We start from the raw sequence: 44,118 nt of genomic DNA on the forward strand, positions 1-44,118 counted from the left end.
CGCTCGCCGGCGGTGTGGACCCGGCGCTCGATGCCGAGGCGGCGCAGCGCGTCCTGGAAGCCGAAGCCGGCGGCGATGACGCCGATCGAGCCGACGAGGCTGGCGGGGTCGACGACGATCTCGTCGCCGGCGAGCGCCAGCCAGTAGCCGCCGGACGCCGCCACGTCCTCGACGAAGACGGTGACCGGCAGCGTCTTTGCCGCCGCGAGGTCGCGGATGCGGCGCGCGATCAGGCTCGACTGGGCGGGCGAGCCGCCCGGCGAGTTGACGACGAAGGCGACGCCCTTCGCCCCCGGCATGGCGAAGGCGCGGTCGAGCACCGGCGCCAGCGCGGCCAAGGTGAGGCCGCCCTGGCCGAGCCGGCCGCCGCGGCCGATGACGCCGTCGAGCCGCACCACCGGCACCAGCGGCGGCCGCGGCAGCCCGAGGCGCAGCGCCAGCCGATCGAAGCGCGTGCCCATCGCCCGCCCGCCGCCCCGCCGCCCCTAGAGCACCAGCGGCGCGCCGCCGCGCAGGATCGAATCCGCCTGGGCGGTATAGCCGCCGTCCGGCCGGTGCAGGGTCATGCCGGGCAGCAGCCGCAAGGGCGCGTTGCTGTCGCGCCGGGCCTGGACGATGACGCGGGACGCGGGCTTGTCCGCCCCCGGCCAGAAGGGAAGGATCGCGATGTCGCCGACCCGGCCCGAGAGCAGGGCGAGCAGCTGGTCGAGCCGGTCGGCGCGGTGGATGAAGGTGACGGTGCCGTGCTGCTTGGCCATCAGCAGGCAGAAACGCACCCAGGCGCCGAGATCGGCCTCGCCCTCGACGGTGGCGGCGGCCTTGCCGGCATGCGGGGCGGGGTCGGCGCGGCCGGCCTCGAGGTAGGGCGGATTGGCCATGACATGGGCGAAGCTGGTCGGGGCGAGGCGCGGCGGCGGCCGCTGCAGGTCGCCGATCACCAGCGAGGCGCGGTCCTCGAAGCCGTTGGCGTCGATGTTGCGGCTGGCGAGCTGGCCCAGCACCCGCTGCAGCTCGAGCCCGACGAGGCGCGCCCCCGGCACCCGCCAGGCGAGGCAGAGCAGCGCCGCGCCGACGCCGGTGCCGACGTCGAGCACCATCTCCCCCGGCTGGGCCGGCACGGCGGCCGCCAGCAGCACCGGGTCGATGGCGACGCGATAGCCCTCGCGCGGCTGGCGCAGCTTCACCCGCCCGTCGAGCAGCGTGTCGTCCGTCACCGCGATCGGCGGCTGGGCGGCGCCGGCGGGCGCGGGCTTCGCCGGCGGGGGCTTCTGGGTGTCGGTCATGCCCTACCTCTCTCGTCGTCCGGCTGCCACGGGCGGCCCCTCAGGCCGGCGGCAGCGATTCCCCGGCCTCGGCGAGCAGGCGCCGCGCGGCCGCCAGATCCCCCGCATCCACCATCAGCCGGCGCTGGATGGCGCCGATGCTGCCCTCCATCAGGCTGGCATGGCCGTCGAGCACGACCGCGCCGATGCCGGCGTCGCGGAGGAGCGCCGTCAGCCAGGACAGGCGCACGACGTCGTTGGTGCGCAGGAGTTCCACCATCGGCCCCTTTCTAGCACGGACCGGGGGGCGATCACGGATTCGTGCGCGGGGGGCGGCGGGCGGCGGGGGCGCGGCGGCGGGCGAAGTCGAGGGACGCGCCGGCCCCCGCTTGCCCGCATCGCTTGACCCTGCGGGACGGGCTTCTATGCTCCGCCCCGACCGCACCCGACCCGCAGAGAAGGAGCGCATTTGGGCCTCGCCGCCACCGCCGCACCGGGCAGGACGCCCTCCCTGGAGCCGCTGACGCGCCTCGTCGGCGACGATCTCGCGCGGGTGAACCAGCGCATCGTCGACCACATGCACAGCCCGGTCGCGCTCATCCCGCAACTCGCGGGGCACATCGTCGCGGCGGGCGGCAAGCGCCTCCGGCCGATGCTGACGCTGGCCGCGGCCCAGCTCTGCGGCTACCGGGGCGACCGGCACGTCGCGCTCGCGGCCTGCGTCGAGTTCATCCACACCGCCACCCTGCTGCACGACGACGTCGTCGACGAGAGCGACCTGCGGCGCGGCATCGCGACCGCCAACGCCGTCTGGGGCAACAAGGCGAGCGTGCTGGTCGGCGACTTCCTCTTCAGCCGCGCCTTCCAGCTCATGGTGGCGGACGGTTCGCTCGAGGTGCTGCGCATCCTCTCGCACGCGTCGGCCGTCATCGCCGAGGGCGAGGTGCTGCAGCTGGTGACGGCGAACGACACCGCCACCAGCGAGGCGACCTATCTCGAGGTCATCCGCTCCAAGACCGCCCAGCTCTTCGCGGCCGCCTGCCGCATCGGCCCGGTCGTCGCCGACCGGCCGGCCGAGGAGGCCGACGCGATGGAGGCGTTCGGCCTCGACCTCGGCATCGCCTTCCAGCTCGTCGACGACATGCTCGACTATTCCGCCCGCCAGGCCGAGCTCGGCAAGACCGTCGGCGACGATTTCCGCGACGGCAAGATCACGCTGCCGATCGTGCTCGCCTTCGCCCGCGGCGACGAGGCCGAGCGCGCCTTCTGGCGCCGCACCATGGAGGACCAGGAGCAGGGCCCGGACGACCTCGCCGAGGCCCAGGCGCTCTTGCGGAAGCACGGCGCGCTCGAGGAGACGATGGAGCGCGCGCGCCGCTACGGCGAGGCGGCGCGCGGCCAGCTGGCCCGTTTCCCGGCCTCGCCCATCCGCGACGCCCTCGACGAGGTGGTCGCCTTCTGCATCGCCCGCGGTTTCTGAGCCGGAACCCCTTCCTTTGCCTTGCGGGGGCGCGGCCGAGGGGCTATAAGCCGCCTCCGCCGGTCGGAGTGTAGCTCAGCCTGGTAGAGCACTGCTTTCGGGAGGCAGGGGCCGGAGGTTCGAATCCTCTCACTCCGACCAGCGTATCGCCCCTTCCCCGCTCTACCCCCTCTCCTCGTTCCATCCTTCCCGTCGTTCCCAGGAGGCCCTGAATGGCCGAGGACCCCTCGCGTCTAAACCCGGCGCGTCCGAAGGTGCTCTATTTCATCCAGGGCAATGCCGCGCTCTACGACCTCGTGCGCGAGGCGACGCCGGACGCCTACGAGCTGGTGACGCTGGAGACGGGCAGCGAGGAGGAGCGGCTGGCCAAGCTGGCCGACGCCGAGGTGGTGATCGTCGGCGGCCACCGCCTGTCGCGCGCCCATGTCGCCGCCGCGCCGCGGCTCCGCCTCGTCCACCACCAGGGGGTGGGCTACCACGACACCTGCGACGTCGACGCGCTGCGCGAGCGGCAGATCGCGCTGGCGCTGGCGCCGGGCGGCACCGCCGTCGGCGTCTCCGAGCACGCGGTCATGATGATGCTGGCGGTGTGCAAGCGCCTTCCCTTCCTCGATGCCGAGCTGCGCCGCGGCGTCTGGCACGCCAACGACCTGCGCGCCGAGTCGCGCCAGCTCCACGGCATGACGGTCGGCATCGTCGGCCTCGGCCGCATCGGCAAGGAGGTGGCGCGCCACCTCCAGGGCTTCGGGGTGACGCTCGTCTATACCGACATCCTGGAGATGCCGGAGGCGATCGAGCGCGAGCTGAAGGTGCGCCGGGTGACGTTCGAGGAACTGCTCGCCGTCTCCGACCTGGTGACGCTGCACCTGCCGCTGACCGAGCAGTCCTTCCACATGCTGAACCGGGCGACGATCGCGCGGATGAAGCCCGGCGCCATCCTCGTCAACTGCGCCCGCGGGCCGATCGTCGAGGAGGCGGCGCTGGTCGAGGCGCTGGAGTCGGGCCACCTCGCCGGCGCCGGGCTCGACACCTACGAGATCGAGCCGCCGCCGCACCCGACCCCCTTCGCCCGCTTCCACAACGTCGTCCTGACCCCGCACAACGCCCCCGGCACGCGCGACGCCATGCGCATGAAGATGGACGACATCTTCGGCAACGTCCGCCGCTTCTATGCGCGCGAGCCCCTGCTCGACCGCGTGCCGCTGGGCTAGCGACCCTCAGTCGCGCATCCCGCTGCGGCCGCGCAGGTACTGCTGCAGCTGGCGCTCGCCGACGTCGCAGCCCTGGGCATAGGCGACGGGGCGCAGGCTGGCCGGCACGGGACGGACGGCATCGGGCCGCGCCGGATCGGGCCGCGCCGGATCGGGCCGGGCGGCGATCTCCAGGATCAGCTTGCGCTTGACCGCGGCGGCGAAGGTCTCGAAGCCCTGGGCGACCACCATGAAGGCGCCGGGGCCGCCGATGACGCAGCCGTCGTAGTAGGCGTCGAGGTCGTCGAGGTTGGGGAAGTTGGCGGCGTTCGGGCGCTCGTTCAGGATCGGCAGGCCGTTGATGGTGATGCCCTGCGCCACCGCGTGGTCGCGGACCGCCGAGACCTCGGGCCCGTCGTTGTTGGGGCCGTCGCCCGAGACGTCGATCACCCGGCGCTCGCCGCGGTAGCCGGCGGCGCCGAAGAGCGGCAGGGCGAACTGGATGGCGCCGCTGATCGAGGTGCTGACGCCGGTCGCGATCGGCGCCGCGGCGATGCGCGCGGCGAACGCCTCGGCCGAGGCGCGGTCGTGGACGAGGTGCCATTCCGCGACCAGCCGGCGGTGGCGGTAGCCCGCCCACTCGACATAGGTGACGGCGATGCGGCCGTGCAGCCCGCCGCGGACGGCGTCGATCACCTGCTGGTCGGTCAGGGCCGCGACATAGCCGTCGCGCTGGAGCTTCGCCTCGTCGCGGTCGATCGAGCCCGAGACGTCGACCGCCAGCACGAGCTCGAGGTCGACCGGCTGGACCGCCGCGGCCGGCGATGCCGCGGCCGCCGCCATCAGGACCGCGGCCAGGAGCCGCGCCGGAACGAGGTTTCCGATCACGGGAACCGACCTTACATCGGACGGGCGCCGCGGCAACCCCGCGGCGTCGGGCGACTTGCACCGGAAGCGCACCTCGTCCATGCCTGTCCCCCGCTCGGGACTACGACGAAGAAGGGAACCCCGCCCATGCACCGCCTGCTGCTGCCGGTCATCCTGCTCGCCCTCCTCGCCATCGCCGGCATGGCCGCCGGTGCGATCTGGAGCGGGATGGGGGACATCACGCTCGGCCTGCATGGCTGGATCGCGCTCGGGCTCGGGGTCTTCTTCTCGCTCCTGATCGGCGGCGGGCTGATGGCGCTCGTCTTCTTCTCCAGCCGCCGCGGCTACGACGACAAGGCCGTGCCGCGGCGCGACGACATGCCGGACCGGCACTGACGCCGGCCGAACGGGACCATCCGGGGGGAACCATGAGCGATCCGAACGCCGTCCTCTACGAATCGCGCAACCGCGTCGCCGTCATCACCATCAACCGGCCGGCCAAGGCGAACGCGCTCAACGCCGATGTCGCCCTCGGGCTGGCGGCGGCGTGGCGGCGCTTCAACGCCGGCGAGGACCGCGTCGCGATCGTCACCGGCGCCGGCGAGAAGGCCTTTTCGGGCGGCGCCGACCTCGACGCGCCGCCCGAACTGCGGCGCTTCATGCCGGGGGTCGGCATCGCCGTCGAGAAGCCGGTGATCGCCGCCGTCTCCGGCTGGTGCGTCGGCGGCGCCTGCGTGCTGGTCCAGATGTGCGACCTCTGCATCGCCAGCGAGACGGCGCGCTTCTCCTACCCCGAGGCGAAGCTGGGCTTCACCGGCGGCCTCATCACCGCGCTCGCCGCCCGCATCCCGCACAAGGTGGCGATGGAATTCATCCTGATGGGCGAGCCGATGACGGCCCAGCGCGCCTACGAGGTCGGCTTCGTCAACAAGGTGGTGCCGGCCGGCCAGCACCTGGCCGAGGCCGAGGAATGGGCCGGGCGGCTCGCCGGCATGGCGCCGATGGTGCTGGCGACGCTGAAGCGCTTCGTCGGCCGCACCCTGCCCAAGGGTCCGTCCGAGCAGGCCGGCATCGCCATGGCCGACATCGAGGCGGTGTGGGGCAGCGACGACTATCGCGAGGGGCTGGCCGCCTTCAAGGGCAAGCGGGCGCCCGACTATCACGGGCTGTAGGACCCGCCGCCCACGCCAGCGCCTCGGCGTCCGTCATCGCGCGCGGCAGTTCGGCCGGCACGGCGACGGCGCGGGCGAGCATCCGGCGGTACTGGGCGCGCGGCACCTCGATGGTGCCGAAGCCGGCCAGGTGGTCGGTCACGAACTGGGTGTCGAGGAGGCGGAAGCCGCCCTTGCGCAGGCGCGCGACCAGGTGGACCAGCGCCACCTTGCTGGCGTCGGTGACGCGGGTGAACATGCTCTCGCCGAAGAAGGCGGCGCCGAGATGGACGCCGTAGAGGCCGCCGACCAGCCGCCCGTCCTGGCGGCATTCGACGCTGTGGGCGTGGCCCATGGCGAAGAGGCGGCCGTAGAGGTCCCGGATCTGGGCGTTGATCCAGGTGTTGGGACGGCCGGGCACCGGCTCCGCACAGCCCGCGAGCACGCCCGCGAAGTCGGTGTCGACGGTCACCGTGAAGGGATTGTTGCGGATGCGGCGGGCGAGCCGCTTCGGCAGGTGGAACCCGTCCAGCGGCAGGATGCCGCGCAGTTCCGGATCGACCCAGAAGAGTTCCGGATCGTCGGCCGTCTCGGCCATCGGGAAGATGCCGACGGCGTAGGCGCGGAGCAGGATCTCGGGCGTCAGCCCGGACATGGCCCTCAGCCGGGGCTGCGCTCGGAGGCCATGAACCGCTCCAGCCAGTGCACGTCGTAGTGCCCGTCGAGGAAGTCGCGGTTGCCGAGCAGGCGGCGATGCAGTGGCAGGTTGGTCTCGATGCCGCCGATCACGTACTCGCCGATCGCCCGGCGCAGGCGCATCAGGCACTCGTTGCGGGTCGAGCCGTAGACGATCAGCTTGGCGACCAGGCTGTCGTAGTTGGACGGCACGACATAGCCGGAATAGAGGTGCGAATCGACGCGCACGCCGGGCCCGCCCGGCGCGTGGTACTCGACGATGCGGCCGGGCGACGGCAGAAAGGTCTCGGGATGCTCGGCATTCACCCGGCACTCGATGGCGTGCCCGGCGAGCCGCACCTGATCCTGGCCATAGCCGAGCAGGCCGCCCGCCGCCACCCGGATCTGCTCGCGCACCAGGTCGATGCCGGTTACCATCTCGCTGATCGGATGCTCGACCTGGAGGCGGGTGTTCATCTCGATGAAGTAGAAGCGGCCCTCCTCGTAGAGGAACTCGACCGTGCCGACGCCGCGATAGCCGATCTCGCGCATCGCGTCGGTGACGGTGCGCCCGATCTCCTCGCGCTGGGCGGCGTTGAGGGCCGGCGACAGCGCCTCCTCCAGGATCTTCTGGTGGTTGCGCTGGATCGAGCAGTCGCGCTCGCCGAGATGGACGACGCCGCCGGCGCCGTCCGCCAGCACCTGCACCTCGATGTGGCGCGGCCGCGTCAGGTACTTCTCGAGATAGACGGCGTCGTTGCTGAAGAAGGCCTTGGCCTCGCTGCGCGCGACCGAGTAGGCGCCGCGGAGCTGGTCCGGGTCGCGGGCGACGCGCATGCCGCGGCCGCCGCCGCCGCCCGCCGCCTTGACCAGCACCGGGTAGCCGATGCGCTGGGCCGCCTCCAGCGCCGCCTCGATGGTGGCGACCGCGCCGTCCGAATCGGGCACGGTCGGCAGGCCGAGGCGGCGGGCGGCGGTCTTGGCCTGGACCTTGTCGCCCATCAGACGGATGTGCTCGGGCGTCGGGCCGATGAAGGTGAAGCCGTGCTCCTCGACCATCGCCGCGAAATCGGCGTTCTCGGCGAGGAAGCCCAGGCCCGGATGGATGGCGTCGGCGTTGGTGATGGTGGCGGCGGTCAGGATCGCCGGCACGTTGAGGTAGCTCTCGCGCGCCGAGGCGGGGCCGATGCAGACCGCCTCGTCGGCGAGGCGGACATGCATCGAATCGGCGTCGGCGGTCGAATGCACCGCCACCGTCTGGATGCCCATCTCGCGGCAGGCGCGCAGGATGCGCAGCGCGATCTCGCCGCGGTTGGCGATCAGGATCTTCTCGAACATGGGCGGGGCCGGTCCCGCCGTCAGTCGAGGACGATCAGCGGCTGCCCGAACTCGACGGGCGCCCCGTCCTCGACCAGGACGACGCGGACGGCGCCGGCCCGCGGCGCGGTGATCGGGTTCATCACCTTCATCGCCTCGACGATCATCAGCGTCTGGCCGGCCGAGACCCGGTCGCCGGGCTGGACGAAGGGCGCGGCGTTGGGCTGCGGTGCCAGGTAGACGGTGCCGACCATCGGCGACTTGACCGCGCCCGGATCGTCGGCGGGCGACACCGCGATGGCAACGGCCGGGGCCGCCGCGGGCGCGACCGGCGCCGCGGCGGCGGCCGGGGCCGCCATCACCTGGGTCGCCGGGGCGCGGGCGATGCGGATCCGGGCCTCGCCCGACTGCGCCTCGATCTCGGTCAGCCCGGTCTCGTCGAGCAGCCGCGCCAGCGTGCGGACCAGTTCCTCGTCGACCACGAGGGGGCGCCGGGCGGTCATTCGTCCTCCTTGGCGGCGTCGAGGATCGCCGCCAGCCCCTCGATCGCCAGGATGTAGCTGTTGGTGCCGAAGCCGCAGATGACGCCGACCGCCACGTCCGAAATGTAGGAATGGTGGCGGAAGGGCTCGCGCTTGAAGACGTTGGAGAGATGGACCTCGATCACCGGCAGGTCGGCGCTGCGCAGCGCGTCGTGGATGGCGACCGAGGTATGGGTGTAGGCGCCGGCGTTGATGACGATGCCGGCGGCGCTGCCGCGCGCCTCCTGGATCCAGTCGATGAGCTGGCCCTCGTGGTTCGACTGCCGGAAGTCGACCGTGCAGCCGAGCATCGCCGCCCGCTCCTGGCAGGCCTCCTCGACGTCGCCCAGCGTGGCGCTGCCGTAGAGGGCGGGCTCGCGCACGCCGAGAAGGTTGAGGTTGGGGCCGTTGAGGACGAGGATCGTCGGCTCGGTCACGTCGGGGTCCGCTCTGATGGGGCCGCCCTTATAGCATGGGGAATCGGCCTCGCAACGCGGGGTGCCGGCAAGCGGAAAATCCGTCGCCGGAAACGCAGAATCCGCTTTTCATTCCGCGCGCTTGCCTTATATACGCGCCCTGCGCAATCGCACGTGCCCCTGGCTGTTCCAGGACAAGCAACGACGTTAGGCGTACTTCCCCCGTCAGCCTGCTGGGCGGCGGTCAGTCAAGAGGAGGTAGCAATGTTCGCTGTTTGCCGAGGAGCGGCGTCGCGTTACCTCGCGTCGTCCGACATTCTCTCCCCCGTGACCTTCCGTCGGGCGACCCGCGTCGTCACGCTGCACGAATATGTCCTCCCGTCGAGTATGACCGCGTCGCGGATCTGATACCGCGCGCGCTCCGGGCCCGCATGCGGCGGGTCCTCTTCGTACCGCACATCGTCTGACTTCGCTTCGACTCCCCTCTTCCGGGAGGGGCAGACGTCGTATTCGGCTGGGAGGCCGTTTCGATGACCGAGAAGATTCGCCGTTTCCTGCGCGACCAGCAGCCCGCCACGCCCTGCCTCGTCGTCGACCTCGACGTCGTCGCCGAGAACTACGACCGCCTGCACCGGCTGCTGCCGCGGGCCGAGATCTACTACGCCGTCAAGGCGAATCCGGCGTTGCCCGTGGTCAAGCTGCTGGCCGAGCGCGGCTCCTGCTTCGACACCGCCAGCATCCATGAGATCGACCTCTGCCTCGCGGCTGGCGCGCCGGCCGAGCGCCTGTCGTTCGGCAACACGATCAAGAAGCAGTCGGACATCGCCGCCGCCTTCCGCCGCGGCGTCGACCTCTTCGCCTTCGACAGCCAGGCCGAGCTCGAGAAGCTGGCCGTGGCCGCCCCCGGCGCGCGCGTCTTCTGCCGCGTGCTGATGGATTGCGCCGGCGCCGAGTGGCCGCTGAACCGCAAGTTCGGCTGCGAGCTGGAGATGGCGCGCGACCTGATGATCCGGGCGCGCGAGCTCGGCCTCGACCCCTACGGCCTGTCGTTCCATGTCGGCTCGCAGCAGACCGACCTCGCGCAGTGGGACCTCGCCATCGGCCGCACGCTGATGGTGTTCTCCCAGCTCAACGAGGCCGGGATCGAGCTGCGCATGCTGAACCTGGGCGGCGGCTTCCCGGCGCACTACCGCCGCGACGTGCCGGCGCTGGAGGCCTATGCCGACGCCATCAACGGTGCCGTCGAGCGCCATTTCGGCAACCGCATGCCGCGCCTCATCATCGAGCCCGGCCGCGGCATGACGGGCGACGCCGGGGTGATCCAGACCGAGGTCGTGCTGATCTCCGAGAAGGGCTACCAGGACAAGCGCCGCTGGGTCTTCCTCGACATCGGCAAGTTCGGCGGCCTCGCCGAGACCATGGACGAATCGATCCAGTACCGCATCCGCACGCCCCACGATGGCGGCGAGACGGCGCCCGTGGTGCTCGCCGGCCCGACCTGCGACAGCGCCGACGTGCTCTACGACAAGGCGGACTACAAGCTGCCGACGGCGCTGCAGATCGGCGACAAGATCGAGATCCACGCCACCGGCGCCTACACCACCAGCTACTCGGCGGTCGGCTTCAACGGCTTCCCGCCGCTCTCCGAGCACTACATCTGAGCCGCAGCCGGGCGGTCCTTCCCTTTCGGCACCGGAAGGACCGCCCGCCGCCATGAACCGCGCCCCGCTCCGGCCGGTGACGGCCGACGACATCGCCGCCTACGACCGGGACGGCATCGTCTGCCTGCGCGGCATGTTCGATGCGGACTGGATCGACCGCATGGGCGCGGCCGTCGACGAAGCGATGGCCCGGCCCGGACCCCATGCCGAGGAATACACCCCGCCCGGCGGCGCCGGCCGCTTCTTCGGCGACCTCGACCTCTGGCAGCGCCACGCGGCGTTCCGCCGCTTCGTCTTCGCTTCGCCGGCGGCCGAGATCGCCGGCCGTCTCATGGGGGCGACCCGGGTCAACTTCCTCTACGACCAGCTTCTGGTGAAGGAGCCGGGCACGGCCGAGCGCACCCCCTGGCACCAGGACCAGCCCTACTGGGCGGTCGACGGCTGGCAGGTCTGCTCGATCTGGCTGCCGTTCGACCCGATCCCGGCGGCCGCCTGCGTCGAATATGTCGCCGGGTCCCACCGCTGGAACCGGCAGTTCAATCCGCAGCACTTCTCCGACGGCAGCCCCTATGCCGGCACCGGCCTGCCGCCGCTGCCCGACATCGAGGCCGACCGCGACCATTACGACATCCGGCGCTTCGACCTCATGCCGGGCGACTGCCTCGTCTTCCAGGCGCTGATCGTTCATGGCGCGCCGGGCAACCGGCTCCCCGGCCGCCGGCGCGCGCTCGCGACCCGCTGGACCGGCGACGACGCCACCTTTGCGCGCCGGCCGGGCGAGGTCGCGATCCCGACCAGCGACCCCGGCCTCGCCCACGGCGCGGCCATGGACTGCGATCTCTTTCCGCGGGTGTGGGAGCGCCCGGCCTAGCCCGGCCCGATATTCATCAGGATCTGACCCGCCACGACCAGGAGGGCGGCGGCGATGCGCCAGCGGCCCATGCCCTCGCCCAGCAGCAGCGTGCCGATCAGGGCGGCGAACAGGACCGAGGTCTCGCGCAGGGCGGCGACCAGCGCCATCGGCGCGACGCTCATCGCCCAGATGGCGATGCCGTAGCTGGCGAGCGCCACCATGCCGCCCCCGGCCCCGCGCTTCCACGCCCCGCTCGCCAGGTAGGCGCGCACCGCCTCCGGCCGGGAGAGCCAGGCGTAGACCGGAATGACCGGGATCTGGGCGGCGAAGAGCCAGGCGGTGTAGCCGAGCGCGTCGCCGGAGAGGCGCGCGCCCATGCCGTCGGAGACCGTGTAGCCGGCGATGGTGGCGCCGGTGAAGAGCGCCCACAGCGTCCCCCGCCGCCCGACGCCGAACGAGCCCGGCTCCAGCGCCAGGCCGACGATGCCGACCGAGACCAGGACGAGGCCCGCCGCCTGCACCAGCGTCAGGTGCTCGCCGACGAGCCGTCCCGCGACGAGTGCGACCAGGAGCGGGCCGCAGCCCCGGGCGATCGGGTAGACGCGGCTGAGGTCGCCGTGGGAATAGGCGCCGACGAGCCCGGCCACGTAGAAGATGTGGATGACGATCGACAGGGCGAGCCACGGCCAGGCCGCCGCCGCCGGCACCGGCACGAAGGGCACCGCCAGGAGCCCCGCGATGCCGCTCGAGAGGAAGACGGCGGCCAGCGCGATCAGGCGGTCGTCGCCCGCCTTGACCATCGCGTTCCAGCCGGCATGAAGAAAGGCGCCCACCAGCACCAGGGCGCCCACTGCCAGATCCAACGTCATGGGCGGCGACGCTACCCGCCGCCGCCCGTGCCGTCACCGAACCGTCATCGTTCCGCCATCGATCGCCGGCCGCCGTGGCCGGCGTCCCTCACCCTTTGCGCGCCTTGTCCACCAGGGCCTTGAGCGAGCCGGGGTCGACGGCACCCGGCACGAGATCGTCGCCGACGATGAAGGCCGGCGTGCCGCGGATGCCGATGCGCTCGGCCAGCGCGCGATTGGCGGCGATCGTCTGTTCGACCGCAGGGTTGTCCATGTCGCGCTTCAGGCGCTCGACGTCGAGGCCGGTCTGGCGGGCGACGGTCATCACCGCCTCCTCGCCCAGCTGCCCGCGATAGGCCATCAGCGCATGGTGGAACGGCAGGTACTTGTCCTGCTTCATCGCCGCCAGCGCCGCCCGCGAGGCGTAGACGGAGTCGCGCCCGAGGATCGGGAACTCCTTGTAGACGACGCGGACGTTGCGGTCCTGCTTCAGGACCTGCTCGACGATCGGCTTCACCTGCTTGCAGTAGGGGCAGCGATAGTCGAAGAACTCGACGATCGTCACGTCGCCCTTGGGATTGCCGCCGACCGGGTCGGCCGGGTTCTGGGTCAGTTCCCGGCGCTCGGCGACGATCGTGTCGCGGGCCCGGGCAAGCTGGTTCGCCTGCTGCTTCTCCTCGGCCGCCTGCAGGACCTCGATCAGGAACTCGGGATTGCGCTTCAGGTAGTCGCGCAGCACCGCCTCGACCTCCTGGCGCTGCTGCGGCGACAGGGACTGCGCGTCGGCCGCCGGCGAAGCGGCCGCGACGAAGGCGGCCAGCGCGAGCGGCAGAAGAAGACGAAGCATCGGTCGAGGACTCCTTGGATACGGTCCCGCACCATAACGGTCGGGGCCGCGGGGTGCGGTGAAATCCGCGTGAGCGGCGGTCAGTCGTCGTCGCGGCGGTCGCGGCCGGCATCGCGGTCGCGCTTGATGCCGCGACGGGCCTCGTCGCGCAGGTCCTCCGCCCGCAGCCATCCGGGCGACCCACGCGGCAGGACGCCGAGCGCGCGCGTCGCCTGCTGCAGGGCGGTGCGGTGGTTGCCGGCGGCCGCGGCCTGCTCGGAAAGCGACAGCGCCGCCATGCCGATATTGCCCTCCCGCCCGTAGGCGATGGCGAGCAGGCGCCAGAACGAAGGGTTGCGCGTCTCGTGCCGGACCGCCTCGTTGAGGAGGGCACGCGCCTCGGTCGCCGCCGGCACGGTGTTGTACTCGAGCAGCACCTGGGCCAGTCCGTAGCGCAGCAGCGGCTCGCCGGGCGCCAGCCGCAGCGCCTCGCGGTAGGGCGCCTCGGCCTCGGCGACCCGGCCATTCTCGAACAGGACCTGCCCCTTCAGTTCGTGGAACCAGGGGTCGGCGGGAAACTCCGCGATCAGCGCATCGATCCCGGCGCGGGCCCGGGGCAGGTCAGGCACCCGGTAGTGGGCGATGGCGCGGGCGTAGCGCGCCGGCAGGCTGCGATCGGTGTCCGGATACTGGCGCAGGGTCTGCGACGGCGGCAGCAGGAAGCCGCGCAGCTTGGCGATCATGCGGGCATGGCGCGCCATCAGCTCCGGCGAATCCCCGGCGTCGCTGTGCCGCGACCGGGCGACGTGGGCGCGCACCGCATCGATGCGCTCGCGGGTCAGCGGATGGCTGCGCAGGTAGGGGTCCTGGCGCACCGCCGTCAGCAGTTCCTGGTTCTCCAGGAGCTCGAAGAACTCCAGCATCCCGCGCGAGGACTGACCGGTGCGGTCGAGATAGGACATGCCGGCCTGGTCGGCCGCCGATTCCTGGCCGCGGTTGTAGTAGAGGAGGTTGCGCTCGGCGAGCGAGGTGCCGCCGACGATGGCGGCGCCGGCGGCCTTGCCGTCGCCGGCGAGCGCCGCCGCGGCGATGCCCAGCAGCATCGAGACGATCGCCGCCGTGGTCGCGGTGCTGAGGGCGTCCTGGAGGCGCGCCAGGTGGCCGCCCGCGATGTGCCCGGTCTCGTGCGCGATGACGCCCGAGAGCTGGTTCGGGTTGCGCGCCCGCATGATGAGGCCGGTATTGAGGAACAGCCGCTGGCCGCCGGCCACGAACGCGTTGATGCGCGTGTCGTTGACGAGGTAGACCTGGACCGCGTCCGGGTCGAGGCCGGCGACCGCGAAGAGCGGTGCGGCATAGGCCCGGATCGTCGCCTCGATCTCCGCGTCGCGGATGAGCGAGACCCGATTCTGTGCCACCGCCGGCTCGACGGCCAGCAGGCACGCGATCAGCCCGGCCAGCAGCCGGCGGACGAGCGAGCGCGACATCAGGTAGAGGACTCCGGCACCATGATCCTAGCTAAGGCCGGCCACCCCGAGCGTCAATCCGGGGCCCCGCATCCGATCCCGCGGCCGGGCGCGGGCGTCCGCCGGCGTCCGGGGCGTCGCCGGGCCGTCACCTTCGCGCTGCTTTGCGGCGGCATCTGGGCGCTCGCCGGCTGCGGCGGCAAGAGCAACGAGCCGATCGGCACCGCGGCCCCGGTCGCCGGCTATTTCGGCTCGGTGGCCGCCGACGAGCCGCGCGCGACGCTGGCCGGGCGCGACGTCCTCGCCAACAACGGCAGCGCCGTCGACGCCGCCGTCGCCACCGCCTTCACGCTCGCCGTCACGCTGCCCTCGCGCGCCGGACTCGGCGGCGGCGGCGCCTGCCTCGTCCACGACCAGCGGGCCAAGAAGACCGAGGCGATCCTCTTTCCGGCCACGGCGGCGACGCTCGACGGCCGGCTGCCCGCGGGCGTGCCGACGATGGCGCGCGGCCTCTACGCCATGCATGCGCGCTACGGCCGGCTGCGCTGGGAACAGGCGCTCGCCGCCGCCGAGGGCTTCGCCCGCTTCGGCCATCCGGTCAGCCGCGCGCTCGCCCGCGACCTCGCCAACGACGGCGAACGGCTGGCCGGCGATCCCGAACTGTCCGCCATCCTTCTCGGTCCCGGCCGGGCGCCGCTCGCCGAGGGCACCAGCCTCTCCCAGGTCGCGCTCGCGGCCGCGCTCACCCGCATCCGCACCGCCGGGCCCGGCGACTTCCATGTCGGGCAGTCGGCGCGCGAATTCGCGGCCGCGGCCCGCGCCGCCGGTGCGGCCATCACCGCCGAGGACATGCGCGCCGCGATCCCGGCGTGGGCGGCGCCGGCCGAGATGGGCTTCGCCCAGGAACGGCTCTACCTGCTGCCGGACCCCTTCTCCGGCGGTGCCGCGACCGCCGGCCTGTGGCGGCGGCTGGCCGAGGGCCGCGACCGCTGGCGCAGCGGCGCGGCCGCCGCACCCGCCCCGCTCGCCGTCGCATCCGGGCTCGACCGCGCCTCGACCGGGTTCGTCGTCACCGACCGCGAGGGATCGGCCGTCGCCTGCGTCCTCACCATGGGCCAGCCGTTCGGCCTCGGTCGCTCGGCGCGCGGCACCGGCATCCTGCTGGCCCCGCCGGCGGACGCCGCCAATACCGGCACCGTCTCGGCGGCGCTGCTGGTCAACACCAACGTCAACGAGTTCTTCCTGGCGGTGGCCGGCGGCGGCGGCGTCGACGCACCGGCGGCGACGGCAGCCGTCATGGCGGCGACCCTGGTCGGCCAGCAGACGCTCGACCGAGCCTACGCCGGCCTCGATGCCGGGCAGCCGGCGCGGGTCAACATCGTCTCCTGCCCGGCCGGCGCGCCGCGCAAGTCCGAGACCTGCGCCACCCGCACCGATCCGCGCGGGCACGGGCTCGCCGCCTACCCCGGCCAGTAGCGATGGCGCTCAAGGTCGCCGGGCGGGGACGGATCCCGCCCTTCATCGTCATGGACGTCGTGCGTGCCGCCGAGGCGCGGGCCGCCGCCGGCCACGACGTGCTGCACATGGAGATCGGCCAGCCCAGCACGCCCGCCCCGCGCGGCGTGCTGGCGGCGGCGCAGGCGGCACTGGCGAGCGACGTCCTCGGCTATACCGGCGCCCTCGGCCTGGAGGCGCTGCGCGCCCGTCTCGCCGACTGGTACCGGCTGCGCTACGGCATCGCGGTTCCGGTGGAGCGCATCGCGCTGACGCCGGGGTCGTCCGGTGCCTTCGTGCTGGCCTTCCTCGCCGCCTTCGAGCCGGGCGACCGGGTGGCGCTCGCCACCCCCTGCTATCCCGCCTACCGCAACATCCTGACCGCGCTCGGCATCGAGACGGTGCTGGTGCCGGCCGAGGCGGAGCACGGCTTCCAGCCGACGCCGGCGCTGCTGGAGCGGGCCGGGCCGCTCGACGGGGTCGTAGTCGCCAGCCCGGCCAACCCGACCGGCACCATGCTGGGGGCGGACGACCTGGCCCGCCTCCACGGCTGGTGCCGCGCGGCCGGCGTGCGGCTCGTGTCCGACGAGATCTACCACGGGATCACCTACGGCCCGGCCGCGGTCAGCGCGCTCGGCTTCGGCGACGATGCCATCGTCGTCAACAGCTTCTCGAAATACTTCTCGATGACCGGCTGGCGCCTCGGCTGGATGATCGTCCCGCCCGACATGGTGCGGGCGGTCGAGTGCCTGGCCCAGAACCTCTTCATCTCGCCGCCGACGCTGTCCCAGCACGCCGCCATGGCGGCCTTCGACTGCGTCCCGGAACTGGAGGAGAACGTCGCCCGCTACGCCCGCAACCGGGCGCTGCTGCTGGCGGAACTGCCGAAGGCGGGATTCGACCGGCTCGCCCCGGCGGACGGTGCCTTCTACATCTATGCCGACGTCGCCCATCTCACCAACGACAGCAGCGCCTTCAGCCGGCGGATGCTGGAGGAGGTCGGCGTGGCGGTGACGCCCGGCGTCGACTTCGACCCGGAGCGGGGCAGCCGCAGTCTGCGATTTTCGTTCGCCGGCGCGACCGAGAGCATGGCCGAGGCGGCACGCCGGCTGGTCGCCTGGCGAAAATAGCCCGGGCGGAACGGGGACCCGCCGGAGCGGGTCCCCCTTACGGTCACCAGGCCATCGTCGAGGCGACGGCGATGCTCTCCTGGATGTCGCGCACGACCTGGGTCATCGCCTGCCCCACGAGGTCCATCTTGCGGAGCTGGGCGATGCGGTCGGCCGCCTTCTCCTGCTCGGCCTCGGTCAGGACGAGGTCCCACAGCCCGGACGCCTCGACGAGACAGACCAGGACGACGTCGCGCGGGTCGGGGATTTCGGTGCCGAGCACGAGCTCGCGCAGCCGCGCCTTGACCTCGCGCTGCTCGCGATCGTCGATCACCGGGTAGCGGCGGGTGTGGAACACCCACAGGAACCGCCCTTCCTCCTTGCGGAGGATGCCGCGGCTGACGAGCCGGGCCAGCGCCTTCTCGCGGAGGTCGTCGGCGTCGCGCGCCACCTCCTCGACCCAGGCGCTGCTGTTGCGCCCGTCCTTCGCCGCCGACAGGCTCGCCAGCGTCGTGTCCAGCAGCGGGTCGCCGGTCGGCGTCTTGTCGACGACGCGGAGTTCCTGCAGGTCGCTGTCGATGCGGTCGTGCATGGCGAGGTCCATCAGGACCGCGCCCGCGATCACCCCGTTCATCGCCGAGCGGGGCAGGTCCACCAGCCGACCGTCCTGGTCGTCCAGCATGAGCAGGAGAATCTCTTCAACGAAGGTCAGCATCGTCGTGCTCCTCGGACGGGATCAGACGGCCGCCTGGGCCGCCGCACGGTCCGGATGAATCGCGAAGATCCGATCGAAGCCGCCGACTTCCAGCACCTCGCGCACGTTCGGCTTGAGTGCGGCGAGCGCGATCTTGCCCTTCGCGCCCTCGACACGCTTGGCGACGACGAGGAGCGTCCGGAGTCCGGCACTGCTGATATAGTCGAGCTGTGACAGATCGAGCACCAGCCGGGTGTGCCCCCGGTCGATGATCCCGATCAGCGAATCCTCGACCAGCTTGGCCGAGCTGATGTCGAGTCGGCCGTTCGGCGTGACGATGACGACGCCGTTTTGGCTTTCCTGCTGCAGGTTCATTGGCAATGATCCCCCTGTCGCGGCGGCCTTCCGCCCCGCAACCCCCTAGAAGCGTGCCGCACCACTATACCGGCAGTGGACGGCCCGCGGAAGCGGATGCGCCGGTGCTCCCGGCGCTTCCGGAAGATGAGGCACGAATGCCCGCACGCACGATCCAGATCGGCCGCTCCCTCCAGGACCTCCAGCCGATCGCCGAGTTCGTCGAGACCTTCTGCGCCGACGAAGGGGTGCCAGACGGCGCCGCCTTCCATCTCGCGCTGGTGATCGAGGAGGCGGCGAGCAACGTCATCCGCCACGGCTACGCCGCCGGTGGGCGCGCCGGCAGCGTCTCCCTGGAACGCCGCGGCGACGCGGTGACGGTCGAGATCGTCGACGACGGTCCGCCCTTCGACCCGCTGGCGGTCGCCCCGCCCGACGTCGACGCGCCCCTGATGGAGCGCGACATCGGCGGCCTCGGGGTCGAGATGATGCGGAAGATGACCGATCGGCAGTCCTACCGCCGCGACGGCGACCGCAACCGCCTGACGCTGGTCAAGCGCGTCTAGACGGGGGTTGACCGCCCGCCGGTTCCCCGGCGGGCGGGTCCATCATCGCGCCTCAGCGCGTTTCGGCATCGCGCCTCAGCGCGTTTCGACGAGGCGCTGCCACCAGCCCTTGCGCGGCGGGCGCGGCGGCTCGGCGGGCGCGGCCTCGGTGGCCGGCGGCGCCGGTTCCGCGGCGGGCGGAATCGCCTCGACCGGCCGGGGTTGGGCCTCCGCTGCCGGCGCCTCGTGGGGCGGCACCAGCGGCAGGGCGATCGCCGGGGGTTCGGCGGTGGCCGGTTCGGCCGCCCTGGACTCGACGGGTTGCGGTTCGACGGGCTTCGGTTCGACGGGCTGCGGTTCGGCTGCCGCGATCGTCTCCGCCGCTTCCGGTGCCGGCTCGCGCTCGGGCGCCACGACGGCGTCCGCCGCGGGCACGGCCTCGGGCCTGGACTCGGGCGCGGACGGCGGCGGCACCGCCGGCTCCTCCGGGGCCGCCGGGCGGCGGAGAGCCTCCTCGGCGCGGGCCTCCATCGCCTCGAACAGCGCCTCCACCGCATCGCGGGGATTGGACGGCAGCACGACGGGTGGCCGGACCGGTGCCGGTGCCGGCGGCTCGACCGCCTCGCCCTCGACGTCCGGAGCGGCATCGACCTGCCCCTCGTCCTCGCGCCGGGTCCGCCGACGGCCGCCGCGGCGGCCGCGGCGCCGGCGCCGGCGCGCCTGCTGGTCCTCGTCGTCGCCGGCGGCCTCGGCCGTATCCTCGGCGCCGTCCTCCTCGTCCTCGCCCTCCTCGGCAGCCGGCGCAGGCTCGCCCTCGGCCTGGGCCGCTGCGGGGACCGTCGCGTCCTCGTCGGCGGCCGGCGGCGGCGCCTCGCCCGGCGTGCGCTCGTCGCGACGGCGACGGCGGCGGCGGCGGCGGCGGCCACCCTCCTCGTCCGCCGACTCGGCATCCCGTTCGCCGGCCGGTTCGCCGGCGGCCGCCTCGGCCGCCTCGACCTCGGCCTCCTCCTCCAGCGCCTCGTCCTCGACCTCGTCGAGATCGTCCTCCTCGGGCACGATCGGCGGCGGCGCCGGCAGGGGCGGCGCCTCGCTCGCCGCGCGCACCCGCAGCCGCTCCAGCCGGTAGTCCGGCGGGATCAGCGCGTCGTCGCGGTCGATGAAGACCTCGAAGGCGTAGCGGCGCTCGATGTCCGACAGCGCGGCGCGCTTCTGGTTCAGGATGTAGAGCGCGACCGGCGTCGGCACCGTGACCCGGATTTCGGCGCTGCGCCGGCGCAGCCCTTCCTCCTCGATGGCGCGGAGCACGTGCAGCGCCGTCGATTCGGTCGAGCGGATATGGCCGGTGCCGCCGCAGTGCGGGCAGGGCTGGGTCGAGGTTTCGAAGATGCTGGGGCGCAGGCGCTGGCGCGACAGCTCCAGCAGGCCGAACGGGCTGATCCGGCCGATCTGGATGCGGGCGCGATCGGCCTTCATCGCCTCCTTCAGCCGCCGCTCGACGGCATGCTGGTTGCGCCCCTCCTCCATGTCGATGAAGTCGATGACGATGAGGCCGGCGAGGTCGCGCAGGCGGAGCTGACGGGCGATCTCGTCCGCCGCCTCGAGGTTGGTGCGGTACGCCGTCTCCTCGATGTTGCGCTCGCGGGTCGAACGGCCGGAGTTGACGTCGATCGCGACCAGCGCCTCGGTCGGGTTGATGACGATGTAGCCGCCCGACTTGAGCTGCACGACCGGGCTGTGGATGGCGTCGATCTGCTGGTCGATCTGGAAGCGGTTGAAGAGCGGAATGCCGGGATCGCGATAGGGCTGCACGCGCTTGGCGTGGCTCGGCATCAGCATCCGCATGAAGTCCTTGGCCTCGCGATAGGCGTCCTCGCCCTCGACCAGGATCTCCTCGATGTCGCGCGAATAGAGATCGCGGATGGCGCGCTTGATGAGCTTGCCTTCCTCGTAGACCAGCGCCGGCGCGGTCGACTGCATGGTCAGTTCGCGGATCTCGTCCCAGAGCCGCAGCAGATACTCGAGATCGCGCTTGATCTCGGCCCGGCTGCGCTCGCTGCCGGCCGTGCGGACGATGACCGACATGCCGTCCGGAAGCTGCATCTCCTCGATCAGGGACTTCAGGCGGCGACGGTCGACGGGATTGACGATCTTGCGCGAGACGCCGCCGCCCGAGCGGCCGGCATTGGGCATCAGCACGCAGTAGCGGCCGGCGAGCGACAGGAAGGTGGTCAGCGCCGCGCCCTTGTTGCCGCGCTCCTCCTTCGTCACCTGCACCAGCAGGATCTGCCGGCGCTTCACGACCTCCTGGATCTTGTACTGGCGGGTGCTCCGCTGCCGGCGGCGGCGCACGTCCTCGAGCTCGTCGCCGCCCAGCGTCTCGATGGCCGCAGCCGCCTCCGAGCGCTCGGCCTCCTCCTCGGCGGTCGGCATCGGCGCCGGCTCGCCCTGCTCGTCGCCGCTTTCGGCGCCGGAATCCTCGTCCGCGGCATAGGCGGCCGCATCCGTCGGCTCCGTCCGGTCGTCGTCCGCCCGGCCGTAGGACGTGCCGGCGTCGTATGCCGGCTCCGCCTCGACGTCCCGGGGCTCGCCCGCCGCCGGCACGGCATCCCAGGCCGGAACGGCTTCGCTCGGCTCGGCGGCCTCGGATGCCGCGTCGCCGTCCGGCGTCGCCGCCGGGGGCGTGTCGGCGCCCGCTTCGCCGGCCGGCGGCGAGCGCAGGGCGGGAACGTGCAGACCCTCCGCCGTGGCCATCGCCGGCGGCGGCCGCGTGCCGCCCTCGACCGACGACGCCTCGTCCTCGGTCGGCGCGCCGTCTCCGGCGGGCGCGTCGTCGCCCGCACCGCGGGCACTCTCCGCCGCCTCGGCGGACATCGCTTCGTCGCGCTCGTCGGCCGGACGGTGATCCCAACCGGCATCGTCCGCCGGTTCGGCCGCCGGCGGCTCGCCGGCGCCCGCGGCACGCGGTGCGGCGCCCTCGTCACGGCGCTCGCCGCGCCGCGGCCGGCGCTGGCGCCGCCGCGGCTCGGCTTCGAACTCGTCGTCCTCGTCGTCCTCGGCGGCCTGCTCGGCGAGCAGCGCCTCGCGGTCGGCGACCGGGATCCGGTAATAGTCGGGATGGATCTCGCTGAAGGCGAGGAAGCCGTGCCGGTTGCCGCCGTACTCGACGAAGGCAGCCTGCAGCGACGGCTCTACCCGGGTGACCTTCGCGAGATAGATGTTCCCCTTGACCTGTTTCTTGGTGGACGTCTCGAAATCGAACTCTTCCAGACGGCTACCAGAGAGGATGACCACCCGTGTTTCTTCGGGATGGGTGGCATCGATGAGCATGCGCTTGGCCATACGGCGTGGACTCCGCGCAGCGCTCCCGCTGGTCCGCGCGAATGACGGACCCCGGGGCGCCGAGATTGTCGAAGCTGAATCTGCCGGGGGCCACGACGCCCGACGACGTGCGGATGCAGGTCATGGCGGGGCTCCCTTTCTGGCAGGCCGGCCGGACTCTTCGGTCGGCGGCTTCTGGGTTTCGGACGGTCATCGCAGCGATCCTCGGTCCCCGTTGCGGTCGCCGCCGGCCAGGGCCGGGAGAGGAACGCCGTCACGGGGACGCCTAGCCGGGTCGGAACCCAGGCAATCGGCGGACTGCGACTTTTTCGCCACATTAAGATACAGCCGCGCCGATTGATTCACAACCGATCATTCGGCGGGGGTATAGAGCTCGCCCGGGCCGGAACCGCCGTGCGGCACGCCGCATTGTCGCCGCATACTCTTGAACCAATCTTCAACCAATCTTCCTGTTCAACCGACGAGCCGACGACCGACCATGTTACGGATCGCCCGCATCCTGCTGTTCCTCGTTCTCGCCCTCGGCGTGGTGGCCGCCGGTGCGGGCTACGCGGTGTTCGCGCATTTCACGCGCGACCTGCCGGACTATCAGCAGCTTGCCTCCTACGATCCGCCGATGGTGACGCGCGTCCAGGCCGGCGACGGCCGCCTGCTGGCCGAGTTCGCGGTCGAGAATCGGGTCTTCGTGCCGATCTCGGCGATCCCCAAGCGGGTGATCCGCGCCTTCCTCTCGGCCGAGGACAAGAACTTCTACACCCATCCCGGCATCGACCTGCAGGGCATCCTGCGCGCCACCATCCAGAACGCGATGGCGCTCGGCAGCAACCGGCGTCCGGCCGGCGCGTCGACGATCACCCAGCAGGTGGCGAAGAACTTCCTGCTCAGCAACGAGGTGTCGATCGAGCGCAAGGTGAAGGAGGCCGTCCTCGCCTACCGCATCGAGCAGGCCTTCTCGAAGGACCGCATCCTCGAGCTCTACCTCAACGAGATCTATCTCGGCTTCAATTCCTATGGCGTTGCCGCGGCCGCGCTCAACTACTTCAACAAGCCGCTCAACGAACTCACGGTCGCCGAGGCGGCGTTCCTCGCCGGCCTGCCCAAGGCGCCCAACAACTACCATCCGGTGCGGCGGCCCGAGGCCGCCAAGGCCCGGCGCGACTATGTCGTCGAGCGCATGGCCGAGGACGGTGTCATTACGGGCGAGGAGGCCGCCGCCGCCATCGCCAGCCCGATCGAACTGCGCACCCGCACCGAGGCGGAGGCGGTCCGGGCCGACGTCTTCGCCGAGGAGGTGCGCCGGGAACTGATGAAGCAGTTCGGGGAAAAGGCGGTCTATCGCGGCGGCCTCAGCGTTCGCGCGACCCTCGATCCGGTGCTGCAGGGATATGCCGAGCAGGCCTTCCGCGACGGCCTCGTCGCCTATGACCGCCGGCACGGCTGGCGCGGCGCCATCACGCGCATCGAGGTCGAGGGCGAGGGCCGCGGCGACGCCTGGCGGCAGCGCCTCGCCGCCGTCCCTCCGCCGCCGGGGCTGGCGCCCTGGTCGCTGGCGGTCGTGCTCGCCGTCACGCCCGGCGAGGCGCGCATCGGCCTTGCCGACGGCACGCGCGGCCGCATCCCGGTGGACGACCTGCGCTGGGCCCGCGCCTCCAGGGACGACCAGCGGCTCGGCCCGCCGATCCGCGGCGTTCCGGACGTGCTGGCCGTCGGCGACGTCGTGGCGGTCGAGAAGACGGCGGCCCCGCAGGCGCCCGCCCGGCCGCAGCGCGGCCGCCCCGCTCCGCCGCCGCAACCGGTCGAATCGGATCGCTTCGCGCTGCGGCAGCTGCCCAACGTCTCGGGTGGCCTGATCGCGCTCGACCCGCACACCGGCCGCGTCCTGGCGATGGTCGGCGGCTTCAGCTTCGAGGGCTCGCAGTTCAACCGTGCCACCCAGGCGCAGCGCCAGCCCGGCTCCGCCTTCAAGCCCTTCGTCTACATGGCGGCGCTGGAGGCGGGCATCCCGCCCAACTACGTCATCCAGGACAGCCCCTTCATCTTCGATCCCGGGCCCGGCCAGGAGCGCTGGCGGCCCGGCAATGCCGACGGCCGCTTCCTCGGGCCGGTGCCGCTGCGCGTCGGCATCGAGCGCTCGCGCAACCTGATGACGGTGCGGCTGGCCGAGCAGATCGGCATGGACAAGGTGGTCGACGTCGCCCAGCGCTTCGGGGTGTTCGACGAGATGAAGCCGGCGCTGGCGATGGCGCTCGGCGCCGGCGAGACGACGCTGCTGCGGATGGCGACCGCCTACGCGATGATCGTCAATGGCGGGCGGAAGATCACCCCCTCCATCATCGACCGGGTGCAGGATCGGGAGGGGCGGACGATCTTCCGCCACGACAGCCGCGAGTGCGGCGACTGCCGGGCCGCCGCGTGGAACGGGCAGCCGCCGCCGACCCTGCCCGACCAGCGTAGCCAGGTGATCGATCCGCAGACCGCCTACCAGATGCTGTCGATGCTGGAGGGAGTGGTGCTGCGCGGCACCGCCGGGCGCCTCGCCGCACTGCGGCGGCCGATCGCCGGCAAGACCGGCACCACCAACGACGCGCTGGACGCCTGGTTCGTCGGCTTCTCCCCCGACCTCGTCGTCGCGACCTATGTCGGCTTCGACCGGCCGCGGACGCTGGGTCCGGGCGAGCAGGGCGGCACCGCCGCCGCGCCGATCTTCCAGGCCTTCATGGAGCAGGCGCTGAAGGGCACGCCGGTGGTGCCGTTCCGCATGCCGCCCGGCCTGCGGCTGGTGCGCGTCGACCGCGCGACGGGGGCGCTCGCCGGCCCCGGCGACGGCAACAGCATCATGGAGGCGTTCAAGCCGGGCACCGAGCCGACGGCCGACGACCCCTCCCCCCTGCCGGGATTCCCCGGAGCGTCGACGCCGTCCGTCGCCTCCGACCCCTCCGCCCCGCCGGCACCGCGCCCGATCGCGCCGGTATCGGCGCCAACCGGGATCTACTGACCACCGGCCCCATCGGGGCTGGGCAGCGACCCGGCACCGCCGGTATATAGGCGCCAACCGCCGGCCCGGCCGGCATCGGACCCCGCCGGCCTGGCCGGCACCGAACGAGGAAACCTGCGCATGCGCGCCGAAGTGCAAGCAGACGTCGAGGCGATCCGTGGATCGCTCGACCTGCTGAGGAGGCATCTTTGACTGGGATCAGGCTCTCCGGCGGATGGCCGAGCTCGATTCCCTGGTCGAAAACCCCGATCTCTGGAACGATTCCGGGCGCGCCCAGGCGCTGATGCGCGAGCGCACCCAGCTCACCGCGGCGGTCGGCGAGTGCCGCGAGATCGAGCACGGCCTCGACGATGCGGTGACGCTGATCGAGCTCGGCGAGGCGGAAGCGGACCAGGAGACGGTCGCGGAAGGCGAGGCCGCGCTGGCCCAGCTGCGCCAGCGGGCCGCCAAGGCCGAACTGGCGACGCTGCTGAGCGGCGAGGCCGACCGGTCCGACGCCTATCTCGAGGTCCATGCCGGCGCCGGCGGCACCGAGTCCCAGGACTGGGCCGAAATGCTGCTGCGCATGTATGTCCGCTGGGCCGAGCAGCACGGCTACAAGGTCGAGTGGATGGAGGAGAGCGGCGGCGAGCAGGCGGGCATCAAGTCGGCCACCGTCCGCATCGAGGGTCCCAACGCCTATGGCTGGCTCAAGACGGAGAGCGGCGTGCATCGGCTGGTGCGGATCTCGCCCTTCGACAGCGCCGCCCGCCGGCACACGAGCTTCGCCTCGGCCTGGGTCTATCCGGTGGTCGACGACCGGATCGACATCCAGATCGACGACAAGGACCTGAAGATCGACACCTACCGGGCCTCGGGTGCGGGCGGCCAGCACGTCAACAAGACGGAAAGCGCCATCCGCATCACCCACGTCCCGAGCGGCATCATCGTCGCCTGCCAGGTCGACCGGTCGCAGCACCGCAACCGCGCCATGGCCATGGACATGCTGCGGGCCCGCCTCTACGAGGCCGAACTGCAGAAGCGCGAGGAACAGGCCAACGCCGAGAACGCCCTCAAGACCGACATCGGCTGGGGCCACCAGATCCGCTCCTACGTCCTCCAGCCCTACCAGATGGTGAAGGACCTGCGGACCGGGGTGGAGACCAGCAACGTCGATGCGGTGCTGGACGGCGACATCGACGCCTTCCTCGAGGCGTCGCTGGCGGCCCGGGTCGGCAATCGCCGCGACGCCGCCTGACCGGCCCCGTCAGGGCAGCGGCCGGGCGCCGCCGTCCTGGCGGAAGTCGGGCGCGGCGGCGGCGCCGTTGCGCGGGTCCCCGGCACCGAGGAACGGCACGATCTTGCGCAGGATGCCGGGCGCCAGCGCGCTCAAGGGGTTGACCGAGACGCCCGGGTCGTCGAGCGGCCCCGCCATGCGGTAGTTGGCGGCGAAGACCCCTTCGTCGCGGCCGCCGGCGAGCAGGGTGCCGAGCACCGGGATGTTGCCGAGGAGATTGTTCAGCGTGTAGGCCGGGACCAGCGTGCCGGCGAGGTCGAGCGTCTCCGAGCCGAAGTCGAGCGCGCCCTCGAAGGTGCCGCCGATCGCGCCGCCATAGGCGCGCCCCTGACGCATCTCCAGCCGTCCCTTCGACCAGACGAAATCGAACCGCAAGTCGGCGAACGGCAGCCCGTCGCCCTGCAGCAGGCTCGCCATCGAGGTCAGCGACAGGACGCTCAGGACCTTCGTCACCGCCGGCGCGCGCACCAGCCGGTAGTCGGATGCCTGGACGGTGCCGGACAGCACGTCGCGCTGGGCGCCGGCGCCGAACGTGCCCTCGATCCGGAGCCTGCCGTCGCGCAGCGTGTCGCGGCCGGCGAAAGTCGCCATGACGGCGCCGAAATCGTCGGCCGTCGCCACCAGGCGCTCGCGCCCGTCGGCGCCCGGATCGATCGCCACCCGCACCGCACCCCCACGGGCGAAGCGGCCGTCGAGGCGGACCCGGCGCCGGCCCTGCCGGTCGCGGTCGATCTCGGCCGCGACGCCGGTCAGTTCCCGCCCCTGGCCGAGCAGCACCCGGTCGAACCGGGCGTCGAGATGGATCTCCTGCCCGGCCGGATCGCCGCCGCCGGCGCCGTCGCCATCGAGGGCACCCGCATCGAGAAGATGGCCGAGATCGAGCAGCGGACCGCGGAGGCTCGCCGCATAGCCGTTGCCCTGCGGCCGCACCCGGCCGGCGAGCCGCGTCTCCCCGAGGCTGGCGGCGGCGATGTCGAGCACCCAGCCGCCCGCGCCGAACTCGGCGGCGCCGTCGAAGGCGAGGCCGGGCGCCGCCACCTTGAGACCGCGGACCCGGCGGACCTGGTCGCCCTGGAAGTCGACGGCCAGTTCCGCCGTCGCGCGCTGACCGGCCGGCTTGGACCAGCCGACGGGCGCCAGTTCCAGGATCGCGGGGGTCAGGTCGGCCCGGAGCGAGAGTTCGCTGCGCCGTTCGCGCAGGCTCCGGTAGGTCAGGTCGACGTCCGCCGGCCCGCGCACCCACGGCGCGTAGTCGTAGCCGAGGCGCCGGCGCGCGGCCTCGTCGATGCGGCCCCGGACCATGTATTCGCTGGGCACGGGCGCGGTCGCGGCGAAGACCTCGCGCCCGCTCAGCGTCACCGGCACGCCCTGCAGGCGGCCCGTTCCCCGCGCCTCCAGCCGGTCCTTGTCGACATCGAAGGCGAGTTCGGCATCCGTCAGGCGCCAGTCCTGGACGCCGACCGGCATCGCGCCGCGGGCCACCGTCGCCGCGATCTTGAGGCGCACATCGTCCATGCGCAGCGAGTCGATGGCCGGGAAGGCAAAGGACATGCGGACCGTGGAATCGCCCGAAACGTCCGCCGGGCGCAGCCCGAACCGGGCGAGGAAGCCGAGGCGCGGCCGGTCGATGACCTCCAGCGCCTCGCGCGCCGGCCCCGAGGTGCCGGACTCGATCAGGATCTGCTGGTCGCGCTTCTGGAAGTCGACGATGCGCACCGTCGAACGGTCGACCCGGGTCTGCCGCCCGAGGACGCCGCCGGCGACGTCGAGGACCATCTGCTGGTCGTCGAACCGGGCGGTGCCGTGGGCCTGCCGCACCGGGGGCAGACCGTTCAGATAGGTGACGGTCAGCCCCTCGTAGGAGAAGACGCCGTCCAGCTTCTCGACGCGCGGCTCGCCGCCGCCGCCCGGCAGAACCGCCTCGACCTTGATCTGCGCGTCGCGCACGCGCCCGTCGGCGATGTTGGTGGAAACCCAGCGGCGCCCGTTGGGAACGATGGTCGCCGGCCATAGCCGCCACAGGGTCGGCGTCGGCACGTCGACGATCGCCGCCTCGGCCGCGACCCGGACGGCCGCCCGCCCGTTGCGGAGGTCGGCGACGATGTCGGGGCCGATGCCCGCTGCGCGCGCCGTGACGGCGATCGTGGGGCCGCCGAGGTCGAGGAACAGATCCTCCAGCTCGACCCGACCCGCGGTCGCGTCCCAGTCGAGGCGGGCGGTGGCCGCCGACACCTCGAGCGTGCCGCCGGGCAGCACGTCGTGGACGAGCCGGCCCGCTCCGCCCCGCAGATCGAGGGTGAGGCGATCGAGCGTGCCCAGCGAGCGCAGATCGAGCGCCGCGCCGACGTGGAGCGGCAGCACCGCCCCTTGCAGCGGGGCCAGTTCCGGCAGGAGGCCGGCCAGCGACGGCGGGTCCGGCACGTCGGCGCGCAGTTCCATCCGCGTCGTGCCACTGTCGCCGCGATGGACGAAGGTGCCGTCGAGCCGCTGCCGGCGCGGACCGAGGTCGAGGTCGATGGACAGCGTGCCGTCGAGGCCGCGGTCGCCGCGCCGGAAGACGAGGTCGCCGTCGGGCAGGGTCCACACCCGGCCGAGCCGGCGGTCGTCGACGATGATGGTGGCGTCGCGGACGGCGAGGCGGCGGAGCTGGCCGAGCGGCCCCCGCCGGTGCAGCGGCGCCATCAGTTCGCCGAGCACGGTCTCGACGACCGTCGGATCGCCGGGGCGATCGTCGGGACCGCCGATATCGGTGCGGATGCGCCCGTCCGCCTCCCGCACCAGATGGACCCTGGGCTCGACCAGTTCGACCCGGGCCGGCGCCAGCACCCCGCGCAGCAGGCTCTCCAGGCTCATCGCGATGGCGAGCGCGGGCACGGTCGCGACGATGCGGCCGTCCGGGGCGCGCGCCACCACCGTCTCGGCCCGGAGTTCCGGATTGGCCTCCCAGCCGCGCCAGACGACGACCGTCTGGCCGATCTCGATCCTGCGGCCGTCGGGCTCCGACAGGGCCTCTTCGAGGTACGGCGTCAGGAATTCGAGCGAGATCGGCCCGGCGGACAGGCGCCACGCCACGAGTGCGACGGCGATCGTCGCCCCCGCCACCAAGGCGCCCAGGATTTCCAGGAGAATGCGTGCCGAACGGCGAACCAACCCGAACCACCTTCCCGCCTCGCTGGCGCCCTGCACGGCCGCGACGGCCCCGCTTGACCCGGGTCCGCGGGGGTGGGCAGTGTCCGCCAAGCCCTCCCCGGTCCCCGACAGGCCCGAAGATGCCGTTGCACGCCAGCCTCGCCGACCCGACCCGACTGCCCCGCCCCGGCAGCCCCGAACAGGCCGCGATCGGTCTGGAGCACTGGATCGAACGCGCTGCCGACGGCGGCGATCCCGCGCTGCTCGAATTTGCGCGCCGAGCCGTCGAGGATAGCACGGGCAACGCCCTGCTAGCGGCGCTTTTCGGCGGCAGCCCCTTCCTCGGCGAGTGCCTCCTGGCAGAGATGGTGTTCGCTCGCCGGCTTCTGGAAGAGGGACCGATGGCCGCACTCGATCTCGCGCAGGCGGAGATCGCCGCGCTCGATCGCTGCGCCGACGAGGACGCCCTGCGCCGCGGCCTGCGCATCGGTCGCCGCCGGACGGCGCTCGCGGTCGCGGTCGGCGACATTGTCGGGCTCTGGCCCCTCGACCAGGTGACGGCGGCGCTCGCCGGCTTCGCCGAGACCGCGGTGACGCTGGCCGTGCGCCACCTGCTGCGCGAGGCGGCGGCGGCCGGCCACCTCGAACTGGCCCATGCCGACGATCCCGACCGCGATTCCGGCTACATCGTCCTCGGCATGGGCAAGCTCGGTGCCCGCGAGCTCAACTATTCGAGCGACATCGATCTCATCGTGCTCTTCGACGAAGCCAGGACGCGCTATGTCGGCCGCGAGGACGCGACGCGCTGCTTCGTCCGGATCACTCGCAAGCTCGTCCGGCTGCTGGAGGAGCGCACGCCCGAGGGCTATGTCGCGCGCACGGACCTCCGGCTGCGCCCCGATCCGTCGTCGACGCCGATGGCGGTCTCGGTGCGGGCGGCGGAGGCGTACTACGAGAGCATGGGGCAGAACTGGGAGCGGGCGGCGATGGTGAAGGCCCGCCCGATCGCCGGCGACATTGCCGCCGGAACCCAGTTCCTGCGCTTCCTCGTCCCCTTCGTGTGGCGGCGGCACCTCGACTTCGCGGCCGTCCAGGACATCCATTCGATCAAGCGCCAGATCAACGCCCATCGCGGCGGCGCCACGATCGCGGTCGCCGGGCACAATCTGAAGCTGGGGCGCGGCGGCATCCGGGAGATCGAGTTCTTCGCCCAGACCCAGCAGCTCATCTGGGGCGGCCGCGACCCGTCGGTGCGCTCGCCGCGTACCCTCGACGCGCTCGACGCCCTGGAACGTTCGGGCCGGCTCAAGGCCGAGACGAACCGCGAACTGCAGGCGGCCTACGTCTTCCTGCGCGGCGTCGAGCACCGGCTGCAGATGGTGGCCGACCGCCAGACCCACACCCTGCCGCCCGACGACCGCGAGATGGAGTCGTTCGTGCGCTTCCTCGGCTACCCGGACCGGGCCGCGTTCGAGGCGGACCTGCTGGGCCATCTCGGCCGGGTCGAGGCCCACTACGCCGCCCTTTTCGAAAGCGCGCCGTCGCTGGCGGCGGGCCCGGGCAGCCTCGTCTTCACCGGGCCGGAGCCCGATCCCGACACGCTGGAGACGCTGCGCGGCATGGGCTTCCGCGACCCGGCGAGCCTGTGGCCGGTCGTCAGCAACTGGCATCGCGGCCGCTACCGCTCGCTGCGCAGCCAGCGCGCACGCGAGCTCCTGACCGAGCTCAAGCCGCGCCTGCTCGCGGCCTTGGCCAAGGCAGGCGAGCCGGACGCCGCCTTCATGCGCTTCGACGCCTTCCTGGCGGCGCTGCCGGCCGGGGTGCAGATCTTCTCGCTGTTCCAGGCCAACCCCTGGCTGCTCGACTTCGTGGCCCAGGTCATGGGCGGCGCGCCGCGTCTGGCCGAGCACCTGAACCGCCACCCGGTGCGGCTCGACGCGGTGCTGGCCGGCGACTTCATGAGCCCGCTGCCGGCGGCCGAGGCGCTGGCCGGCGACCTCGCCCGGACGCTGACCGAGGCGCGCGACTTCGGCGACGCCCTCGACCTCGTGCGCCGCTGGACCCACGACCAGCAGTTCCGGCTCGGCGTCCAGCTCCTGCGTCATGCGACCGACGGCGACCGGGCCGGCGCCGGCTTCTCCGACGTCGCCGAGACGGCGGTGGCGGCCCTGCTGCCCTTGGTCGAGACGGAGTTCGCCCAGCTCCACGGCCGTATCGCCGGCGGCGGCATGGTGGTGCTGGCGCTCGGCAAGCTCGGCGGCCGCGAGATGACCGTCGGGTCCGACCTCGACCTCGTCACCCTCTACGAGACGCCGCCCGACGCCGAGGCCTCGGACGGGGCGAAGCCGCTGCCGATCTCGACCTTCTACATCCGGCTCAACGCGCGCCTCGTCAACGCCGTCACTGCGCCGACCGGCGAGGGCAAGCTCTACGACGTCGACATGCGGCTGCGCCCGTCCGGCAACAAGGGGCCGATCGCCGCCGCCCTCGAAGGGTTCGCCCACTACCACCGCACCGAGGCCTGGACCTGGGAGCACATGGCGCTGACGCGGGCGCGCCCGATCGCCGGCGACCCGGCGCTGGCCCGCCGGACGATGGCCGTCGTGCGCGAGATACTGGTGCAGCCGCGCGACCCCGACCGGCTGCTCTCGGACGTCGCCCAGATGCGCGCCCGGATGCTGAAGGAGAAGCGGCCGACCGACGCCTGGGACGTGAAGCAGCGCCGCGGCGGCCTCGTCGACTGCGAGTTCGTCGCGCAGTACCTCCAGCTTCGCCACGCCCACCTCCATCCGGAGGTGCTGAGCGCCAACACCACCGACGCGCTGGCGCGGCTGGCGGCGGCGGGCTGCCTCGATGCCGCAGCCGCCGCCGACCTCGACCGGGCGATGCGGCTGTGGCGGCGGGTGCAGAGCTTCCAGCGCCTGACGCTCGGCGAGGCGACCGACATGGCGGGGGCGGCCCCCAGCCACTGCGCGGCGCTCGCCCGCTCGGCCGGCGCCGTTGACTTCGCGGAGCTCGAAACGAACATGTCCCGACTGGCGGCGGTGGCCCATGGCCATTTCCAGCGGCTCGTCGAGGAGCCCGCCGCCCGCCTCGCCCTTCCCACCCCAGCGGAGCAGGTCCCATGAGCCTCGAAATCGGCAAGCCCGCCCCGGCCTTCACCATGCCCACCGACGGCGGCGGCAAGGTCAGCCTCGCCGCCCTCAAGGGCAAGCCGGTCGTCCTCTACTTCTATCCCAAGGACGACACCTCGGGCTGCACCAAGGAGGCCTGCGGCTTCCGCGACGCGATGCCGGACTTCGCCCGCATCGACGCCGCCATCGTCGGCGTCTCCAAGGACAGCGTCGCCAGCCACGACCGCTTCAAGGCCAAGTACCAACTTCCGTTCGTCCTGGCCTCCGACGCGGAGACCGACGTCACCGAGCGCTACGGCGCCTGGGTCGAGAAGAGCATGTACGGGCGCAAGTACATGGGCATCGAGCGTTCGACCTTCCTGATCGACGGCAAGGGCGTCATCCGCGGCATCTGGCGCAAGGTCAAGGTGCCGGGGCATGTCGAAGAGGTGCTGAAGGCCGTCCAGGCCCTGTAGCGCGGCCCGCCGTCGCAGGCGGAACGACCGACGGCACTTGACGGATGCATGGTGACGAAATAGCTATTTCGTCACCATGCACCGCACAATGATTCGACCCGGCGCGCGCACCGGCGACCACGTCCGGTCCCGCATCATCGCCAAGGCCGACGAACTCTTTCGGGCCCAGGGCTACGCCAAGACGACGATCGCCGCCATCGCCCAGGCGCTCGACGTGTCGCCGGCGTACATCTACAAGTTCTTCGAATCGAAGAACGCGGTCGTCGAAGCCGCCGTCGAGCGCGACATCGAACAGATCCGCGCCGACGTGCTGGCCGCCGCCGGCGGGCGCGACCGGGCCATCGCCCGGATCGAGAACGTCGTCCTCGCCGTTCTGCACAGCCACCGACAACGATTTGAAAACGCAGCATTTATTCACGAGCTCATCCTGCTCGCCAACGAGCAGAAATGGGCCTGCATCCGGCGCTGGAAGAGCGAACTCCGCGAGATCTTCGCCGCGCTGATCGAGGCCGGCACGCGGGCCGGGGACTTCCGGGTCGACGACCCGTTGGCGGCAGCGGACTTCGTAATGGACTCGGTCATGGTCTTCCTGCACCCCCTGCTCCTGACCGAGCGGAGCCCCGAGGAATCTGTCCGGCGGGCCCGCGCCCATGTCCGCTGGATCGAGCGTGCGCTGCGGTAGACGAAGCAACTGCGCATAACCAATTCTCACATTCGTTACCTGATCTTGCGATCGGGACTGAATTTCAACGGAAGCGGACCGGGCAGTCCCGGGCTTCCCGGCAAACCGGATGACCGACCATGACGCTCCGCTCCCTTCCCATGCTGGCCGCCGCCCTGATGCTGCTGGCCGCCTGCGATCAGGCGCAGACTCAGCAGCCCGCCCGCGCCGCGGCGCCCCCACCCGAAGTCGGCGTGGTGACGCTGGCACCCGAGACGGTCGAGCTCGTGACCGAGCTCCCGGGCCGCACCGCCGCCTTCCGCGTCGCCGAGGTCCGGCCGCAGGTCAGCGGCATCGTGCTGAAGCGCCTCTTCCAGGAAGGCGGACTCGTCGCGGCGGGACAGCAGCTCTACCAGATCGATCCGGCGAGCTACGAAGCCGCCCACCAGAGCGCCCAGGCGGCGCTCGCGCGGGCCAGCGCCCAGCTCAACGCCGCGCGCCTCCTCGCCAACCGCTACAAGCCGCTCGCCGAAGCCAAGGCCGTCAGCCGCCAGGACTACGACAACGCCGTCGCCTCGGCGCAGCAGGCGGCGGCCGACGTCGCCGCGGCCAAGGCGCAGATCGAGACCGCCCGCATCCAGCTCGAGTACACCCGCGTCCTCTCCCCGATCACCGGCCGCGTCGGCCGCTCGGCGGTCACCGAGGGTGCCCTCGTCACCGCCAACCAAGCGGCAGCGCTGGCGACCGTGCAGCAGCTCGATCCCGTCTATGTCGACGTCACCCAGTCGACGGCGGAGCTGCTGCGGCTGCGGCGGCGGATCGAGGCCGGCGACCTCCGGGTCGACGAGGCGGGCAAGGCGCGGACCCGCCTCGTGCTCGAGGACGGCTCGCTCTATCCCGAGGAAGGCAAGCTGCTCTTCTCCGAGGTCACGGTGAACCAGGGCACCGGCTCGGTGACGCTGCGCGCCGAGTTCCCCAACCCCCAGGGCCTGCTGCTGCCGGGCATGTTCGTCCATGCCCGCATCCAGGCGGGCGCGGTGCCGGATGCGCTGCTGGTGCCGCAGCAGGGCGTGACGCGCGACCAGCGCGGCCAGCCGACCGCACTCGTGGTCGGTCCCGGCAACAAGATCGAGCTGCGCGTGCTGACCGTCGACCGCGTGGTCGGCGACAAGTGGCTGGTGACCGGCGGGATCGCCGCCGGCGACCGCGTCGTCGTCCAGGGCCTGCAGAAGGTGCGCCCCGGCGCCGAGGTCCGCGTCGTCGAGGCGAAGCTGCCGGGCGCGCTTCCCGCCGCCGCGGCCCGCTGACGGCGACCCTCGGCCCGTCCAGGAGGAGCCGCAATGGCCCGTTTCTTCATCGACCGCCCGGTCTTCGCCTGGGTGATCGCCATCACCATGATGCTGGCGGGCGCGCTCGCCATCCTGCGCTTGCCGGTGGCGCAATACCCCAACATCGCTGCCCCGCAGATCAGCATCTCGGTGACCTATCCCGGCGCCTCGGCGCGCACGGTGCAGGACACCGTGGTCCAGGTGATCGAGCAGCGCATGAACGGCATCGACGGGCTGCAGTACATGGCCTCGTCCGGCAGCTCGGACGGCAGCGTCGAGATCGTCCTGACCTTCGCCCAGGGCACCAACCCCGACATCGCCCAGGTGCAGGTCCAGAACAAGCTGCAGCTCGCCACGCCGCTCCTGCCCCAGGAGGTGCAACAGCAGGGCATCCGCGTCACCAAGGCGACGCGCAACTTCCTGCTCATCGTCGGCTTCGTCTCCGAGGACGGCAGCCTGACGAACTTCGACATCGCGAACTTCCTCGCCTCGACGGTGCAGGACCCGATCAGCCGCACCGCCGGGGTCGGCGACTTCCAGCTCTTCGGCGCGCAGTACGCGATGCGCATCTGGCTCGACCCGGCCAAGCTGAACAATTACGGGCTGACCGCGCTCGACGTGCTGAACGCGGTGCGCGCCCAGAACGTTCAGGTCTCCTCCGGCCAGCTCGGCGGCGCGCCCGCCACCCGCGGGCAGCAGTTGAACGCCACCATCATCGGATCGACCCGCCTGCAGACGCCCGAGCAGTTCGACCAGATCGTGCTGCGGGTCAACGGCGACGGCTCCCAGGTCCGCCTGCGCGACGTCGCGCGCAGCGAGCTCGGCGCCGAGAGCTACGGCTTCGACACCCGCTACAACGGCAAGCCGGCGGCCGGCCTCGGCATCAAGCTGGCGACCGGCGCCAACGCGCTCGACACCGTCCGCAACATCCAGAAGACGATCGAGGACCTGCGGCCCTTCTTCCCGACCGGCCTCTCGGTCATCTACCCCGTCGACCAGACGCCCTTCATCGAGCTCTCGATCGAGGAGGTGGTGAAGACCCTGGCCGAGGCGATCCTGCTCGTCTTCCTGGTGATGCTGCTGTTCCTGCAGAACTTCCGCGCGACGCTGATCCCGACGATCGCGGTGCCGGTCGTCCTGCTCGGCACTTTCGCGGTGCTGGCGGCGTTCGGCTACTCGATCAACACGCTGACCATGTTCGCGGTCGTGTTGGCCATCGGGCTGCTCGTCGACGATGCCATCGTCGTCGTGGAGAACGTCGAGCGCGTCATGTCCGAGGAGGGCCTGTCGCCGCGCGAGGCGACGCGCAAGTCGATGGGCCAGATCCAGGGCGCGCTCGTCGGCATCGCCATGGTGCTGTCGGCCGTGTTCGTGCCGATGGCGTTCTTCGGCGGCTCGACCGGCGTCATCTACCGCCAGTTCTCGGTCACCATCATCTCGGCGATGGCGCTGTCGGTGCTGGTGGCGATGGTGCTGACGCCGGCCCTCTGCGCGACCATGCTGAAGCCGGTGCCCCAGGGCCACCACATGGCGCGGCGCGGCTTCTTCGGCTGGTTCAACCGCGCCTTCGACCGCGGCAACCGCGGCTACCAGGCGACCGTGCGCTACATCCTCGCGCGCGCCGTGCGGTTCTTCCTCATCTTCGGGCTGATGATCGGCGGCATCGTCGTGCTCTACGGACGCATCCCCTCCTCGTTCCTGCCGAACGAGGACATCGGGCAGATGTTCGTGCAGATCCAGACGCCGCCCGGCGCCACCATGGAGCGCACCCAGGCGGTGGTCGACCAGGTCGTCGACTATCTGCGCAACGAGGAGAAGGAGACCGTCCTCGGCACCTTCTCGATCGTCGGCTTCAACTTCGCCGGCCGCGGCCAGAACGGCGCCATCGTCTTCGCCCGCCTGCGCGACTGGAGCGAGCGGCCGACGCCCAATCTGAAGGTGCAGGCGCTGGCGCAGCGCACCATGGCGCGCATGTCCCAGGTCAAGGACGCGATGATCTTCGCCATCGCGCCGCCGCCGGTGCCGGAGCTCGGCAACGCCACCGGCTTCGACTTCCAGCTCCAGGACCGCGGCGGCGTCGGCTACGAGCAGCTCCTGGCGGCGCGCAACCAGCTCCTCGGGATGGCGGCCCGGCGGCCGGAACTGGTGGCGGTGCGCCCGAACGGCGTCGAGGACGCGCCGCAGTTCCAGCTCGTCGTCGACCGCGAGCGGGCGAGCGCGCTCGGCCTCTCCATCGCCGACGTCAACGACACCATGTCGGCCGTCTGGGGTTCGGCCTACGTCAACGACTTCATCGACCGCGGCCGGGTGAAGCGCGTCTATCTCCAGGGCGACGCGCCGGCGCGAATGATGCCCTCGGACCTCGACAAGTGGTACGTGCGCAACGCCGCCGGCGAGATGGTGCCCTTCTCCGCCTTCGGATCGGCGCAATGGACCTACGGGCCGCAGAAGCTGGAACGCTACAACGGCGTCTCCTCCTTCAACATCCAGGGCAACGCCGCACCCGGCCGCAGCTCCGGCGAGGCGATGGCAGTGATGGAGGAACTGGCGCGCCAGCTGCCGCCCGGCATCGGCTTCGAGTGGACCGGCCTCTCCTTCGAGGAGAAGGCGTCGGGCGCCCAGGCGCCGGCCCTCTTCGCGATCTCGATCCTGGTCGTGTTCCTGTCCCTGGCCGCGCTTTACGAAAGCTGGTCGGTGCCCTTTGCCGTCATGCTCGGCGTGCCGCTCGGCATCCTCGGGGCCGTCGGCGCGGCGGTGCTGATGAAGCTCTCCAACGACGTCTATTTCCAGGTCGGGCTGCTCACCACCATCGGCCTCTCGGCCAAGAACGCGATCCTCATCGTCGAGTTTGCCAAGGAGGCCTTCGATCGCGGCACCGACTTGGTCGAGGCGGCCCTCCAGGCGGCTGGCCAGCGGCTCCGGCCGATCCTGATGACCTCGCTCGCCTTCATCCTCGGCGTGACCCCGCTCGCCGTCTCGACCGGGGCCGGCTCGGGCGCCCAGAACGCGATCGGCATCGGCGTCATCGGCGGCATGCTGACCGCGACCTTCATCGCGATCTTCCTGGTGCCGCTCTTCTTCGTGACGATGATGATGCTCTTCCGCGTCAAGCCGGCGATCCATCGCAACCAGCCCGACCCGAAGTCCGGCGGCACGCCCGAGCTGGCGCTGAGCGGAGACTGACCCCGATGTTCCGATCCCTCGCCACCGCGGCCGCCCTCGCCGCGGCGCTGGCCGGCTGCTCGCTCGCCCCGGCCTACGAGCGTCCGGCCTCGCCGGTTGCCTCGCTCTGGCCGTCCGGCCCCGGCGGCAGGGCGCAGCCGGCCGCTGCCACCGCCGGCCGGCCGACCGCCGACATCGGCTGGCGCGACTTCTTCCAGGACCCGCGCCTCCGGGAGCTGATCCAGACCGCGCTCGACCACAGCCGCGACCTGCGCGTGGCCGCCCTCAATGTCGAGACGGCGCGGGCGCAGTACCAGATCGAAGCGGCCGGTCTGCTGCCGCGGATCGACGCCACGGGCGGCGCCACCATGCAGCGGACGCCGGCGCGCCTGTCGCAGCGCGGCCGGGCGACGACGAGCCAGAGCTACGATGTCGGGCTCGGCCTGACGGCCTGGGAGATCGACCTCTTCGGCCGCGTCCGCAGCCTGCAGGCAGCCGCGCTCGAATCCTACTTCGCGCTCGACGAGACGCGGACGGCGACGCAGATCGCGCTCGTCGCCCAGGTCGCCGACGCCTACCTGACGCTGCTCGCCGACGCCCAGCTCCTGCGCCTCACCCGCGAGACCCTGGCGAGCCAGCGCCAATCCTTCGAGCTGACCCGCGCCAGCTTCGAACGCGGCGTCGCGACCGAGCTCGACCTGCGCCAGGTCGAGACCTCGATGCGCACGGCCGAGACCAACATCTCCGTCTATGCCCGCCGCCTCGCCCTGGCGCGCAACGCGCTCGAACTGCTGACCGGCCGGCCGCTGCCCGACGGGTTCATGGATGCGATCGGCGACGGCAGCGATCTCGACCGCCAGGCGCTGTTGGCCGACCTGCCGGCGGGCCTGCCGTCCGACCTGCTGACGCGCCGGCCGGACATCCGCGCCGCCGAGCACGACCTCCGGGCCGCCAACGCCAATATCGGCGCCGCCCGCGCCGCCTTCTTCCCGCGCATCACCCTGACCGCCGGCCTCGGCACCGCCAGCACCAGCCTCGGCGGCCTCTTCGACGGCGCCGCGCGGACCTGGAGCTTCCTGCCCTCGATCTCGGTCCCGATCTTCGACGCCGGCGCCAACCAGGCGAACCTCGACGTCGCCGAGGTGCGTCGGCGCATCCAGGTCGCCAACTACGAGAAGGCGATCCAGACCGCCTTTTCGGAGGTCGCCGACGCGCTCGCCGAGCGCGCCACCTACGACACCCAGCTCCGTTCGCAGGAGGCGCTGGTCGCCGCCTCCGAGCAGAGCTACCGCCTCGCCGACCTGCGCTACCGCAGCGGCATCGACAGCTACCTCGCCACGCTCGTCAACCAGCGCGCCCTCTACCAGGCGCAGCAGGAGCTGATCCAGACCCGCCTCGCGCGCCTCGCCAACCTCGTCACCCTCTACAAGGTGCTGGGCGGCGGCTGGAGCGCGACGACGACGGCCGGCCCGCCGGCCGCCGCACCGGTGCCGCCGGGAGCGCTGGCGACGGTCGGGATCGGACGCTGATTCCGCGGTTGCACCGCAGCGAGCTCCGGAGGAAGGTCTCCACCCTTCCGAGGGAGCCGCACTGATGATCCTGATCGGCCAGTATGATTCGCCCTTCGTCCGGCGCGTCGGCATCGCGCTGACGCTCTACGGCATGCCCTTCGAGCACCGGCCGTGGTCGGTGTTCGGCGATGCCGAGAAGATCCGCCCCTACAACCCGCTGCTCCGGGTGCCGACGCTCGTCCTCGACGACGGCGCGGTGCTGATCGAGAGCCACAGCATCCTCGACCATCTCGACCGGCTGGCCGGGCCGGAGCGCGCCCTCTTTCCGCAGGACGAGCCGGCGCGCCGCCACGCCCTCAAGGCCGCGGCCCTGGCGACCGGCGTCGCCGAGAAGGCGGTGGCGCTCTTCTACGAACTCCACCTGCATGCGCAGACCTCCCCCGTCTGGGTCGAGCGCTGCCGCACCCAGGTGGCGGACGCGCTGGCCGCGCTCGAGGCCGACGGCCGCGCCTGGGCCGGGCCGGCGATCGGCCATGCCGGCATCGCCGTCGCGGTCGCGCTGCGCTTCGTCACCGAGGCCCATCCCGGCCTCGTCGACATGACCCGCCTGCCGCGCCTGGCCGCGCACGCCGCCAGCATGGAGGCGCTGCCGGCGTTCCGGGCGATCGTGCAGCCGTTCCATCCGCCGGCATAGGCGGCCCCATCCGCCGCATTCGGGCGTTCGGGCGAGAGGACGAACCCGGTCACCGCGAGGCGCGGGTCGCGTGCTTGCAGGCCGTGACGGCCTCCGGCGCGGTCACCATCGCCACGCACCGGCGGGGGTCAGTACGCCCCCGCCCAGCCGTCGCGGCGGGGGTCCGACGCGGCCATGCGGATGCCGTTGTCGAGGACGCGGATCGCTTCGACGCTGCACGGGCCTTCGAGGGGGCCGACCGCCTTGACCGAGTGGCCGAGGGCCCGCAGGCCCTCGACCGTCTCGGCCGGGAAGCGGGATTCGAGGGTGAGGCTGCCGTCGCCGCCGTGGGGGTGGTTGGCCTCCTGCCCGGCCTGGCTGCTCGACCAGCGCGGCGCCTCGACGGCCTGCTGCGGATCGAGGCCGAAATCGATCATGGCGACCAGGACCTGGAGATTGACCTGCACCTGGTTGTCGGCGCCGGGGGTGCCGAGCACGGCCCACAGCCGGCCATCCTTCAGGACGAAGGGCGCGTTCATCGTGTGCCGGACGCGCCGGCCCGGCGTCAGCTCGTTGGCATGGCCCGGATCGAGGTGCCAGTAGCACATGCGGTTGTTCATCAGGATGCCGGTGTCGCCGGCGGTGACGCCGGACCCGAAGGCCGAGTTGATGCTCTGGATCGCCGACACGGCGTTGCCGTCGCGGTCGACGACGCAGAAATAGGTGGTGTCGCCCTCCGCGCGCGCGCCCTTCACCGGCCGGTCGGCAGCGCGCTCGGGATCGATCATCGCCGCCAGGCGGTCGGCATGGGCGTCGGAGAGCAGGCGGTCGAGCGGGATGGCGCGGCCCGCCGGATCGGCGCCATGGCGCTCGCGATCGAGGAAGGCCAGCTTCTTCGCCTCGACCAGCCGGTGGACCAGTGCCGCCGAACCCCAGCCGAGCGCCGCGAGGTCGCTGCGCTCGACGATCTTCAGCATCTGCAGCATGGTGAAGCCGGTCGAGTTGGGCGGCGTCTGCCGGACCTCGTAGCCGCGATAGGAGACGCTGATCGGCGCCGCCTCCTCGGCCCGGCAGCGGGCGAGGTCGTCCGCGGTGACGAGACCGCCCGCCGCCGCCAGCCCGGCCGCCATCCGGCGGGCGATCGCGCCCTCATAGAAGGCGGCCGCCCCGCCGGCCGCCAGCGCCTCCAGCGTGCGGGCGAGGTCGGGCTGCGTGACGAGGTCGCCGAGCGCCGGCGGCGCACCGTCGGCGCCGAGGAAGGTAGCGGCACTGCGCGCGTCCGGCCGCAGGCGATGGCGGTTCTCGCCGGCGAAATGCCGGTAGCCGTGGGTCGCGGCGAAGCCGTCGCGGGCCGCCTCGACCGCGGCGCCGAAGAGGGCGGACCAGGGCCGCGCGCCGAACCGCGCGTGCATCGCCGCGAGCCCGGCGACGCTGCCCGGCACCGAGGTCGAGAGGGCGCCGAAGTTGGGGATGCCATCGGCGCGCGCGCGATAGAACTCGGCGGTCGCCGCGGCCGCCGCCGTGCCGGTGCCGTTGAAGACGGTCGAGCGGCCGCTGCGGCCGTCGAGGACATGGTAGAAGCCGTCGCCGCCGAGGCCCGACATGTGCGGCTCGACGACGCCCAGCGTCAGCGCCGTCGCCAGCGCCGCATCGACCGCGTTGCCGCCGGCACGCAGCACGTCGAGCCCGGCCTGGGTGGCGACCGGGTGGTTGCTGGCGACGGCGCCGTTGCGCCCCATGACGAGCGGACGGTGGGCGCGGATGGCAGGCTGGGTCATTGGGGAGCTCCGGATGGGGTCGTACGGATCGGCATGGAACTGAGCCTGGGCGGCCTCTTCCTCGGCGCCTTCCTGGCCGCGACGGTGGTGCCGCTGTCGTCGGAGGTCGGGCTGGCGGCGCTGATCGCCGCCGACGCGGCGCCCGCGGCCCTGCTGGTCGCGGTGGCGACGGCGGGCAACGTGCTGGGGTCGGCCGTGAACTGGCTCCTCGGCCGGGGCGCGGCCCGCTTCCGCCACCGCCCCTGGTTCCCGGTCGACGCCGCGCGCTTCGCCCGCGCCGAGGCATGGTTCGCCCGCTGGGGGCAATGGTCGCTGCTCTTCGCCTGGCTGCCGGTGGTCGGCGACCCGCTGACCTTGGTCGCGGGCGCACTCGGGGTGCGCTGGTGGCCGTTCGTCCTGCTCGTCGCCATCGGCAAGGCGGCCCGCTACGCCGTGGTCTGGGCCGGCACGCGCATGGTCGCCTAGAACCGGTCCGGCCGGTAGGGCGTGAGGTCGACGATCGCCGGCCGGCCGGCGACGATGTCGGCGACCAGCCGGCCGGTGATGCCGCCCAGTGCCAGGCCGATATGGTCGTGGCCGTAGGCGAAGACGACGTTGCCGAAGCGCGGCGAGCGGCCGATCACCGGCAGCGAATCCGGGTGCGACGGGCGCGGGCCCATCCATTGCGTGCGCCGGCCGTCCTTGAGGCCCGGCAGCAGGCCCTGGGCGCGCCGCTGCACCATCTCGGCATAGCGCATGTCGGCCGGGCGCTCGGGATCGGCGAACTCCGCGACCCCGGTCGCCCGGATGCCCGTCTCCATCTGCGTCACCGCGATGTAGCGGTCGGCCGACATCAGGGCGGCGCGGAGCCCGATGCCGGGATCGGCGAAGACGGTGTGATAGCCGCGCTCGGCCTCGATCGGCGTGCGGGTGCCGAGCTGGCGGGCGAGCTGCTTCGACCAGACGCCGGCGGCGACGACGAAGCGGTCGGCCGGGCGCCGGCCGGCGTCGGTCGTCACCGCGACCGGGCCGGACGCACCCATCTCGAAGCCGCGCGCCGCCTCGCGCAGGATGCGGCCGCCGCGGCGCTCGAAATGGCGGGCCAGCGCCTCGGTCAGGCGCAGCGGATTGACGACATGGGCAAGCCGGGGGAAATGCACCGCGCGCTTGACCGCCGGGGTCAGGGCCGGCTCGATCTGGCGCGCCTCGTTGCCGTCGAGTTCGTCCATCGGCACGCCGCGGCGGCGCCGCAACTCCAGCGCATAGCGGGCGCCGGCGAACGCCTCCTCGCTCTCCCAGGTCATCAGCAGGCCGGAATAGTCGAGCAGGTCTTCGGCGCCGGCCTCCTCGAGCAGCGGCCGGTAGCCGTCGTGCAGGCGCGCGAGCAGCGCCTGGCGGGCGTCGGCGATCGCCTCGATGCGCGACGGGCGGGCATTGGCGATGAAGCGCGCGAACCAGCCGGCGGCCGCCGGCACATGGCCCCAGTGCAGCTTCAGGGGCGCGTTCGCGTCGAACAGCATCTGCGGCACCTTCTTCAGCACCCCCGGCATGGCGGCGGGGACGCAGGAGGCCCAGCCGAGATTGCCGGCATTGCCGAACGAGGCGCCGTTCCCCGGTCCCTTGGGGTCGATCAGGGTCACGCGATGGCCGTCGCGCTGCAGGTAGAGGGCGCAGGAGACGCCGACGATGCCGGCACCGATGACGATGGCCTCACCGGGGACGGGATTGGCGGCGGCATTCATGGTCCGGCTCCTCGGGATGCGGGCACTGGGGCGGGCAGGAAGGGTTCGGCGTCGGTCGCCCGGTCGAACACGACCCGGCCGCCGACGATGGTGCGCTCGGCCACGATCGCCGGCAGCCGGTCCTCGTCGCAGGCCAGCGGATCGTCCGAGAGGATGGCGAGGTCGGCCAGCTTGCCCGGCTCGATCGAGCCCTTCTCGCCCTCCTCGAAGGAGAGATGGGCGCCGGC

Annotated in this window: 37 protein-coding genes and 1 tRNA gene; 20 read left to right on the forward strand and 18 right to left on the reverse strand. The window is 72.3% G+C overall.

Annotation, left to right across the window (positions count from 1 at the left end):
* From ACE3Q3_RS06960 to ACE3Q3_RS06970, 3 genes are all read right to left on the reverse strand, one after another.
* Nucleotides 1–461 (reverse strand): S49 family peptidase (locus ACE3Q3_RS06960; protein ID WP_374443895.1); only part of this gene is annotated, 461 nt, incomplete at its 3' end.
* A 24-nt stretch (nt 462–485) separates the two neighbouring features.
* Entirely contained in the window at nt 486–1,283 is a 798-nt protein-coding gene (locus tag ACE3Q3_RS06965; RefSeq protein WP_374443897.1) for a tRNA1(Val) (adenine(37)-N6)-methyltransferase, read from the reverse strand.
* Nucleotides 1,284–1,323: 40 nt separating this feature from the next.
* On the reverse strand, nt 1,324–1,542 hold the full coding sequence (locus ACE3Q3_RS06970) for a DUF2007 domain-containing protein (RefSeq protein ID WP_374443899.1): 219 nt from the start codon (nt 1,540–1,542) through the stop codon (nt 1,324–1,326).
* A gap of 189 nt (nt 1,543–1,731) precedes the next feature.
* Between ACE3Q3_RS06970 and ACE3Q3_RS06975 the strand changes: the two genes are divergently transcribed.
* The 3 genes from ACE3Q3_RS06975 (at nt 1,732) to ACE3Q3_RS06985 (ending at nt 3,953) form a co-directional block, all read left to right on the forward strand.
* The gene (locus ACE3Q3_RS06975; RefSeq protein WP_374443901.1) at nt 1,732–2,742 is read left to right on the forward strand and encodes a polyprenyl synthetase family protein; all 1,011 of its coding nucleotides are present in this window, start codon (nt 1,732–1,734) and stop codon (nt 2,740–2,742) included.
* 64 nt (nt 2,743–2,806) lie between these two features.
* Nucleotides 2,807–2,883 (forward strand) — tRNA-Pro (locus ACE3Q3_RS06980).
* Between the two features lie 71 nt (nt 2,884–2,954).
* Nucleotides 2,955–3,953: a 2-hydroxyacid dehydrogenase gene (locus ACE3Q3_RS06985; RefSeq protein WP_374443903.1), complete on the forward strand. Its 999-nt coding sequence runs from the start codon at nt 2,955–2,957 to the stop codon at nt 3,951–3,953.
* Nucleotides 3,954–3,959: 6 nt separating this feature from the next.
* On the opposite strand, the gene ACE3Q3_RS06990 is transcribed toward ACE3Q3_RS06985, so the two are convergent.
* Entirely contained in the window at nt 3,960–4,820 is an 861-nt protein-coding gene (locus tag ACE3Q3_RS06990) for a DUF1194 domain-containing protein (protein ID WP_374443905.1), read from the reverse strand.
* A 126-nt stretch (nt 4,821–4,946) separates the two neighbouring features.
* Between ACE3Q3_RS06990 and ACE3Q3_RS06995 the strand changes: the two genes are divergently transcribed.
* A complete protein-coding gene (locus tag ACE3Q3_RS06995; protein ID WP_374443907.1) occupies nt 4,947–5,195 on the forward strand; it encodes a hypothetical protein in 249 nt (82 codons plus the stop codon).
* 32 nt (nt 5,196–5,227) lie between these two features.
* Nucleotides 5,228–5,971 carry an enoyl-CoA hydratase/isomerase family protein gene (locus ACE3Q3_RS07000; RefSeq protein ID WP_374443909.1) on the forward strand — a complete coding sequence of 248 codons (744 nt, stop codon included), beginning with the start codon at nt 5,228–5,230 and terminating at the stop codon, nt 5,969–5,971.
* On the opposite strand, the gene aat is transcribed toward ACE3Q3_RS07000, so the two are convergent.
* From aat to aroQ, 4 genes are read right to left on the reverse strand one after another with little or no spacing between them, the layout of a single operon-like run.
* A complete protein-coding gene (gene aat, locus ACE3Q3_RS07005; RefSeq protein ID WP_374443911.1) occupies nt 5,934–6,605 on the reverse strand; it encodes a leucyl/phenylalanyl-tRNA--protein transferase in 672 nt (223 codons plus the stop codon). The genes ACE3Q3_RS07000 and aat overlap by 38 nt on opposite strands.
* A gap of 5 nt (nt 6,606–6,610) precedes the next feature.
* Entirely contained in the window at nt 6,611–7,963 is a 1,353-nt protein-coding gene (gene accC, locus ACE3Q3_RS07010; RefSeq protein WP_374443914.1) for an acetyl-CoA carboxylase biotin carboxylase subunit, read from the reverse strand.
* A gap of 20 nt (nt 7,964–7,983) precedes the next feature.
* A complete protein-coding gene (gene accB / locus ACE3Q3_RS07015; protein WP_374443916.1) occupies nt 7,984–8,445 on the reverse strand; it encodes an acetyl-CoA carboxylase biotin carboxyl carrier protein in 462 nt (153 codons plus the stop codon).
* On the reverse strand, nt 8,442–8,900 hold the full coding sequence (gene aroQ / locus ACE3Q3_RS07020; protein ID WP_374443917.1) for a type II 3-dehydroquinate dehydratase: 459 nt from the start codon (nt 8,898–8,900) through the stop codon (nt 8,442–8,444). Before aroQ ends, accB begins: the two co-directional genes overlap by 4 nt.
* A gap of 509 nt (nt 8,901–9,409) precedes the next feature.
* Here aroQ and ACE3Q3_RS07025 point away from each other — a divergent pair.
* Nucleotides 9,410–10,540 carry a type III PLP-dependent enzyme gene (locus ACE3Q3_RS07025; protein WP_374443919.1) on the forward strand — a complete coding sequence of 377 codons (1,131 nt, stop codon included), beginning with the start codon at nt 9,410–9,412 and terminating at the stop codon, nt 10,538–10,540.
* 52 nt (nt 10,541–10,592) lie between these two features.
* The gene (locus ACE3Q3_RS07030) at nt 10,593–11,411 is read left to right on the forward strand and encodes a phytanoyl-CoA dioxygenase family protein (RefSeq protein ID WP_374443921.1); all 819 of its coding nucleotides are present in this window, start codon (nt 10,593–10,595) and stop codon (nt 11,409–11,411) included.
* Here ACE3Q3_RS07030 and ACE3Q3_RS07035 read toward each other — a convergent pair.
* From ACE3Q3_RS07035 to ACE3Q3_RS07045, 3 genes are all read right to left on the reverse strand, one after another.
* Complete coding sequence (locus ACE3Q3_RS07035) at nt 11,408–12,262, reverse strand: EamA family transporter (protein ID WP_374443923.1); 855 nt, start codon at nt 12,260–12,262, stop codon at nt 11,408–11,410. The two genes, ACE3Q3_RS07030 and ACE3Q3_RS07035, sit on opposite strands and share 4 nt — an antisense overlap.
* Before the next feature lie 88 nt (nt 12,263–12,350).
* Nucleotides 12,351–13,088 (reverse strand): DsbA family protein, encoded by a 738-nt coding sequence (locus tag ACE3Q3_RS07040; RefSeq protein ID WP_374443925.1) that lies wholly within the window; start codon nt 13,086–13,088, stop codon nt 12,351–12,353.
* Between the two features lie 80 nt (nt 13,089–13,168).
* Entirely contained in the window at nt 13,169–14,554 is a 1,386-nt protein-coding gene (locus ACE3Q3_RS07045; protein ID WP_374443928.1) for a M48 family metalloprotease, read from the reverse strand.
* A gap of 21 nt (nt 14,555–14,575) precedes the next feature.
* On the opposite strand from ACE3Q3_RS07045, the gene ACE3Q3_RS07050 reads away from it, so the two are divergent.
* Entirely contained in the window at nt 14,576–16,009 is a 1,434-nt protein-coding gene (locus ACE3Q3_RS07050) for a gamma-glutamyltransferase (RefSeq protein WP_374443930.1), read from the forward strand.
* 2 nt (nt 16,010–16,011) lie between these two features.
* Entirely contained in the window at nt 16,012–17,157 is a 1,146-nt protein-coding gene (locus ACE3Q3_RS07055; RefSeq protein WP_374443931.1) for a pyridoxal phosphate-dependent aminotransferase, read from the forward strand.
* A gap of 43 nt (nt 17,158–17,200) precedes the next feature.
* On the opposite strand, the gene ACE3Q3_RS07060 is transcribed toward ACE3Q3_RS07055, so the two are convergent.
* Nucleotides 17,201–17,851, reverse strand: a complete 651-nt coding sequence (locus tag ACE3Q3_RS07060) for a GPP34 family phosphoprotein (RefSeq protein ID WP_374443932.1) — start codon at nt 17,849–17,851, stop codon at nt 17,201–17,203.
* A gap of 21 nt (nt 17,852–17,872) precedes the next feature.
* Entirely contained in the window at nt 17,873–18,205 is a 333-nt protein-coding gene (locus ACE3Q3_RS07065; protein ID WP_374443934.1) for an STAS domain-containing protein, read from the reverse strand.
* Nucleotides 18,206–18,342: 137 nt separating this feature from the next.
* Here ACE3Q3_RS07065 and ACE3Q3_RS07070 point away from each other — a divergent pair, with 137 nt between their 5' ends.
* Entirely contained in the window at nt 18,343–18,750 is a 408-nt protein-coding gene (locus ACE3Q3_RS07070; RefSeq protein WP_374443936.1) for an ATP-binding protein, read from the forward strand.
* A 75-nt stretch (nt 18,751–18,825) separates the two neighbouring features.
* On the opposite strand, the gene ACE3Q3_RS07075 is transcribed toward ACE3Q3_RS07070, so the two are convergent.
* Nucleotides 18,826–22,068 carry an Rne/Rng family ribonuclease gene (locus ACE3Q3_RS07075; RefSeq protein ID WP_374443938.1) on the reverse strand — a complete coding sequence of 1,081 codons (3,243 nt, stop codon included), beginning with the start codon at nt 22,066–22,068 and terminating at the stop codon, nt 18,826–18,828.
* Nucleotides 22,069–22,546: 478 nt separating this feature from the next.
* Here ACE3Q3_RS07075 and ACE3Q3_RS07080 point away from each other — a divergent pair, with 478 nt between their 5' ends.
* Together ACE3Q3_RS07080 and prfB are read left to right on the forward strand one after the other, a co-directional pair.
* Nucleotides 22,547–25,063, forward strand: a complete 2,517-nt coding sequence (locus tag ACE3Q3_RS07080; protein WP_374443940.1) for a penicillin-binding protein 1A — start codon at nt 22,547–22,549, stop codon at nt 25,061–25,063.
* Between the two features lie 120 nt (nt 25,064–25,183).
* A protein-coding gene (gene prfB / locus ACE3Q3_RS07085) for a peptide chain release factor 2 (protein ID WP_374443942.1) occupies nt 25,184–26,300 on the forward strand; the annotation gives its coding sequence in 2 pieces (ribosomal slippage) (nt 25,184–25,252 and nt 25,254–26,300; 1,116 coding nt in all).
* A 9-nt stretch (nt 26,301–26,309) separates the two neighbouring features.
* Here prfB and ACE3Q3_RS07090 read toward each other — a convergent pair.
* Nucleotides 26,310–29,489, reverse strand: coding sequence for a DUF3971 domain-containing protein (locus tag ACE3Q3_RS07090; protein WP_374443945.1), 3,180 nt, complete (start codon nt 29,487–29,489; stop codon nt 26,310–26,312).
* 119 nt (nt 29,490–29,608) lie between these two features.
* Between ACE3Q3_RS07090 and ACE3Q3_RS07095 the strand changes: the two genes are divergently transcribed.
* The 7 genes from ACE3Q3_RS07095 to ACE3Q3_RS07125 all read left to right on the forward strand — a co-directional run bounded on the left by ACE3Q3_RS07095 (nt 29,609) and on the right by ACE3Q3_RS07125 (nt 40,413).
* Nucleotides 29,609–32,596: a bifunctional [glutamine synthetase] adenylyltransferase/[glutamine synthetase]-adenylyl-L-tyrosine phosphorylase gene (locus ACE3Q3_RS07095; protein WP_374443947.1), complete on the forward strand. Its 2,988-nt coding sequence runs from the start codon at nt 29,609–29,611 to the stop codon at nt 32,594–32,596.
* Entirely contained in the window at nt 32,593–33,057 is a 465-nt protein-coding gene (locus ACE3Q3_RS07100) for a peroxiredoxin (RefSeq protein WP_374443949.1), read from the forward strand. Before ACE3Q3_RS07095 ends, ACE3Q3_RS07100 begins: the two co-directional genes overlap by 4 nt.
* Before the next feature lie 88 nt (nt 33,058–33,145).
* Nucleotides 33,146–33,739 carry a TetR/AcrR family transcriptional regulator gene (locus tag ACE3Q3_RS07105; protein ID WP_374443951.1) on the forward strand — a complete coding sequence of 198 codons (594 nt, stop codon included), beginning with the start codon at nt 33,146–33,148 and terminating at the stop codon, nt 33,737–33,739.
* A 119-nt stretch (nt 33,740–33,858) separates the two neighbouring features.
* Nucleotides 33,859–35,025 carry an efflux RND transporter periplasmic adaptor subunit gene (locus ACE3Q3_RS07110; protein WP_374443952.1) on the forward strand — a complete coding sequence of 389 codons (1,167 nt, stop codon included), beginning with the start codon at nt 33,859–33,861 and terminating at the stop codon, nt 35,023–35,025.
* A gap of 33 nt (nt 35,026–35,058) precedes the next feature.
* The gene (locus ACE3Q3_RS07115) at nt 35,059–38,229 is read left to right on the forward strand and encodes an efflux RND transporter permease subunit (protein ID WP_374443954.1); all 3,171 of its coding nucleotides are present in this window, start codon (nt 35,059–35,061) and stop codon (nt 38,227–38,229) included.
* Between the two features lie 5 nt (nt 38,230–38,234).
* On the forward strand, nt 38,235–39,737 hold the full coding sequence (locus ACE3Q3_RS07120; RefSeq protein WP_374443956.1) for an efflux transporter outer membrane subunit: 1,503 nt from the start codon (nt 38,235–38,237) through the stop codon (nt 39,735–39,737).
* 64 nt (nt 39,738–39,801) lie between these two features.
* On the forward strand, nt 39,802–40,413 hold the full coding sequence (locus tag ACE3Q3_RS07125) for a glutathione S-transferase family protein (RefSeq protein ID WP_374443958.1): 612 nt from the start codon (nt 39,802–39,804) through the stop codon (nt 40,411–40,413).
* A 128-nt stretch (nt 40,414–40,541) separates the two neighbouring features.
* Here the strand turns inward: ACE3Q3_RS07125 and ggt are convergent, their stop codons facing one another.
* On the reverse strand, nt 40,542–42,170 hold the full coding sequence (ggt, locus tag ACE3Q3_RS07130; protein WP_374443960.1) for a gamma-glutamyltransferase: 1,629 nt from the start codon (nt 42,168–42,170) through the stop codon (nt 40,542–40,544).
* Nucleotides 42,171–42,203: 33 nt separating this feature from the next.
* Between ggt and ACE3Q3_RS07135 the strand changes: the two genes are divergently transcribed.
* Nucleotides 42,204–42,635 carry a YqaA family protein gene (locus tag ACE3Q3_RS07135; protein ID WP_374443962.1) on the forward strand — a complete coding sequence of 144 codons (432 nt, stop codon included), beginning with the start codon at nt 42,204–42,206 and terminating at the stop codon, nt 42,633–42,635.
* On the opposite strand, the gene ACE3Q3_RS07140 is transcribed toward ACE3Q3_RS07135, so the two are convergent.
* Both ACE3Q3_RS07140 and ACE3Q3_RS07145 read right to left on the reverse strand, forming a co-directional pair.
* Complete coding sequence (locus tag ACE3Q3_RS07140; protein ID WP_374443964.1) at nt 42,632–43,891, reverse strand: NAD(P)/FAD-dependent oxidoreductase; 1,260 nt, start codon at nt 43,889–43,891, stop codon at nt 42,632–42,634. The two genes, ACE3Q3_RS07135 and ACE3Q3_RS07140, sit on opposite strands and share 4 nt — an antisense overlap.
* On the reverse strand, nt 43,888–44,118 hold a 231-nt coding region (locus tag ACE3Q3_RS07145; RefSeq protein WP_374443966.1), incomplete at its 5' end, for an amidohydrolase family protein. The genes ACE3Q3_RS07140 and ACE3Q3_RS07145, both read right to left, overlap by 4 nt.

The sequence above is a fragment of the Allostella sp. genome (assembly GCF_041913585.1).
Classification (GTDB): domain Bacteria; phylum Pseudomonadota; class Alphaproteobacteria; order ATCC43930; family Allostellaceae; genus Allostella.

Coding starts and splice junctions, on each gene's coding strand:
- ACE3Q3_RS06965 (WP_374443897.1), bottom strand. CDS start 1,283: ATGACCGACACCCAGAAGCCCCCGCCGGCGAAGCCCGCGCCCGCCGGC.
- ACE3Q3_RS06970 (WP_374443899.1), bottom strand. CDS start 1,542: ATGGTGGAACTCCTGCGCACCAACGACGTCGTGCGCCTGTCCTGGCTG.
- ACE3Q3_RS06985 (WP_374443903.1), top strand. CDS start 2,955: ATGGCCGAGGACCCCTCGCGTCTAAACCCGGCGCGTCCGAAGGTGCTC.
- ACE3Q3_RS06995 (WP_374443907.1), top strand. CDS start 4,947: ATGCACCGCCTGCTGCTGCCGGTCATCCTGCTCGCCCTCCTCGCCATC.
- ACE3Q3_RS07000 (WP_374443909.1), top strand. CDS start 5,228: ATGAGCGATCCGAACGCCGTCCTCTACGAATCGCGCAACCGCGTCGCC.
- aat (WP_374443911.1), bottom strand. CDS start 6,605: ATGTCCGGGCTGACGCCCGAGATCCTGCTCCGCGCCTACGCCGTCGGC.
- accC (WP_374443914.1), bottom strand. CDS start 7,963: ATGTTCGAGAAGATCCTGATCGCCAACCGCGGCGAGATCGCGCTGCGC.
- accB (WP_374443916.1), bottom strand. CDS start 8,445: ATGACCGCCCGGCGCCCCCTCGTGGTCGACGAGGAACTGGTCCGCACG.
- ACE3Q3_RS07025 (WP_374443919.1), top strand. CDS start 9,410: ATGACCGAGAAGATTCGCCGTTTCCTGCGCGACCAGCAGCCCGCCACG.
- ACE3Q3_RS07030 (WP_374443921.1), top strand. CDS start 10,593: ATGAACCGCGCCCCGCTCCGGCCGGTGACGGCCGACGACATCGCCGCC.
- ACE3Q3_RS07035 (WP_374443923.1), bottom strand. CDS start 12,262: ATGACGTTGGATCTGGCAGTGGGCGCCCTGGTGCTGGTGGGCGCCTTT.
- ACE3Q3_RS07040 (WP_374443925.1), bottom strand. CDS start 13,088: ATGCTTCGTCTTCTTCTGCCGCTCGCGCTGGCCGCCTTCGTCGCGGCC.
- ACE3Q3_RS07045 (WP_374443928.1), bottom strand. CDS start 14,554: ATGTCGCGCTCGCTCGTCCGCCGGCTGCTGGCCGGGCTGATCGCGTGC.
- ACE3Q3_RS07050 (WP_374443930.1), top strand. CDS start 14,576: ATGATCCTAGCTAAGGCCGGCCACCCCGAGCGTCAATCCGGGGCCCCG.
- ACE3Q3_RS07055 (WP_374443931.1), top strand. CDS start 16,012: ATGGCGCTCAAGGTCGCCGGGCGGGGACGGATCCCGCCCTTCATCGTC.
- ACE3Q3_RS07060 (WP_374443932.1), bottom strand. CDS start 17,851: ATGCTGACCTTCGTTGAAGAGATTCTCCTGCTCATGCTGGACGACCAG.
- ACE3Q3_RS07065 (WP_374443934.1), bottom strand. CDS start 18,205: ATGAACCTGCAGCAGGAAAGCCAAAACGGCGTCGTCATCGTCACGCCG.
- ACE3Q3_RS07070 (WP_374443936.1), top strand. CDS start 18,343: ATGCCCGCACGCACGATCCAGATCGGCCGCTCCCTCCAGGACCTCCAG.
- ACE3Q3_RS07075 (WP_374443938.1), bottom strand. CDS start 22,068: ATGGCCAAGCGCATGCTCATCGATGCCACCCATCCCGAAGAAACACGG.
- ACE3Q3_RS07080 (WP_374443940.1), top strand. CDS start 22,547: ATGTTACGGATCGCCCGCATCCTGCTGTTCCTCGTTCTCGCCCTCGGC.
- ACE3Q3_RS07095 (WP_374443947.1), top strand. CDS start 29,609: ATGCCGTTGCACGCCAGCCTCGCCGACCCGACCCGACTGCCCCGCCCC.
- ACE3Q3_RS07100 (WP_374443949.1), top strand. CDS start 32,593: ATGAGCCTCGAAATCGGCAAGCCCGCCCCGGCCTTCACCATGCCCACC.
- ACE3Q3_RS07105 (WP_374443951.1), top strand. CDS start 33,146: ATGATTCGACCCGGCGCGCGCACCGGCGACCACGTCCGGTCCCGCATC.
- ACE3Q3_RS07110 (WP_374443952.1), top strand. CDS start 33,859: ATGACGCTCCGCTCCCTTCCCATGCTGGCCGCCGCCCTGATGCTGCTG.
- ACE3Q3_RS07115 (WP_374443954.1), top strand. CDS start 35,059: ATGGCCCGTTTCTTCATCGACCGCCCGGTCTTCGCCTGGGTGATCGCC.
- ACE3Q3_RS07120 (WP_374443956.1), top strand. CDS start 38,235: ATGTTCCGATCCCTCGCCACCGCGGCCGCCCTCGCCGCGGCGCTGGCC.
- ACE3Q3_RS07125 (WP_374443958.1), top strand. CDS start 39,802: ATGATCCTGATCGGCCAGTATGATTCGCCCTTCGTCCGGCGCGTCGGC.
- ggt (WP_374443960.1), bottom strand. CDS start 42,170: ATGACCCAGCCTGCCATCCGCGCCCACCGTCCGCTCGTCATGGGGCGC.
- ACE3Q3_RS07135 (WP_374443962.1), top strand. CDS start 42,204: ATGGAACTGAGCCTGGGCGGCCTCTTCCTCGGCGCCTTCCTGGCCGCG.
- ACE3Q3_RS07140 (WP_374443964.1), bottom strand. CDS start 43,891: ATGAATGCCGCCGCCAATCCCGTCCCCGGTGAGGCCATCGTCATCGGT.